Origin of the sequence: Gordonia sp. CPCC 206044 (assembly GCF_048537895.1) — a bacterium.
GTDB lineage: Bacteria > Actinomycetota > Actinomycetes > Mycobacteriales > Mycobacteriaceae > Gordonia.
This window is the reverse complement of the sequence record NZ_JBCLVL010000010.1, coordinates 1-57,671: the sequence shown is the minus strand read 5'-3', so window position 1 is coordinate 57,671 and position 57,671 is coordinate 1. Positions and strand designations below refer to the sequence as shown.

The 57,671-nt window shown below is 65.2% G+C and carries 44 protein-coding genes and 4 pseudogenes (1 of these 48 running past the window's edge); 20 read left to right on the top strand and 28 right to left on the bottom strand.

All coding sequences use genetic code 11. The features are described from left to right. The 9 genes and pseudogenes from AAFP35_RS16785 to AAFP35_RS16745 all read right to left on the bottom strand — a co-directional run. Positions 1-441: the beginning of an NADH-quinone oxidoreductase subunit G gene (locus AAFP35_RS16785; RefSeq protein ID WP_419222773.1), read on the bottom strand. Its footprint begins 1,977 nt before the window's first position; only the first 441 of its 2,418 coding nucleotides appear in the window; its start codon is at positions 439-441; its stop codon lies beyond the left edge, outside the window. Then, positions 438-2,500: pseudogene (gene nuoF, locus AAFP35_RS16780) on the bottom strand (NADH-quinone oxidoreductase subunit NuoF). Before nuoF ends, AAFP35_RS16785 begins: the two are co-directional and overlap by 4 nt. Then, positions 2,497-3,855: an NADH dehydrogenase (quinone) subunit D gene (gene nuoD, locus AAFP35_RS16775; protein ID WP_419222772.1), complete on the bottom strand. Its 1,359-nt coding sequence runs from the start codon at positions 3,853-3,855 to the stop codon at positions 2,497-2,499. The pseudogene nuoF and the gene nuoD overlap by 4 nt, the downstream one beginning before the upstream one ends. Beyond that, entirely contained in the window at positions 3,855-4,565 is a 711-nt protein-coding gene (locus AAFP35_RS16770; protein WP_419222771.1) for an NADH-quinone oxidoreductase subunit C, read from the bottom strand. The genes nuoD and AAFP35_RS16770 overlap by 1 nt, the downstream gene beginning before the upstream one ends. After that, complete coding sequence (locus AAFP35_RS16765; protein WP_419222770.1) at positions 4,562-5,116, bottom strand: NuoB/complex I 20 kDa subunit family protein; 555 nt, start codon at positions 5,114-5,116, stop codon at positions 4,562-4,564. Before AAFP35_RS16765 ends, AAFP35_RS16770 begins: the two co-directional genes overlap by 4 nt. A 69-nt stretch (positions 5,117-5,185) precedes the next feature. Continuing rightward, positions 5,186-5,392, bottom strand: a pseudogene (ndhC, locus tag AAFP35_RS16760) (NADH-quinone oxidoreductase subunit A); the annotation flags it as partial. A 150-nt stretch (positions 5,393-5,542) separates the two neighbouring features. Continuing rightward, a pseudogene (ndhC, locus tag AAFP35_RS16755) lies at positions 5,543-5,743 on the bottom strand (NADH-quinone oxidoreductase subunit A); the annotation flags it as partial. Between the two features lie 134 nt (positions 5,744-5,877). Next, on the bottom strand, positions 5,878-6,291 hold the full coding sequence (locus AAFP35_RS16750; protein WP_419222769.1) for a hypothetical protein: 414 nt from the start codon (positions 6,289-6,291) through the stop codon (positions 5,878-5,880). Between the two features lie 118 nt (positions 6,292-6,409). After that, on the bottom strand, positions 6,410-7,489 hold the full coding sequence (locus tag AAFP35_RS16745) for a D-alanine--D-alanine ligase family protein (protein ID WP_419222768.1): 1,080 nt from the start codon (positions 7,487-7,489) through the stop codon (positions 6,410-6,412). A 61-nt stretch (positions 7,490-7,550) separates the two neighbouring features. Between AAFP35_RS16745 and AAFP35_RS16740 the strand changes: the two genes are divergently transcribed. Next, positions 7,551-8,870 carry a UDP-N-acetylmuramoyl-tripeptide--D-alanyl-D-alanine ligase gene (locus AAFP35_RS16740; protein WP_419222767.1) on the top strand — a complete coding sequence of 440 codons (1,320 nt, stop codon included), beginning with the start codon at positions 7,551-7,553 and terminating at the stop codon, positions 8,868-8,870. A 42-nt stretch (positions 8,871-8,912) separates the two neighbouring features. Here the strand turns inward: AAFP35_RS16740 and AAFP35_RS16735 are convergent, their stop codons facing one another. Both AAFP35_RS16735 and AAFP35_RS16730 read right to left on the bottom strand, forming a co-directional pair. Beyond that, a complete protein-coding gene (locus AAFP35_RS16735; protein ID WP_419222766.1) occupies positions 8,913-9,689 on the bottom strand; it encodes a MerR family transcriptional regulator in 777 nt (258 codons plus the stop codon). 92 nt (positions 9,690-9,781) lie between these two features. Further along, positions 9,782-10,222, bottom strand: coding sequence for a hypothetical protein (locus AAFP35_RS16730; RefSeq protein ID WP_419222765.1), 441 nt, complete (start codon positions 10,220-10,222; stop codon positions 9,782-9,784). A gap of 54 nt (positions 10,223-10,276) precedes the next feature. On the opposite strand from AAFP35_RS16730, the gene tgt reads away from it, so the two are divergent. The 3 genes from tgt (at position 10,277) to AAFP35_RS16715 (ending at position 14,119) form a co-directional block, all read left to right on the top strand. After that, positions 10,277-11,545, top strand: a complete 1,269-nt coding sequence (gene tgt / locus AAFP35_RS16725; RefSeq protein WP_419222764.1) for a tRNA guanosine(34) transglycosylase Tgt — start codon at positions 10,277-10,279, stop codon at positions 11,543-11,545. Positions 11,546-11,738: 193 nt separating this feature from the next. Then, a complete protein-coding gene (locus AAFP35_RS16720; RefSeq protein WP_419222763.1) occupies positions 11,739-13,121 on the top strand; it encodes a hemolysin family protein in 1,383 nt (460 codons plus the stop codon). Next, the gene (locus tag AAFP35_RS16715; RefSeq protein WP_419222762.1) at positions 13,118-14,119 is read left to right on the top strand and encodes a CNNM domain-containing protein; all 1,002 of its coding nucleotides are present in this window, start codon (positions 13,118-13,120) and stop codon (positions 14,117-14,119) included. Before AAFP35_RS16720 ends, AAFP35_RS16715 begins: the two co-directional genes overlap by 4 nt. Positions 14,120-14,121: 2 nt before the next feature. Here AAFP35_RS16715 and gluQRS read toward each other — a convergent pair whose 3' ends face one another. Further along, the gene (gene gluQRS, locus AAFP35_RS16710) at positions 14,122-15,045 is read right to left on the bottom strand and encodes a tRNA glutamyl-Q(34) synthetase GluQRS (RefSeq protein WP_419222761.1); all 924 of its coding nucleotides are present in this window, start codon (positions 15,043-15,045) and stop codon (positions 14,122-14,124) included. 84 nt (positions 15,046-15,129) lie between these two features. Between gluQRS and AAFP35_RS16705 the strand changes: the two genes are divergently transcribed. Beyond that, on the top strand, positions 15,130-16,185 hold the full coding sequence (locus AAFP35_RS16705; protein WP_419222760.1) for an ATP-dependent DNA ligase: 1,056 nt from the start codon (positions 15,130-15,132) through the stop codon (positions 16,183-16,185). 1 nt (position 16,186) lies between these two features. Further along, the gene (locus AAFP35_RS16700) at positions 16,187-17,266 is read left to right on the top strand and encodes a DNA polymerase domain-containing protein (RefSeq protein WP_419222759.1); all 1,080 of its coding nucleotides are present in this window, start codon (positions 16,187-16,189) and stop codon (positions 17,264-17,266) included. A gap of 22 nt (positions 17,267-17,288) precedes the next feature. Here the strand turns inward: AAFP35_RS16700 and AAFP35_RS16695 are convergent, their stop codons facing one another. From AAFP35_RS16695 to AAFP35_RS16635, 13 genes are all read right to left on the bottom strand, one after another. After that, complete coding sequence (locus tag AAFP35_RS16695) at positions 17,289-18,245, bottom strand: calcium/sodium antiporter (protein WP_419222758.1); 957 nt, start codon at positions 18,243-18,245, stop codon at positions 17,289-17,291. Between the two features lie 30 nt (positions 18,246-18,275). Next, positions 18,276-18,920 (bottom strand): SRPBCC family protein, encoded by a 645-nt coding sequence (locus AAFP35_RS16690; RefSeq protein ID WP_419222757.1) that lies wholly within the window; start codon positions 18,918-18,920, stop codon positions 18,276-18,278. Between the two features lie 45 nt (positions 18,921-18,965). After that, positions 18,966-19,907 carry an NADP-dependent oxidoreductase gene (locus AAFP35_RS16685; protein WP_419222756.1) on the bottom strand — a complete coding sequence of 314 codons (942 nt, stop codon included), beginning with the start codon at positions 19,905-19,907 and terminating at the stop codon, positions 18,966-18,968. A 187-nt stretch (positions 19,908-20,094) separates the two neighbouring features. Further along, the gene (locus AAFP35_RS16680) at positions 20,095-21,267 is read right to left on the bottom strand and encodes an McrC family protein (protein ID WP_419222755.1); all 1,173 of its coding nucleotides are present in this window, start codon (positions 21,265-21,267) and stop codon (positions 20,095-20,097) included. After that, a complete protein-coding gene (locus AAFP35_RS16675) occupies positions 21,239-23,497 on the bottom strand; it encodes an McrB family protein (RefSeq protein WP_419222754.1) in 2,259 nt (752 codons plus the stop codon). The genes AAFP35_RS16680 and AAFP35_RS16675 overlap by 29 nt, the downstream gene beginning before the upstream one ends. A gap of 30 nt (positions 23,498-23,527) precedes the next feature. Further along, the gene (locus AAFP35_RS16670) at positions 23,528-24,586 is read right to left on the bottom strand and encodes a macro domain-containing protein (RefSeq protein WP_419222753.1); all 1,059 of its coding nucleotides are present in this window, start codon (positions 24,584-24,586) and stop codon (positions 23,528-23,530) included. Positions 24,587-24,601: 15 nt separating this feature from the next. Then, positions 24,602-25,219, bottom strand: coding sequence for a DUF4433 domain-containing protein (locus AAFP35_RS16665; protein WP_419222752.1), 618 nt, complete (start codon positions 25,217-25,219; stop codon positions 24,602-24,604). 29 nt (positions 25,220-25,248) lie between these two features. Further along, positions 25,249-26,037, bottom strand: coding sequence for a hypothetical protein (locus tag AAFP35_RS16660; RefSeq protein ID WP_419222751.1), 789 nt, complete (start codon positions 26,035-26,037; stop codon positions 25,249-25,251). Continuing rightward, on the bottom strand, positions 26,034-29,597 hold the full coding sequence (locus AAFP35_RS16655; protein ID WP_419222750.1) for an Eco57I restriction-modification methylase domain-containing protein: 3,564 nt from the start codon (positions 29,595-29,597) through the stop codon (positions 26,034-26,036). Before AAFP35_RS16655 ends, AAFP35_RS16660 begins: the two co-directional genes overlap by 4 nt. A gap of 386 nt (positions 29,598-29,983) precedes the next feature. Continuing rightward, positions 29,984-32,803: a helicase-related protein gene (locus AAFP35_RS16650; protein WP_419222749.1), complete on the bottom strand. Its 2,820-nt coding sequence runs from the start codon at positions 32,801-32,803 to the stop codon at positions 29,984-29,986. Between the two features lie 6 nt (positions 32,804-32,809). Next, a complete protein-coding gene (locus AAFP35_RS16645; protein ID WP_419222748.1) occupies positions 32,810-37,960 on the bottom strand; it encodes a DEAD/DEAH box helicase in 5,151 nt (1,716 codons plus the stop codon). Positions 37,961-38,126: 166 nt separating this feature from the next. After that, positions 38,127-39,218, bottom strand: a complete 1,092-nt coding sequence (locus AAFP35_RS16640) for an inositol-3-phosphate synthase (protein WP_419222747.1) — start codon at positions 39,216-39,218, stop codon at positions 38,127-38,129. After that, positions 39,211-39,906, bottom strand: a complete 696-nt coding sequence (locus AAFP35_RS16635; RefSeq protein WP_419222746.1) for a PadR family transcriptional regulator — start codon at positions 39,904-39,906, stop codon at positions 39,211-39,213. Before AAFP35_RS16635 ends, AAFP35_RS16640 begins: the two co-directional genes overlap by 8 nt. A 216-nt stretch (positions 39,907-40,122) precedes the next feature. On the opposite strand from AAFP35_RS16635, the gene AAFP35_RS16630 reads away from it, so the two are divergent. The 3 genes from AAFP35_RS16630 (at position 40,123) to AAFP35_RS16620 (ending at position 44,752) form a co-directional block, all read left to right on the top strand. Then, entirely contained in the window at positions 40,123-40,512 is a 390-nt protein-coding gene (locus AAFP35_RS16630) for a DUF5318 family protein (protein WP_419222745.1), read from the top strand. 185 nt (positions 40,513-40,697) lie between these two features. Further along, complete coding sequence (locus AAFP35_RS16625) at positions 40,698-43,022, top strand: transglycosylase domain-containing protein (protein WP_419222744.1); 2,325 nt, start codon at positions 40,698-40,700, stop codon at positions 43,020-43,022. Between the two features lie 59 nt (positions 43,023-43,081). Then, on the top strand, positions 43,082-44,752 hold the full coding sequence (locus tag AAFP35_RS16620; protein ID WP_419222743.1) for a glycosyltransferase family 87 protein: 1,671 nt from the start codon (positions 43,082-43,084) through the stop codon (positions 44,750-44,752). 189 nt (positions 44,753-44,941) lie between these two features. On the opposite strand, the gene AAFP35_RS16615 is transcribed toward AAFP35_RS16620, so the two are convergent. Then, positions 44,942-45,523 (bottom strand): GNAT family N-acetyltransferase, encoded by a 582-nt coding sequence (locus AAFP35_RS16615; RefSeq protein WP_419222742.1) that lies wholly within the window; start codon positions 45,521-45,523, stop codon positions 44,942-44,944. Further along, positions 45,520-47,004: a hypothetical protein gene (locus tag AAFP35_RS16610; RefSeq protein WP_419222741.1), complete on the bottom strand. Its 1,485-nt coding sequence runs from the start codon at positions 47,002-47,004 to the stop codon at positions 45,520-45,522. The genes AAFP35_RS16615 and AAFP35_RS16610 overlap by 4 nt, the downstream gene beginning before the upstream one ends. A gap of 305 nt (positions 47,005-47,309) precedes the next feature. On the opposite strand from AAFP35_RS16610, the gene rpsF reads away from it, so the two are divergent. The 5 genes from rpsF to AAFP35_RS16585 all read left to right on the top strand — a co-directional run bounded on the left by rpsF (position 47,310) and on the right by AAFP35_RS16585 (position 49,507). Further along, on the top strand, positions 47,310-47,591 hold the full coding sequence (gene rpsF, locus AAFP35_RS16605) for a 30S ribosomal protein S6 (RefSeq protein WP_419222740.1): 282 nt from the start codon (positions 47,310-47,312) through the stop codon (positions 47,589-47,591). A gap of 113 nt (positions 47,592-47,704) precedes the next feature. Next, positions 47,705-48,208, top strand: a complete 504-nt coding sequence (locus AAFP35_RS16600) for a single-stranded DNA-binding protein (protein WP_419222739.1) — start codon at positions 47,705-47,707, stop codon at positions 48,206-48,208. An 18-nt stretch (positions 48,209-48,226) separates the two neighbouring features. After that, entirely contained in the window at positions 48,227-48,484 is a 258-nt protein-coding gene (gene rpsR / locus AAFP35_RS16595) for a 30S ribosomal protein S18 (protein WP_419222738.1), read from the top strand. A gap of 16 nt (positions 48,485-48,500) precedes the next feature. Continuing rightward, positions 48,501-48,953, top strand: coding sequence for a 50S ribosomal protein L9 (gene rplI, locus AAFP35_RS16590; RefSeq protein ID WP_419222737.1), 453 nt, complete (start codon positions 48,501-48,503; stop codon positions 48,951-48,953). Between the two features lie 284 nt (positions 48,954-49,237). Then, entirely contained in the window at positions 49,238-49,507 is a 270-nt protein-coding gene (locus tag AAFP35_RS16585) for a hypothetical protein (RefSeq protein ID WP_419222736.1), read from the top strand. A 46-nt stretch (positions 49,508-49,553) separates the two neighbouring features. Here AAFP35_RS16585 and AAFP35_RS16580 read toward each other — a convergent pair whose 3' ends face one another. Beyond that, entirely contained in the window at positions 49,554-50,126 is a 573-nt protein-coding gene (locus AAFP35_RS16580; protein ID WP_419222907.1) for a hypothetical protein, read from the bottom strand. Between the two features lie 658 nt (positions 50,127-50,784). Between AAFP35_RS16580 and dnaB the strand changes: the two genes are divergently transcribed. From dnaB to AAFP35_RS16550, 6 genes and pseudogenes are all read left to right on the top strand, one after another. Further along, on the top strand, positions 50,785-53,037 hold the full coding sequence (gene dnaB, locus AAFP35_RS16575) for a replicative DNA helicase (protein ID WP_419222735.1): 2,253 nt from the start codon (positions 50,785-50,787) through the stop codon (positions 53,035-53,037). 50 nt (positions 53,038-53,087) lie between these two features. Then, positions 53,088-53,819 (top strand): ferritin-like domain-containing protein, encoded by a 732-nt coding sequence (locus tag AAFP35_RS16570; protein ID WP_419222734.1) that lies wholly within the window; start codon positions 53,088-53,090, stop codon positions 53,817-53,819. A 39-nt stretch (positions 53,820-53,858) separates the two neighbouring features. After that, positions 53,859-53,981 (top strand): annotated as a pseudogene (locus tag AAFP35_RS16565) (ParA family protein); the annotation flags it as partial. After that, positions 53,981-54,850 (top strand): ParB/RepB/Spo0J family partition protein, encoded by an 870-nt coding sequence (locus AAFP35_RS16560; protein WP_419222733.1) that lies wholly within the window; start codon positions 53,981-53,983, stop codon positions 54,848-54,850. The pseudogene AAFP35_RS16565 and the gene AAFP35_RS16560, both read left to right, overlap by 1 nt. A gap of 193 nt (positions 54,851-55,043) precedes the next feature. Then, on the top strand, positions 55,044-56,714 hold the full coding sequence (locus AAFP35_RS16555) for a hypothetical protein (protein WP_419222732.1): 1,671 nt from the start codon (positions 55,044-55,046) through the stop codon (positions 56,712-56,714). Beyond that, positions 56,714-57,493: a hypothetical protein gene (locus AAFP35_RS16550; RefSeq protein ID WP_419222731.1), complete on the top strand. Its 780-nt coding sequence runs from the start codon at positions 56,714-56,716 to the stop codon at positions 57,491-57,493. The genes AAFP35_RS16555 and AAFP35_RS16550 overlap by 1 nt, the downstream gene beginning before the upstream one ends. The last annotated feature ends 178 nt before the right edge of the window (positions 57,494-57,671 follow it).

Genomic DNA, 57,671 nt, shown 5'->3' with positions numbered 1-57,671 from the left:
GGTGAAGGTGCGCTTGTGCCCGGTGAACCTGGAGTCGCCGCGTCCCGACGACATCGCCTGGTTCTGCAGGGGGCACTCGCCACCCTTGTCGCACACGGGGCAGTCGAGCGGATGGTTGATCAGGAGCAACTCCATCACGCCACGCTGTGCCTTCTCGGCGACCTCGGAGGTGACCTGGGTGTGCACCACCATCCCGTCGGTCACCACTGTCGTACAGGAGGCCAACGGCTTGCGCTGCCCCTCGACCTCGACGAGGCACTGGCGGCACGCCCCGACCGGATCGAGCAGCGGGTGATCGCAGAACCGGGGGATCTGGGTGCCGATGAGTTCGGCGGCGCGGATCACCAGAGTGCCAGGTGGCACCGCGATTTCGGTGCCGTCTACCGTCACCGACACCAGGTCCGGCTTCTGTCCGGCGGAGGCCTCGTCGACAGCGGTCATCGTGTCCCTCCTCCTGTCGCCGCGGCGAATACCGTGGAAAGGTGTGGGTCGAACGGACATCCGCCGTCGAAGTGCGCGAGATATTCGTCCCGGAAGTGTTCGAGCGAGGAGACGATCGGACTGCCTGCGCCGTCGCCGAGGGCACAGAAGGACTTCCCGACGATGGTGTTGGTGATGTCGGTGAGGGTGTCCAGATCCTCGGGACCGCCCTCGCCTGCCTCCAGGCGCGTCAGCAGTTGCACCAGCCAGTAGGTGCCCTCCCGACACGGTGTGCACTTGCCGCACGATTCGTGGGCGTAGAACTCCGTCCAGCGCAGCACCGCCCGCACCACGCAGGTCGTCTCGTCGAAGATCTGCAAGGCCTTGGTGCCGAGCATCGACCCGGCGGCGCCGACCCCCTCGTAGTCGAGCGGGATGTCGAGGTGCTCGTCGGTCAGGATCGGGGTCGACGAACCGCCCGGTGTCCAGAACTTCAACCGGTGACCCTCCCGGATACCGCCCGCACGATCGAGCAACTCGCGCAACGTGATCCCCAGTGGCGCCTCGTATTGGCCGGGCCGGGCCACGTGACCCGACAGGGAGTACAGCGTGAAGCCGGGCGACTTCTCGGTACCCATCGAACGGAACCAGTCGACGCCGTTGCGGATGATCGACGGCACACTGGCGATCGACTCGACGTTGTTCACCACGGTGGGGCTCGCATACAGGCCGGCCACCGCGGGGAACGGCGGGCGAAGGCGCGGCTGGCCGCGGCGTCCCTCGAGAGAGTCGAGCAACGCCGTCTCCTCGCCGCAGATGTATGCGCCTGCACCGGCGTGCACCACGAGCTCGAGATCGAACCCGGAACCGAGGATGTCACGGCCGAGATAGCCTGCGGCATACGCTTCGTCGACGGCAGCCCGTAGTCGGCGCAGGACGGAGGCCACCTCGCCGCGCAGATAGATGAACGCGTGATGGGCACGGATCGCGTATGCCGCGATGATGGCGCCTTCGATCAAGGTGTGCGGTGACGCGAGGATCAGCGGCATGTCCTTGCAGGTCCCCGGCTCGGACTCATCGGCGTTGACCACCAGATAATGCGGTGGGACCGAGCCGGTCTCGGCGGACGCGTCGGGCTGGGGGATGAACGACCATTTCGTCCCGACCGGGAACCCGGCACCACCGCGGCCACGCAACCCGGACGCCTTGACGGTTTCGATGAGGCTGTCGGGTGGGGTGCCCAATGCGATGCGCAGAGCAGCATAGCCATTGTGCGACTCATGGTTTCGCAGCGTCCACGACTCGGGTTCCGACCAGTACCGGCTGAGCACAGGGATGGTGTCCGGTGCGGGAGAGTCCGCTTCCCGATCTGTCGGCGACGCGGACCCGGTGGGTTCGGTCATCGTCGGTCACCGTCCTCGGGCAGTCCTGCCAGAAGGCGGGCGGTGCGTCGGAACGAGCACACGGCCCCGGTTCCACGGGCCGGGGTCACCGGCACCCCCGCCCGGAGATCCTCGACGAGTTCCACACTGCCCTCTGCCGTCTGGTTGTCGAAGAACTCCCAGTTCACCATGACCACCGGAGCGAAGTCGCAGGCTGCGTTGCACTCGATGTGCTCGAGAGTGACCCGGCCGTCGGGGGTGGTCTCTCCCGGCTCGATACCCAGGTGGTCTTGCAGCGCCGCGAGGATCTCGTCGCCTCCCATGACGGCGCACAGCGTGTTGGTGCAGACCCCGACCAGGTACTCGCCGGTCGGGTCGCGACGGAACATCGAGTAGAAGGTGGCGACGGAGGCGACCTGCGCCTCGGTCAGATCGAGTTGCAGCGCACAGAATCTCACACCCGCGCGACTGATGTACCCGTCCTGCGACTGGACCAGGTGCAGAAGTGGCAGCAGCGCAGACCGTGCCTGCGGGTAACGAGCGACGATGCCGCGGGCGTCGGCCGTGAGTTGCGCGGCCACCTCGTCGGGATAGGTGTGCGGGCCGGCGAACCGGATCGTCGGATGCGGCTGCGGAGGCAGCACGGGGGTGCCCTCGGTCGGTGGTGCCTCGAGGTTCACGAACACCGGATCGGTCATCGGTCCACACCTCCCATGACGGGGTCGATGCTGGCGACCGCCGTGATCACGTCGGCGACCATGCCGCCCTCGCACATAGCCGCCACCGCTTGCAGATTGGTGAACGAGGGGTCGCGGAAGTGCACCCGATACGGTCGGGTGCCGCCATCGCTGACCATGTGCACACCCAACTCCCCGCGCGGGGACTCGACGGCGACGTAACACTGGCCCGCGGGCACCCGCATCCCCTCGGTCACGAGCTTGAAGTGATGGATGAGTGCCTCCATCGACGTGCCCATGATCTCGGCGATGTGTTCGGGCGAGTTGCCCAGGCCGTCCGGGCCGAGGGCGAGGTCGGCGGGCCAGGCGATCTTGCGGTCGGCCACCATCACCGGGCCCGGCCGCAACCGGTCGAGACACTGGCGCACGATCCGTACCGACTCCTTCATCTCCTTCACCCGGATCAGGTAGCGCCCGTAGGCGTCACAGGTGGTGTCGGTGATGACATCGAATTCGTAGTCCTGATACCCGCAGTACGGCTGCGACTTCCGGAGGTCATGCGGGAGGCCGGTGGCACGCAGCACCTGTCCGGTGATGCCGAGCGCCATGCATCCGGTCAGGTCGAGGTAGCCCACGCCCTGGGTGCGGGCTTTCCAGATGTAGTTCTCGTTCAGCAGGTCTTCGAGCTCGCCGAGCCGTTCGGGCAGGACGTCGAGGACCTCGGCCACCTTGTCCACGGCGTCGTCGGGCAGGTCCTGCGCCACCCCGCCGGGCCGGATGTAGGCATGATTCATGCGCAGGCCGGTGATGTACTCGAAGAGATCCAGGATGAGTTCGCGCTCCCGGAAGCCGAGGAACATCGCGGTCACCGCGCCGAGCTCCATGCCGCCGGTGGCCAGGGCGACCAGATGCGAGGTGATGCGGTTGAGTTCCATCATCATCACCCGGATCACGGTGGCGCGTTCCGGGATGTCGTCGGTGATCCCCAAGAGCTTCTCCACGCCCAGGCAGTACGCGGTCTCGTTGAAGAACGGCGAGAGATAGTCCATCCGGGTGACGAACGTGACGCCCTGAATCCAGTTGCGGTACTCCAGATTCTTCTCGATCCCGGTGTGCAGGTAGCCGATTCCGCAGCGCGCCTCGGTGACGGTCTCCCCTTCGATCTCCAGGATCAACCGCAGCACGCCGTGCGTGGAAGGATGTTGGGGGCCCATGTTGACGACGATGCGCTCGTCACCGGGCTGTGCGGCGGCACGTTCGCGGACCGCGGTGACGATCTCATCCCAGTCCTGCCCGGAGACGGTGTAGGTCTGTGTCGGGTGGACGTCGTGGCCGTCGGCGGGCGACGGCGTGCGGGAATCTCCGGTGGTGGTCATCAGCTGTAAGACCTCCGCTGGTCGGGCGGCTCGATTCGGGTTCCCTTGTACTCGACCGGAACTCCGCCGAGGGGATAGTCCTTGCGCTGCGGATGGCCCTGCCAGTCGTCGGGCATCTCGATGCGCGTGAGTGATCGATGCCCGTCGAAGACGATGCCGAAGAAGTCGAAGGTCTCCCGTTCGTGCCAGTCGTTCGTCGGGTAGATGTCGGTGAGTGTCGGGATGTGCGGATGGGTGTCCGGGACGGCGACCTCGATTCGGACCCGACGGTTGTGCGTGATCGACGCCAGGGGATAGACGGCATGGAGTTCGCGGCCATGGTCGTCGGGATAGTGAACACCGTTGACACCCAGGCACAATTCGAACCGCAGCGACTCCCGATCACGCAGCGTGATGGCGACCGCACGCAGGTGATCGGGACGGATGTGCAGGGTCATCTCGTCGCGGAAGACCACCACCTTCTCGACGGCCTCGTCGTATGACGGGGCTGGCGTGGGCAATTGCGCCAGTCCGGCGGCGAGTTCGTCGGCGACCTCGTCGAAGTAGGCGCCGTAGGGTCGGCTGGAGCTGCCGGGCAGGGTGACTGCCTGGATCAGGCCGCCGTAGCCGGAGGTGTCGCCGCTGCCATGCACACCGAACAGCCCGCGCCGGGTGCTGATGCGTTCGGCGTCGTCGGGTGCGCTCGCGGGGTCCTCCCGGTCCGGACTCATCGGAGCAGACCCTTCATCTCGATGGTCGGCTTCGCCTGCAGTGCAGCCTGTTCCGCTGCCCAGATGGCCTGTTCGCGATTCACGCCGAGTGGCATCTGCGCGATCTGTTCATGCAGTTTGAGGATGGCGTTGAGCAACATCTCCGGTCGGGGTGGGCAACCGGGCAGGTAGATGTCGACCGGTACCACGTGATCGACGCCCTGCACGATCGCGTAGTTGTTGAACATGCCGCCCGACGACGCGCAAACCCCCATGGCCAGTACCCATTTGGGTTCGACCATCTGGTCGTAGATCTGGCGCAGCACCGGGGCCATCTTCTGGCTGACACGGCCGGCGACGATCATCAGATCGGCCTGCCGCGGGGATGCGCGAAAAGCCTCCATCCCGAATCGTGCGAGATCATAGCGACCCGATGTCGTCGCCATCATCTCGATCGCACAGCAGGCGAGGCCGAAGGTGGCGGGCCACAACGATCCCTTGCGCATGAACCCGGCCAGGTCCTCGACGGTGCTCAGCAAGAATCCGCTGGGCAGTCTCTCTTCGAGTCCCATGTCGCGAACCTCCTTGCATCTAGCGGCGTCCGCGGTGCGTGCCCGGGCGGGACCGCACCGCGGACGTCGTCATTCCCAGGTGAGCCCTCCGCGTCGCCACTCGTAGGCGTAGGCCACCGACACGTTGACGATGAACAGGGCCATGGCGAGAAATCCGAACCAGCCGAGCGCGTCGAATGCGACGGCCCACGGATAGAGGAAGACGATCTCGATGTCGAAGATGATGAAGAGCATTGCGGTCAGGTAGTACTTCACCGGAATGCGCTGGACCGCTCGTTCGACGGTGCGTGGTGCGGTGACTATCCGGCCCGTTTGCTGCGTTCCCGGCGCCGTGGTGATCTGGCCCGCTCGCTGCGCTCCCGGCGCCGTGGTGATCTGGCCCGCTCGCTGGGCTCCCGGCGCCGTGAGGATTTGGCCCGCTCGCTGCGCTCCCGGCGCCGTGCCGGCGGCGGAGTCACCCACGGAGAAGGTATGCGATTCGGTCAGGGGCTCGATGCCGCATTCGTACGGTTCGAGTTTGGCGCGGTTGTACCGTTTCGGTCCGACGAGCAACGCGACACCGACCGAAAAAACCGCAAACGCCACCGCAATTGCCCCGAGGACGATGATCGGGACGTAAGCGTTCATGGCGTCGGCCTCCCCACATTCGGGCCGTATGTGAGCTGTGCCACAAGCCTACAAGCGTTTGCGCGGATGCTGCTGAGGTTTTGCCGGAGTGTCCCGAGCGTGGGCCTCGCACATCGACGCCGTGCAGGCCGGTATCAGTGACCGGAAGTGCGCAGCAGCTCGACCAGAGCGGTGGTGAGTGCGATCGGATCGATCGGCAGGGTCGCGGTCGCGTCCGCGCGTGACCAATCGGCCAACCATCGGTCGTCGGCCCGGCCGAGCAACACCAGAATCGGTGGGCAGACCGACACCTCGTCCTTCATCTGCTTGGCCAACCCCATGCCGCCGACCGGCGTGGCCTCACCGTCGAGGATCACCACATCGATCACGCCCGCATCGAGTTGCGCGAACACCATCGCGGCGGTGGCCACCTCGACGAAGGTCAGCTCGGGGAGGGACGGATCCGGACGCTGTCCGAGGGCGCCGATCACGGCAGCCCGGGTGTCCGAGTGATCCGAATAGACCAACACGCGCAACGCGGACGGCGTCTGCGGTTGCGGGTCGGTCACGCGGATGATGGTACCGGCCGTACTCCGCCGTACGTGCGCAGAATCGCCCGGCGATCCCGCCGACCGCGCGCCGATCCCCGTCGTGGGTGCGTCCGTTGGCGGCCGATCCCGCCGTCGGTCAGTGCTCGGTCGAGAACCCCACCCGCCGACGGTGGCCCGCCAATGCCAGCGTCACGAGTTCGTCGATCAGGTCGGGGTAGGACACACCCGATGCCTCCCACAGCTTCGGATACATCGATGCGGGCGTGAATCCGGGAATCGTGTTGACCTCGTTGAGCAGCCAACCGCGGCCGCCCTCCTCGTAGAAGAAGTCGACACGTGCCATTCCTGCGCACCGGAGCGCGACGAAGGTCTTCGCCGCTAGTTCGCGGACCTCGCGGACGACGTCGTCGGGAAGCTCGGCCGGGATCACCAACGTGGCCGCGCCGGTGATGTATTTGTCTTCGTAGTCGTAGAACTCGCTGCCGGGCAGGATCTCACCGGGCACCGAGGTCTCCGGGGCCGCGTTACCCAACACGGCGACCTCGACCTCGCGGGCGGTCACCGCCTCCTCGATCACCACCACGTCGTCGTAGCGCAGCGCGACGTCGATCGCCTTGTCCAACTCGGAGACGTCGTGTGCCTTGGAGATGCCCACCGACGAACCCAGGTTGGCCGGTTTCACGAACACCGGCAGCCCCAACTCGTCCGCCGCACGGGCGACGATCGTGTTGGGATCGTCGACGCCGTCACGGAACTCGATCCACCGGCACTGGGGGATTCCGGCTCGCTCGGCGACGTTCTTGGCCATCGCCTTGTCCATGCACAGCGCCGACGACAACACCCCGGCACCCACGTAGGGCAGCTTGAAGAGTTCGAGCATCCCCTGGATCGTGCCGTCCTCACCGTGCGGACCGTGCAGCAGCGGCAGCACCACCGTCACCGTGTTCGCATCGGCCTCGCCGCGCAGCGCCACCAAGGGTTCGACGACCGTTCCGGCCGGCTCCAGCTTGTCCGGGAGTTCGCTGCCCTCGGCGATCGCGGCGATGGCCTTGTCGTTGCGCAGCCACGTGCCGTCCTTGGCGATGCCGATCGGGACCAGGTCGTACTTGGCACGGTCGGCGGCCGCGAGGACGTGGGCGGCGGTGACGCACGAGACGTCGTGTTCGGCGGACACCCCACCGAAGAGGACGACCAGACGCAACAGGGGTGAAGCCATGGATGCCACGATACGGCCACCGTTCCCGACCCACCCGCCTCGGTGCTTGTAGCGTTGCGGTGTGCAATTCACCGCAACCGAGGTGGCCCAGGCCGTGAACGGGGCTCTGATCGGCGACGACGTGACGATCGACGGAGTCGGCATCGACTCCCGGATCGTGTCGCCCGGCCAGCTGTTCGTGCCGATCGTCGCCGAGCGCGACGGCCACGAGTTCGTGACCGCAGCGGCCACCGCCGGTGCGTCCGCGTATCTGACATCGCAGGGCACACAACCCGGTGTCACCTTGCCCGCGATCACGGTGACCGACACTGCCGCGGCGCTCGCCGACCTCGGTGGCATCGCCCGCGATCGCCTTCCGGACCGGATCGTCGGGGTCACGGGATCGGTCGGCAAGACGTCGACCAAGGATCTGCTGGCGGGCGCCCTCGCGACGACCTTTCGGACCGCGGCGAGCGAGAAATCCTTCAACAACGAACTCGGTCTGCCGATGACGTTGGCCAACGCGACACCCGACACCGAGGCCGTCGTGGTCGAGATGGGTGCCCGCGGAATCGGTCACATCGACCTGCTCTGCGAGATCGCCCGACCGACCGTCGGCATCGTGACCCGCGTGGAGGGCGTGCATCTCGAATTGTTCGGCAGCATCGAATCGGTCGCCCGCGCGAAGGGTGAGCTGGTGGAATCGCTGCCGGTCGACGGACTCGCCGTGCTGAACGCCGACGACGAGCGTGTCGCCGCGATGGCCGATCGCACGGACGCCGCGGTCGTGACCTTCGGACTGACGGCGACGGCCGACGTGTACGCCACCGACGTGGTGCTCGACGACCAGCTACGTGCGTCATTTCGCCTGCACACACCCTGGGGTGAGACCGACGTCCGGCTCGGCGCCCGCGGCGAACACCAGGTTCCGAACGCACTCGCGGCCGCGGCGGTCGCCGGGTGGCTCGGTGTGCCGATCGACACGATCCCGAGCGGACTGCTCGGCGCCGAGTTGAGCGGACTGCGGATGGAGCTGGTCACCACCTCGGCGGGCGTGACGATCCTCAACGACGCCTACAACGCCAATCCGACGTCGATGGCCGCGGCGCTGCAGTCGCTCGCGGCGCTCGATGCGCAACGCCGATTCGCCGTGCTGGGCACGATGGCCGAGCTCGGCGACGATTCCGCCCCGCAGCACGCCGCGATCGCCGAGCGGGCCCGTGCGCTCGGTATCGACGTGATCGCGGTCGACGAACCCGACTACGGGCCGAGCGTCCGCCACGTTGTCGGCATCGACGATGCCGTCGCCGCGTTGGGCGACCTCACCGAGGCGGACGCCGTCCTGGTCAAGGGCAGCCGCGTCGCCGCACTGGAACGGGTCGCGGCGGTCCTGCAGGACTGACCGGGACGTCGCCGCCCCTGACATCATCGACGCCCGACGTCGTCAGTCCTGGTGAGAGTCGGCGTTCGCGACGATGACGTCGTGAACGTATGTGGCCAGGCCCGGCGCGATCCCGTCGTAATGGGCGGTGAACCGGGGGTCGGACACGTACATCTGCGCGAGGCACCGATGCATGTCGTGATCGCAGTCGTAGAACCGTTGGATGGACGCGCGGTGCTCTTCGGCGAGGTCGTCGGCCTCGGGTGAACCTGCCGTCACGCCGGCGCGCATGGCGTCTGCGAATCGGCCTTCGAGTGCGTCGGTCTCCGCCTTCACCGCCACCCAGTCGTTCTTGTCGAACCGGGCGGTCCGGTCGCCGCTCTGCCGCCACGCGTCGGTGTCGCCCCACCGGCGCTGGGCCTCGGCGGCGTACTCCTCACCCGGCCAGTCACGACCGAAGATCTCGGCCTGTTCCTCGGCGGTGAGCGCGATGCCCTTCTTCTTCGCGTTCATCATGTCCTCCACAGCGGCGACCATCCGGTGCAAACGAGCGATTCGCTCCGACAGCAGGTCGTGCTGGTCGCGCAGATGCGTCAGGGCATCGGCGTGCGGATCATCGAGCAGGGTCGCGATCTGCTCGAGAGGAAAGCCCAACTCCCGATACGTCAGCACCTGATGGAGCCGTTCGACATCGGCGTCGCTGTAGATGCGGTAGCCCGCCAAGGTGCGCCCCGACGGCACGACCAACCCGATGCGGTCGTAGTGGTGCAGCGTGCGGACGCTCACCCCGACCATGCGGGCGACGTCACCGACGGTGGCTGCGTGCTCTCCTTCGTTCACACCGACCACCGTCGTGCCTGACGCCGCGTCAGGGTCAAGCCGTCGTGGGGCAGGCCCCTCGTGGTGCACATCGCGCTGCGCCGGCCGTCGGTTCAGGGAGCCAGCCCGAACTCCTGGTCGCCCTTGCTGCACGAGGCCAGGATGCCGGGTGTCTGCGAGGGCCCGCACTCCCATCCGGCCACGGTCTGCGGGGCGCCGGTGGAGATCTTCGGGCTGTACTCGCTGGCGATCTGTTCGGCGGTGTCACAGTTCAGATCGCCGTCGAGGATGACGATTTGCAGCGAACCGTCGGGGCCCTTGGCGCGGCCGCATTGCGTGTGGGCGGCGTGCTCGTCGGCGACCGACGTGGTGGGGCTGACCGGTTTCGGCCCGCCGACCACCGAGGCGCTGGGGTTCTCCGACACGGTGGTCGCCGAGGTCTGCGTCGCCGCCGACGATGACGTGGTCTCTTGTTCGCCACCGCAGGCGGCGAGTGCGACGCCGAGGAACCCGACGACGACGGCGAGCAGGATTCGATGGAGGCTGCGCGGCATGTGATCACCGTACCGGGTTTGGGGTCGGGCCCCGCCACCTGCGAAGATGCATCGGTGAGTTCCAGCAGCACCCCTCTGACCCCGGACCACTCCTTCAGTGTCGGCACCACACTTCCCGGCACCGCGGGTCGCACCGGCGTCATCGACACCCCGCACGGCCGCATCCACACCCCTGCCTTCGTGCCGGTGGGTACCAAAGCGACCGTCAAGACGGTGCTGCCGGAGTCGGTTGCCGCGCTGGGTGCGCAGTCGGTACTCGCCAACGCCTATCACCTCTATCTGCAGCCCGGCCCGGAGATCATCGACGAGGCAGGCGGTCTCGGCGCGTTCATGAACTGGTCCGGCCCCACCTACACCGACAGCGGCGGTTTCCAGGTGATGTCGTTGGGCGCCGGGTTCAAGAAGGTCATCTCGATGGACGTCACCGGCGAACAGGACGACGACATCACCGCCAACGGGCGGGAGCGGTTGTCCGCGGTCGACGACGACGGGGTGACCTTCAAATCGCATCTCGACGGGTCAGCTCACCGGTTCACCCCGGAGGTGTCGATGCAGATCCAGCATCAGCTCGGTGCCGACATCATCTTCGCGTTCGACGAACTCACCACCTTGATGAACACCCGTACCTACCAGGAGAATTCGCTCGAACGCACCCGACTGTGGGCGATCCGCTGTCTGGCCGAACACAATCGGCTCTCCCGGGAGCGTGCGCATCGCCCGCAGCAATCCCTATGGGGTGTCATCCAGGGAGCCCAATACGAGGATCTGCGGCGCAAGGCCGCGCGTGATCTGGTCGCCTTGAGTGACAAAGATCAGGCAGAGGGCGGAAAGGGCTTCGGCGGCTACGGGATCGGTGGTGCCCTCACGAAAGACGATCTGGGCACGATCGTCGGTTGGGTCAATCAGGAACTCCCCGAGAACACGGCCAAGCATCTGCTGGGGATCAGCGAGCCGGACGACATCTTCACCGCGATCGAGAACGGCGCCGACACCTTCGACTGCGTGTCGCCGACGCGCGTCGCCCGCAACGGTGCGATCTATTCGCTCGACGGTCGCTACAACATCACGAATGCCCGCTACCGCAGGGATTTCCGGTCGCTCGACCCCGAGATCGACAACTACACTTCGCAATACAGCCGGGCCTACTTGCATCACCTGTTCAAGGCGAAGGAGGGCCTGGCCGCCACCCTGGCCACGCTGCACAACGTGTCGTTCATCGTCACCCTCGTCGACCGTGCGCGACAGGCGATCGAGGACGGCAATTACATCGAGTACCGCGACGAGTTCCTCGGCCGCTACTACGCGGGACGCGCCGCCGACTGAGCCGCCCGGGCGGAACCTGGTCGGTCGTCCGGTTTGCGTGAATCGCAGGAAATCGGCATGGTGGATAGGGTCCCCTGACTTCCGACACGAGAGAGCCCATGCGACGCGCCAAGCGCCGAAAACGCCGACGATCTGTTCGACCCTGTTCCAGCATTCCTGACGACCACCCCGGAGGGGCCACTGCGAGGTCGTCGTGCTGACCCTCCTCGGTATCGCCGTCGGCCTTCTGGTCGTACTCCTCATCACCGCCCTGACCGGCTATTTCGTGGCGCAAGAGTTCGCCTACATGGCCGTGGACCGGTCGCGGCTCAAGGCCCGCGCCGAGAGCGGGGACGCCGCCGCGGCGCGGGCGCTGACGGTGACGCGCCGCACGTCGTTCATGCTCTCGGGCGCGCAACTCGGTATCACCATCACCGGACTCCTCGTCGGTTACGTCGCCGAGCCGCTCATCGGCAGTGGCGTCGGTGATCTCCTCGGCGACGTCGGGATTCCGGTCGCACTGGGCGTGGCGATCGGCACCGTGATCGCCATCGGCTTCTCCACGATCATCCAGATGGTGCTCGGCGAGCTCGTGCCCAAGAACCTCGCCATCGCGCGTCCCGAACCCGTCGCCCGATGGCTGGCACGCTCCACCACGATGTACCTCGCAGCATTCGGCTGGCTGATCACCCTGTTCGACAAGGCGTCGAATCTGTTGCTCAAGGCGTTGCGCATCGAGCCCGTCCACGACGTCGAGCACTCGGCGACGCCCCGCGACCTCGAACACATCGTCGCCGAGTCCCGGGACGCGGGCGAACTGCCCGCCGAATTGTCGGTGCTGCTCGACCGCGTGCTGGATTTCCCCACGCGCACAGCCGATCACGCGATGATCCCGCGTACCCGGGTGGACACCGTCGATGCCGATGAGTCGGCGTCGTCGGTGCTGGCGACCATGAGCACCGGACACACTCGCTACCCGGTCGTCGACGACACGGCCGAGGTCGTCGGGGTCATCCACCTGCACGACGTGCTGGAGTGGTCGGTCGGCGCCGATCCATCGGCGAGTGCCGGGTCCCTGGCCCGGCCGTCGGTGATCGTGCCCGGTTCGTTGCCGCTGCCGGAGGCGCTCGCACACATGACCGATGCCGACGACGAGATGGCCATCGTCATCGACGAATACGGCGGATTCGGCGGCGTGATCACGGTCGAGGACATCGCCGAGGAACTGGTCGGGGAGATCGACGACGAGCACGATCCCGATGCGCCGTCGCCGGTCGAACAAACCTCCGACGGCTGGCGCATCCGCGGCGACGTGCACCTCGACGAGGTGTCGCGGGCCGTGGGCCACGACCTGCCCGAAGGGGATCACGAGACCATCGCGGGCCTGGTCATCACCGAATTCGGCGGACTGCCACAGGTCGGCGACACGGTGACGGTGCGATTGCCCGACGCCGCGGGACAGGACTCAGACGAGCCGACCTCGGCGACCATCCGCGTCCTCGACGTCGACAAACACGTTCCGTCGTCGGTGCTGTTGAGTATCACCGCAGCGCCGGTCGACGACATCCCCGGCGACACGGGGGAGGACCGACGATGAGCAATCCGTGGATCGTTGCCGCGGCGACCGTCGCACTGATCGCCGCGAGCGCCTTCTTCGTCGCGGTCGAGTTCGCGTTGATCGCGGCGCGTAGGCACCGACTCGAAGACGCAGCGGCGTCCAGCCGCTCGGCGCGTGCGGCGCTGCGCAGTGCCTCGGAGTTGTCGGTGCTGTTGGCCGGCTCGCAGCTGGGCATCACCGTGTGCACGTTGGCGCTCGGTGCGATCACCAAACCTGCCGTGCACCACTGGCTGACGCCTGCCTTCTCGGATTGGGGTGCGCCGCTGTGGCTGGCCGACGTCGCGGGATTCGTGCTCGCGCTGGTGATCGTGACGTTCCTGCACCTGGTGGTGGGCGAGATGGCTCCCAAGTCGTGGGCCATCGCGCACCCGGAGCGGTCGGCGACCATGCTGGCGATCCCCATGCGTGGGTTCATGTGGGTGACCCGTCCGGTCATCGTCCGACTGAACCGGTTGGCGAACTGGTGTCTGCGTCGTGTCGGTGTCGAACCCGTGGATCAGGTTGGTGCTGGGCAGGATTCAGAGGCGCTCCGACACCTGGTGGAGCACTCGGCATCGGTGGGTGCGCTCGACGAGCGCTATCACTCCCAGTTGTCGAGAGCGCTGGAACTGCAATCGCTGACCGTGGGTGACGTCGTCGGTGGGCAGACGGTCGCCGACGTCGGTCCGCACGCGTCGCCCGGTGCGATCAGAGACGCTTCACGACAGACCGGTCACCGGCGTCTCCTGGTGCGCGACAACGGAACCATCCTCGGAGTGGTGCACGTCCGGGACAGTCTCGCGTCCGCCGACGACGCGACCGCCGCAGACCTGATGCGCCCGGTTCTGGAATTGTCCGCGACGGTCCCGGTCTACGAGGCCCTCGCGACGATACGCGCCACCCGCCAGCACGTCGCGACGGTGGTCGACGGTGGGCGGGTCGTCGGGCTGCTCACCCTGCACGATGTGCTCGATCGTCTCCTTGCGACGGCTGCCTGACCTCACGTCCATTCCGTGGCCGTGAGAATCCAGGGGTCCCTCGGGAGTTCGGACGGGTCGAATCTCGCCGCGATCGTCGAAACATCCACGGACTCTTCGGGTTCGCCGAGATGCAGAGACGCAGCCAGGTGAGCGAGTACCCGCTCGGGGGTGACCCCGCGTGCGGCGAGGTCGGCCAGCGTCACCGCGCCGTCACGTTTGCTCAGCCGGATGTGCTCGGGGTTGAGCACCATCGGCACGTGGACGTAGGTCGGTGGCCGATGGCCCAGCAGCGTGGCGAGGTAGGCCTGCCGTGGCGACGACGAGAGCAGATCGTCGCCACGTACCACCTGGTCGATGCCCTGCGCTGCGTCGTCGACCACGACCGCCAGGTTGTACGCGGGCGTACCGTCGTTGCGTTCGATCACGAAATCGTCCACCAGGCCCGTATAACTCCCGTGCAGCTCGTCGACGACGGTGAAGTCGGTGACGTCGGCGCGGATCCGGGTGGCAGGTGATCGGCCGGCCGCGCGGCGTTCGGCGCGCTGGGCGTCGGTGAGGTCACGACAGGTCCCCGGATAGGCGCCCTGCGGGGCGTGCGGCGCCGACGGCGCCTCGAGGATCTCGCGTCGAGTGCAGAAACACTCGAACGTGCGGCCGTCGCCACGCAATGCGTCGATGATCGACCGATAGGTGTCGAGGCGGTCGGACTGGTAGACGACCGGCGGATCCCATTCGAGCCCGAGGGCGGTCAGATCCGCGAGTTGCCCCTGATCGGCGCCGACGGCGGTGCGGTCGAGATCTTCCATCCGAATGAGGAAGCGTCGGCCGGTGCTGCGAGCGAACAGCCAGGCGAGCAGGGCGGTGCGCAGGTTGCCGACGTGCAGCTCTCCCGAGGGCGACGGCGCGAACCGTCCCGCCGATGGTGTCGGATCTGCGGTGCTCATCGCCGATCACCCTACCGTCGTCGCCGATGTGGCCTGCTCGCGAAGTCGACCGACGCGACGCCGCCACTGCGTACCATGAACGGCGTGGACCTCCCGGTAATGCCACCGATCGCGCCGATGCTCGCCAAGGCGGTGACCGCCGTGCCCGCCCAGCCCGACGGTGACCCGGTGTGGTCGTATGAACCGAAATGGGATGGCTTTCGGGCGTTGATCTTTCGTGATGGCGACGATGTGGCGATAGGCTCGCGCGGCGGCAAGGACCTGGCCCGCTACTTTCCGGAACTCGTTGCGGCTGCGAAGGACGAACTGCCCGAGAAGGCGGTGGTCGACGGCGAGATCGGGGTCCCGGCGCTGATCGGCGACACCCATCGCCTCGACTGGGACTCTCTGGCGCAGCGCATCCACCCGGCCAAGTCCCGGATCGCGATGCTCGCCGAGAAGACCCCCGCGATCTTCATCGGGTTCGACGCATTGGCGCTCGGTTCGGCCAGCGTGCTCGCCGAACCCTTTCCGGTGCGGCGAGAAGCGTTGCTGCGAGCGATCGATCCGGCAGGTGGCGCAGATCGGCGGTTGCGGATCAGCCGGGTGACCGCCGATGCGGCCACCGCCACCGACTGGTTCACCGCGTTCGAGGGGGCCGGTCTCGACGGTGTGGTCGCCAAACGCCTCGACGGCGCCTACGTCGAGGGCAAACGAGAGATGGTCAAGGTCAAGCACAAGCGCACCGCCGACTGTGTGGTGATCGGCTACCGCGTGCACAAGAGCGGCACCGGCCTGGGATCGATGTTGCTCGGGTTGTACGGCGAGAGCGGACTACACATGGTCGGCGGTGCGGGCGCCTTCTCCGATGCCAAACGAATCGAGCTGCAGGAGATGTTCGAGCCGATGCGGCTCGATCCGGACAAGCCCGCGTCCGGCGAGCCGACGCGATGGCGATCGGAGAAGTCCGGTGAGTGGATTCCGATTCGGCCCGAGCTGGTTGCGGAGGTCGCCTACGACCAGATGGAGAACCACCGATTCCGCCACACGGTGAAGTTCCTGCGCTGGCGTCCAGATCGCGAACCGGAGAGCTGTGGGTACAGCCAACTCGAGGTGCCCCTGACCTACGACCTGCACGACGTGCTGGAAGGGGAGTCCTGACATGGCATCTCGATCCCCGGCCGAGGAACTCGACGTCGACGGTGTCGCCGTGCGACTGAGCAACCCGGACAAGATCTACTTTCCGCAGCTCGGTGAAAACGGCGGCCGCAAACGGGATCTCGTCGGCTACTACCGGACGATGGCACTCGATGTCGACGGACGCGAGGGGCCGATCATGACCGCGCTACGTGATCGGCCGACATTTCTCCAGCGGTTCCCGGATGGTGTCGAGGGCGAGGAGATCTATCAGAAGCACATCGCGAAGAAGCGCCCCGAGCACGTCGAATCGACCCGAATCGTCTTCCCGTCTGGCCGCACGGGCGACGCTCTGCGCCCGACGATCCCGGCCGACATCGTGTGGGGTGCCAACCTGGGCACGGTGACCTTTCACAGCTGGCCGACCGTGACCCCGGACAACGACCACCCGGATCAGTTGCGTATCGATCTCGATCCGCAGCCGGGAACCGATTTCGACGATGTCCGCCGGGTTGCCCTCGACGTTCTCGCCCCGCTGCTCGATGAGCTGGGCTATCGGGGATTTCCCAAGACCTCCGGCGGTCGGGGAGTGCATGTCTACGTGCCGGTCGAGCCGCAGTGGGACTTCATCGCCGGCCGGCGCTGTGTGATCGCCCTGGCACGGGAGATGGAGCGTCGGGCTCCGGACTCGGTGACCACCTCGTGGTGGAAAGAGGAACGCGGAGAGCGGATCTTCATCGACTTCAATCAGAACGCCAGGGACCGCACGATGGCGTCTCCGTATTCGGCCCGCCGCAGCGCCACGGCACGGGTGTCGACACCGGTCACCTGGGCCGAACTCGCCGACGTGGACCCGGATGACTGCACGATCGCGACCGTCCCGGATCTCGTTGCGCGCCGCGGTGATCCGATGGCCGACATCGCCGAACACCGCCGCGGTCTCGAGCCGCTGTTGGAGATGGTGCAGCGCGACGATGCAAATGGCTTGGGCGACATGCCCTATCCACCGAGCTATCCGAAGATGCCGGGAGAGCCGCCCCGGGTGCAACCGAGCAAGAAGGTCGCAGCCCACTGGGATGCAGAGGGTGACCGCGTGGAGGACTGATCTGCGCGTCGCGTCGGTCGGATCACGTCCGGAAGACCAGCAGGAGAACCAGATACGCGATGTAGGCGAGGACGAAGGCGATCCCCTCGGCACGTGTGATCCGCCTGCCGGTCACGAACACCGGGATGCACAGCAGCGCCACACCGGCCATGAGTGGCAGGTCGATGCGGATCAGTTCGTCGGTGACCTCGATCGGATGGACGAGCGAGGTGGCGCCGAGGATGAACGCGATGTTGTAGACGCTCGACCCGATGAGATTGCCGATGGCGAGATCACGTTCGCCGCGGATCGTCGAGACCACCGTCGTCACGAGTTCCGGTGCAGAGGTCCCGATCGCGACGATCGTCAGGCCGATGACCGCTTCGCTCACGCCGAGGTCGCTTGCCACCTCGACCGCCCCGTTGACCAGCCAATCGGCGCCGACCACCACGATCGCCAGGCCTGCGATCAGCTGTACGACATGCCACCACGGCACGCCACCCGCCGGTGCGCGGATCTCGACGGTGCCGTCGTCGAGGGGCTGTCGCCTGTTGGCGACCAGGTCCACCCGGATGACAGCGGCCGTATAGGCGATGGCGATCAGCAACAACAGGGCACCGTCGAGACGTGACAGCGTGCCGTTGGCCGCCAGCGCCCACAGCAGCAGCGCGCTGACGATCATGATCGGCAGATCGATCCGTACCGTCCGCCGCCGCAGCGCCAATGGTGCCATCGCCGCCGACAACCCCAGGATCAGAAGCAGATTCACGATGTTGGTGCCCGCGATGTTGCCGACGGCCAGGGGGCCCGCGTCATTGATCGCGGCGTCGATGCCCACCGCCAACTCCGGCAGGCTGGTGCCGATCGACACGACGGTGAGTCCGACGAGCAGCGGCGACACCCCGAGTCGTGTGGCGATCGCGGAGCCACCCCGTACCAACCACTCGGCACCGAGGACGAGGGCGGCCAGACCCGCGACGACGAGCACGTAGTCGGTCATGCGCCTGACTCTAAACCGGGAGCAGCCCGTTCAGCTCGACGAGACGGCCTCGGCTTCGGCGAGTCGCTCGGCACGAGCTCTGATCCCCACAAGCATCTTGCGTTCCATGAGCAACGAGCCCGGCTCCATCGGGACCATGCCGATCTTGTCGATCAAGCGCGGCAGGCGGAACCGATTGCGGCTGATCAATCGTGTTGTCTTGCCGTCGTCGCGGATCGTGAACGCCCAGACCCAGTTCCCGTCGGCGGAGCGGACGGCGAAGGCATGATCGGGATCTGCGATCGCGACGACCATCTCGTTCGGTCCGAGTGCGATGCGATCCCCGATCGCAGGGTGCGTGAACTCGTCGAGAATGGTGTCCGCGCTGTGCATGTCCAGCCCGAGGAGGTTCTCCAACCAGTCATAGGTGTATGCGCCGCCGCGGGGATAGGGACCCATCTGGGCCAGCCATGGATACACGTGGCGTGGCCGTGCACCGATCGTGATGGCACGGGTTGAGACGCCATCGGGATGCGGCAGCAACTCGTCGCCGGGCAGCGACGCTTCGGCTTCCTGCTCGGTGGCACCCCAGTTCAGGATCCGCTTGCGCAGAAACCGTCGATAGCCCATCCACGTGATGCTCACGGCCGCGGCGGTCGCTACGGCTGCGACTCCGGATGCCGTCGCTGTGGACATGAATTCATTGTGCGCGTCCAGGGCCCGACCGTCGTGAGTCGAAGGTCATCGGTCAGGCAGCAACGCGACCTTTCCGCCGGGATGACCGCCACTGACCAGCTCCAGAGCCTCCTTGGCGGCGGCGAGCGGAAAGGTCCGTGCCATGGGGACGAGGAGGTCGCCCATCGCCGCGAGACGGACGAGATTCGAGCGGACCGCATCACGGAACTCGAGGCTTTCCGGGAGATTGCCGCCGAGCGCGATGAACCCGTCGTCGGCAGCGCGTGGCGATGCGATGGTGACGATACGTGAGCGGTCGGCGACCAACTCGAGTGACACGTCGACCGCCTCGTCGGTGCCCACCGCGTCCAGCGCCGCGTCGACACCCCGAACCGCCGCGGCCCGGACACGGTCGATCAGACCCGGACCGTAGGCGACCGGAAGACCGCCGAAGTCACGCACGCGCTCGAAACTGGACGGGCTCGCCGTCCCGATGACCGTGATGCCGCGCAGGCGGGCGAGCTGCAGGAGCGCAACCCCGACCGCTCCCGAAGCGCCGTGCAGCAACACCGTTTCGTCGCGGTCGGCATGCACCGCGCGCAGCATGTCGGCCGCCGTGCAACCCGCCAACAGGAGATTCGACGCCTGCGGCCAGTCGAGTGCATCCGGTTTGGCGAACACCTTCTCCGCAGGCACGGTCACGGCCGATGCGTAACCGCCCTGCACCCGGAATGCCAACACCGCGTCACCGACGGCTCCACCCCCGGACGCGATCTCGGTGTCGGGACCGAGATCGAGCATCTCGCCTGCCACCTCGTATCCGATCGGCAGCGGAAGCCGGTCCGGGTCGGTGGCACGCTGCGCGTGTTTGAGGTCGGCCGGGTTCACCCCTGCGGCCCGGACACGAATGGAGACCTCACCGGGGCCGGGCGCGCGCAGGTCGTCGTCGATGAGCTCGAAATCGTCGAGACCACCGAAACCGGTCGCCACCCAGCGTTGGATCTGCATGGTTTCAGGTTACTGTCGTGCGACCCCGACGGCTCATACGAAATCGTCCCCGTGACGGTCGTCCGAGATGCTAGCGTGCCGATCGTCCGCGACACACTGGTGATCCGTGCCCGAAATCCGCAGACGCGAAGGGGGACGCAAACAACACATTAACAATGCCATCGGGGTCGCCGATGGCGAAGCCGACTCATAACTCGCCAATCGCGGCGGCGATATCGTGGATCCGTGTGAGCAGGACCGACGGCTCCTCACTCAGATCCACGGCGTGGCAGTGAATGGTCACACCCGATCCACGAACGACATGCGTCCGCTCAGGTTCATTGCCTTTGGCATAGATGAGGTGTCCGCGGGGCAGTTCGAGTGCTGTGCAGTACGCCAGCATCTGGTACAAGTCGGCATCGGGGAACCCGTCAGGACGCTCTGCCTTGTATTTGGCATCGATGACCGCACGCACCTGCCGTCCGGCGCCAAACCAGACCAGGTCGGGCCGCATCGCGACCCGATCGGCCTCATCGAGGTGGAGGCGATGCTGTGTGGCAAAGTGCCCGCTCAGTGCTTCGGAGAGAGCCGTGCAGACAAAATCCTCGAAGACTCGCCACATGTCGAACATGAATCCGGTGACCACGAGATCGCCGGACCGCTGCTCGAAGGACTGCGCGGAGAGAACGATCTCCGCCAGGTGAAGTGCGTCGTGATAGCGCGTGTTGAGTCGGGTGGCGTGCCATGCGGGCAGCGAACCGCGGGCCGGCCCCGACACCTCGGCCATTGCCAAATGCATGCGCTGCAGTCGCTGACGTGCAGATGTCGAGATGCCGGGAACCGCGAGCATCCGCAGGGTCGCTGCGAGGAGTAGCTGGTTTTCTGTGATGTCGCTTGTGAAGTCGTCATATTCCACGGCGAGAGGGATCGGGAGCCCGAATCGACGAGTCACCTGCTCGCCGACGAGCATCCGGCCACGCACCACCGGAAGTGTGTCGGCGACGGTCCGGTAGCCCTGCAACAATCCTTGCTCAGTAGCACGGGAGGCGAGCCGTGAGAACGCCTCTGCGAGTGCTGGGAGCAAGTCGTCGGCCTTCGTGAGGTGAACGCGATCATCGCCCCACAGGTCACGGTGCACGCTGTAGCCGAGTAAGAATATGAGCCGATTGAGGTCGGTGATCTTGGGCCGCACGACGACCTCCAGCTCGCCGACCGACACGGCGCCGATCTTCCTGCCGGCAGAGACTTCGTACCAGTGCGTCTCCAGGGTCGGGACCACCTCGACGATGTTCAGGTTTCGCAGTGCCTCGTACTCGGCGATCGTGAGGCGGGTAAGCTCAGGCCCCGCTCCTTCAGTCAGCGTCAGTGTCGGGCGTGTCATCGTCTTGCTCGATGTCGGGCACGGTCGACTGCTTGGTCTGCACACGTCTCCTGACGGCGGCCAGTCCGTAGCGGGAGCGGACATCAATGGTGCGGTCACCATAGTGGAACTCTTCAAGAAGCGGGAGAATGGCTGTGCGCCAGACACGTTCGAGGCCACCACGTGCATACACGGCGTCTCGCATCAGGTACGACGGCCCGATCTTGAAGTCCTCGTCATCGATCAGAAAGTTGAGTTCGTCGAGCAGATCGGCTACCTCGGCGGGTCGATCGGTGGAACGGAGCCAGCTGCGAAGGATTTCGTTTGTCGGGGATTCGGACGGATGCAGGGGCAAGAACGCGAAGCGACGGCGCATCGCGGCATCGACGAGGGCGATGGACCGATCCGCGGTATTCATCGTGCCAAGCAGAACAACGTTGCGCGGCAACATGAATGCGGCTGACGAGTCGGTGCCGTACAGAAGCCTGATGCTCTCGTTACGGTATTCGAGCAGGAAGTACAGTTCCCCGAAGATCTTGGCCAGGTTCCCGCGGTTGATCTCGTCGATGATCAGCACGTAGGTCGCGTGCGGGTTGTCGACGGCACGGCCCACGAGGGTGCGCAAGGGCCCGGGGCGTAGCTCGAAGCCGACCTGACCGTTGGACTGCTGTGCCGGCCGGTAGCCCTCGAAGAAGTCCTCATAGGAATAGGTGGGATGGAACTGTACGATCTCGACGTTCGAGTCACCGGCGAGATATCGGGCAAGTTCCTTGGCGAGATACGTCTTGCCGGTGCCGGGAGGACCGTAGAAGATGAGCTGCGGCCGATCTCGTAAGAGATCGACACACTCCTGCAGCCACTCCTGCGGCACATGTAACCGTTCGGCCAGATTCGCATCGGCATCGGGAATGTTCAGGCCCTCGGCCGGCGTCACACTCGGAGTGTGGCCCATCAGTTCCCGGATCGTGTCGATCTGCCCGGTCATGTCGACGACGTCGCTCTGCAGGTTCAGCCGGGAGATGATCGCCGACGGAAGGTCTTCGGTCGGTATCGCCCGTGTCTCCCATTTGACGGGCCGACGAAGATTCGAACGGCCATCGCTGCTCTTGGTGTACTCGGCATCACCGGTGACCGTTCCGAAGTACACATCCCCCTTGCTGACGGTGACGATGAGATCGCCGGGGTGCATGCGAGCAAGGAAGGCATAGAACTCATCGGATTTGACCTGGGTGACCGTGTACCCGGACGCACGATAGTCCTGTTCGACGAACTTCTGCAGTTCGTCGCTGGTCACGTCCTGATCGACAGGCCGTAGAAATTTCGCGGCCAGTGAGACCGTGCCCTTTGTCCGCCAGATCGGCACCATGTCGACGCCTGCGACGTTGGACCCGTAGACACGCCAGGCATGCTGCACCTGATCGGTGGGCGCAGGTGCGTCATCAGTGGCGGATCTCCATCCGTCCCAAGGCGGTTGGTAATAGTCGACCGGTCCGCCTTGCTCGGCCATGATCGCCTCGTTGATGTCGTGCAGATCGGCATCGACGTCATCTGGCTCGCGGCCCAGGTATTCGGGGGCAAAGGCATCGCGGATGGCGGCCCGATCGGCGGCGGACACGATCGGCAGAAAGAACCGAGGGAAGGCCAGATAAAGCAAGGCTTGACGCTGTGCCGGTTCGGCCGGTCCTGGTGACGCCCGCACCGCGTCTCGGAAGGACAAGGGATCGTTGAGGGCGGTGGTGCGGTCTTGGGAGGCGAGAGTGTGGAAGTAGCGCGCGAACTCGATCAGGAACGCGATCTGTGCCCAACGCCGATTCATGAACGCTCGGCCACCGCGGAAGATGCGTCCGTCGAGCGCTTCGGCGACATCACCTGGTAGAGCGACGGGTGGCGAGCACCAGCCCAAGATGCGTTCGATGTGGCCGACCTTGGTACTGCCGAGGTAGTCGTAGAGCGGCAGGATGTTGAGGGTGAATACCTCCGCGAACAATTGGATCGCGTCGGACGACGCGTCGCCGAGTTGCTGTTCGAGCTTGACGAAGAAGTCCCCAGAACCTGTGTCGGGACGATCAATGAATTTTTCTTTGAGCTCGTCGAGATTGGCTGCGGACCAGATGGCGTCGCCGGGGGAGAACAGCGAGTCTCCGCCTGCGACTCCAGCCTCGATCAGGCGCCGGCCGACCTGTTCGACCGCGTGAGCGCCGGGCCGGTTCATCGAGAGATATTCGGGTGTCTCTTCAATGGAATCGGGCACGGTGCTCCTTCTGTCGTCGACGACGCCGGGTCACTGGCAGGCGAATAGAGCGGAGTCGTGGTGATGAATGGCGGTCCACGCAGTGCGGATGTGGTCGTCGGTGAACATGCGGCGCTTACGCGGGCTCCATTCGTGAACCAGGGATACGGTGCGCTGCCAGTCCTCCGCCGCGGCAGCATCCGACGCCATCACCCAGTGAACAGACGCGAGCAGCTCCATCCCATACATCGATTCGAAGCCGTCGATCAGGTCGAGCACTTGCTCGACACGCGCTGTGGTGGCCGGCTCGCGTTCCAAGACAGCGGTGGCCTCCACAACGGCGTCGGGTATTGCACGGATCGGTTCGGCATCAAGCACTCTTGCCGAGCCGTCCCCATACCCGACGAGGAAGTGCTTCTCCACTCGATCCAAAACTTGGCGAAGATTGCCTGCATAGGGGCCATACAGATGCTTCACGTAGTTGAGTCGTAGGGGCTCTCCGAGTGTTTGCAAGAAGTACATGAGCTTCTGGACTTCGATAGGCGTCGCGCCGAGTGCAACACCGGTGTACCGGTCGATGAGGCTCACGAGCGCGGCACGTCCAACAGTCATCGTCGGTCTCGGTGTCGCATTCACGATCTGGTCTGCGCGGGGTGCTGCGGCCGGAGCGTACACGCGAGCGTCGACCTCAGGAACGGCCTGGAAGGCGTCCCTGATCAGGGGTTCAACCTCAGACCAGTCGAGTCCGCCGTTACCGCAACCGAGTGGAGGGACGGCGATCGACGCGATGTGGTGTTCACGGATGACGTTGATCAAGTCGTCGAGACCTGACCGAATGTCAGCCAGCTGTGAAGGATTGCGCCAGTGGGCCTTGGTCGGAAAGTTGATGATGAAGCGCGGGCCACCCAGCGCGCCGGTTTCCCACACGTGCATATGGCCGAGTTGGACCTCGCCCGCTTTACAGGCCTTTGCGTACGCGGTGAACATCTCCGGGTAGGCGCGACGGAACTGCAGTGCGATGCCCTTGCCCATCACGCCTACGGTGTTGACCGTGTTGACCAGGGCATCGACGCCTGCATGCAGCAGATCGCCGGAAGCATTGGTCAGCATCACGGACTCCATAGGTCAAAAATAGGCGTTGGGTACGACAGTCACAGGTGGATGAGGCTTCTCCATCCTATCGAGGATCTGCAGGACCTGGTGTTCTCTCCTCGTGTCGTACACGGCGATGCCGGTGAATGCTTCCCAGGGCACATGCCGGTGGACGAGGCATTCGGCCATCCGGCGTTCTACGCGATCCGGGTCGTCAGGGGTGCCCGCCCAGTATCTGGCGGCAATGACGTCCCAGTCGACGAGGCTGTCGAGATCATCGATGTCGTCGGAGAAAGCGGTCACCGCCAGCACCGCGTTGCGGTCGGAGAAGACCAGCCTCAGCCCTTGATCGTTCAGCACCTCGATTGACGTCATCAGATAGATCAGATCGTGGCTGTCGCCGGTGAACGACGGAACGTTGCCGCGATTAATTGAGAAAAGCATCGGGCTACGCGAGCGGAAGTAGAACGGAACGTAGTCAGCGACTACGCCACCGGGACCGGCATCGACCGTCCGCCGTGAGCGGCGCTCCTTGATTCGCGGTTCGCCGGCCTCGTGCGTCAAGTATCCGGTCGACCGTGCCACGGTATCCGCGACCAGACCGTGCTCGACGATCGCCGGCAAGTGCTCGATATGCGTGAAGTGGCACACCGCAGTCGGTCTCGGGCGAGGCACTGCGGTCAGCAGCTTGCCATCCGGTCAAAAGCTTCGAGGATCAATCGTTTGGTGCGGTACTCGCCGAAGTCGGCCTCGTCCTTGCGTTTGACGATCGGGAAGGTGTCCATGATGTAGTCGACGTCGTCTCGTTCGATGCCGTACAGATGGAAGAAGGCAGCGTCGAGTTCGGCGCGGATAGTGATCCGTCGACTCAGATCCCATTCGTAGGGTGCATCGGCACATCCGCATTCGGCCGCCCACGTAGCCAGCTTCTCATCGGTTGCTGACAGTCGAACACACTGTGCCACAACCCATGCGAACGTACCACCTATACCGAGGTCAAGATCTTCAGCAGCTTGCCTCGTTACGGTAGGCAATTGCTCAAACGTGCCCTGTGGTACCGACGGCTGTGTCAGAAATTGACGAAGAGTGTAGTCGAAGCAAAACGAATTATATTGCGCACAAAGGAAAGCCAACGACTCGGCTGACGGCCCGGCGGACAGGATCCATCCGTACGAGGATGCACCCCACGGTAGCACTGCGGCGATGCACGTCCGCTCATCGGTGTTCCGAGCAACTCTTCGGAATCCGAGCATCGCCGACTGCGTTCCCCAGGATCTGCGTTCGTGGCGCTGTTCTGTGAGGCCGGGGCTGATCCAGTAGCGAGGCAGAACGACGGCAGAACTGCTGTGGTTGTGGTTCGGTGCAATGTCGGTGTCGCCGATCCCCACGAAGGATGCAGACCGGTGGTCGTAGATGTTGCCCATTTTGCCTTCGTACAGGGGCAGGACGGTATCGAGTTCTGTGGTCATGTGGCGACCTCCTGCTGGTTTGAGTCAACCCCGGTGGGGGACTGGTAAGGCCGACCGGTCGCTTCTGCTTCGGTCATGGCGTCATAGATCTCGAGGATGAGGCGCTTGGTGCGGTACTCGCCGAACTCGGCCTCGTCCTTGCGTTTGACGATCGGGAAGGTGTTCATGATGTAGTCGACGTCGTATCGTTCGATGCCGTACAGATGGAAGCACGCGGCATCGAGCTCTGCGCGGAGAGCTCGTCGGTGATCGTCGCGCCCCGCGGTGCCAGCCTGCAGCCTGAGACTGGCGGAAGTAATCGACGTCGATAGGCGTGTTGATTCAGTGACCTGGTTTGGAGCAGGCGCCGGTAGTTGCTTCAGGTAGAAGTACGTCATGGATGTGCCTCCGACCTTCTGGCGCGCTATGTAGTCGAAGGCGAAGGATGACCAAAGCCCTGCAAGCTTATCGGTGTGAGGTGTGAATGCAAGCGGTAGTTTGTGATTCACTGCGGTCCTTGGGAAAGCGGAAGCAATCATCGTCCGTTCGTCGGTACTACGACAGATGTCGCGCCACCCGAGTAGGGAGTCGTCGTCCCAACGTCCCTTGAGTCGTTCGTCGACAAGTTTCTCGGCCACCCAATACCGCGGCATGACGACGAACGTTGAGTCGGCCTTCTCCTCTGCCGTGACGAGGCGCGTGGTGCCGTCGGGTTCGTAAGTGGCCCAGCGGTAATCAAAGTGATGGATCATCTTGGCCTCGTAGAGGGGGAGCATCCGCTCTCGCCGTGAGTTCGGGGGGGGGGGGGGGGGCTGCTTCTCGAAGACATTGCCGTTGAGCACCCAGCCGTCGGCTTCGAGTTGCTCACGGGTGTGGAACAGATGCGAGTCGTTCGACATGTCGAACATCCGCATGAAGCTGATGCCCCAGGGATTCCCGTTGACCGGGTCGTTCTCGTTGATCAGAACAGGCACGCGCTTGTAGATGCCCAGGGTGATCTCGGCGTCGCGACGAGACCGGAAGATCGGGCAGGTGCCCGTGTTCGGGTTGAGTAGCTTGATCTCCTCTGGCGACAGCGAATAGACCGTTCCGGGGCGTTGCAGATCCGTGGTGTTATCAATTCGGAAAGCGAACACTCCCTCCGGCTCGCGATATGTCCGTCCGGCGAGCGTCAGAAGGCAGAAGGGGTTGCGGTCGTCAGTCCCGGGAAACACTCTCCTGATCTCGCGGAAGCTGTACAGACTCGCGATCGCTGCGGATGTGACCAGATCCTTGAAGAAATATTGCGTGGTCGCATCGGTGGCGATCCCGGTCGGCAGGATCACGCCGAGCCGGCCGTTGCCGGCGAGCAGGTTTCGATCGGTCTCCGCGAACACCGCATAGGTGTTGATGTCGCCACGACCGGTCAACGGGTACCGCTCAGAATTCCGAAGCAGATGGGAGATTCCCTCAGAACGGCGCTTTTCGGCACTGAACGCCCGATACAGGCCCGGATTGTTCTCGGCCAGGCGGGCGATCAGCCGTTTGCGGGCCGCAGCATTCGGGGCTGTAGCGATCTCGGGATCGCGGGCTGCGAAGAACTCCTGCTCCTGCAGTTTCACCCGTTCCCACGGCGGATTGCCCAGCACCGCGGAGAAACCGCCCGCCCAACCGGTCGCATCGTTCACCGTGTCACCGGTTTCGGCGACGGTCGGGAAGATCTGTGGGAACTCCAGATGCCAATGGAAGAACCGGTATTCGGACGAGAGTCGCTGCACCTCTGCCGCCTGGTCGGCGTCGAGCTCTCCGGTTCCTTCCTGTAGCGCGGTGATGGTGGCATACGTGATCGGCTTGGGCGCATCGGGTTTCAGCGGCCAGACGAATGCCGCGCACCAGGCGTCAGCGATCAAGCGCAGTCGACGGTAGTCGTCGGAATCAGTGAATGCCCTCAGCCGCTGCCGCTGGGCGTGCACGTCAGCAAGTGACAACGGCTGACGGCCGATGATGTCCCGCATCTTTTCCGCGAGACCGGCATTGGCGATGCTCTCTCCGAGTTCGAACAAGCTGCCCTGGTTCTTCCGTTCGGCCTTGTTCGCCCGTGTGGTCTCGGTGGCGATCTGGGCGACGTCGCCCTCGATCGGTTTGAAGGCGGCATCCGGCAAGCCGTCGTCCAGCAGCTTCGGGGTGGTGCCGATCAGCGCGTTGCCCACCTTGATCTGCGCGTCCAGATACGTCAGCGGACGGCCTGGTTCCAGCGCCTCCATCCACAGCGACACCTTGGCCAGCTCTGCGGCCAGGGGGTTCACGTCGACGCCGTAGATGCAGTTCGCCACCACCTCACGCATCGCAGCACGGACCTGCGTCGGCGCCGGCTCAGGGTCACCGGTCTGGATGGCCGCGACGCGCTTGGCGATCCGGCGCGCGGCGCCGACCAGGAAATGGCCGCTGCCACAAGCGGGGTCGCAGACCGTCACCGAGAGCAGCGCTTGAACCTGCCCGTCTGCGGTGGTGGAGGATTTGACGGCGTCGTCGAGTACCGGATCAAGCGCGGTGTCGAGCAGCGACTCGACCAGTGAACTCGGGGTGTAGTAGGAGCCGGTGTCCTTGCGCTGATTTCCGCCCGCGATGTCGAGGGTGTACAGCTTGGTCGCCGGATCCCACTGCGGCACGAACTCCAGCAGCGCCTCGTAGATGCTGCCGAGTTCTTCGGCGCCCAGATTGCGATAGTCCACCACGCGCATGACACCGGACTTGGGTTCGCGCACCAATGACAGAGAGCGGACCGCACTCAGCAGAGCCTCATTCGACAACTCGTGATCGACGAGAAAGTCCAGCTCGCCGGCCTCGAAGAGTCCGCCGATCCCCGGTAACGCCAGGTCCGGCAGGCCTTCCTCACTGCCGAGTCCTCGCCACACGAGGGTCAGCGCCTTCCAGCGGTCGCCGTAGCGGCCGCCGCGCCGTCTGCGTGCCGTGGCGCGAAGTCGGCTGGTGGAGAAGAAGTCTCGATACCGCTGCCGTGACGTCGGCCGCGCATCGGGGTCGAGCAGGGCATCACGGTCTTCGGCCACAAATGTGAACAGCAGCCGATACACCACCCGCAGCAGGGCGTGGTTCAGGTCGTCGAGGCTGATCCGTTGAGCCGTCACATCGTCGCGAAGCTCGGCATTGGCCGGATGGCCCAGGAATCCCGCGCCGAGGGTGCGAAGCGCATCCACCACACCGTCGCGCAGCAGATTCAGTGCGCGGGAACCAGATTCGACAGATTCGGTTCGCCATCGTTCCAGCCGGCAGGACGCGGGCCCGACATCCGAGTCCCGGATCTCCAGCCGGGATTCGTGGCAGAGCGTGTAGAGCAGCAGGAAGTCCGAGAAGAGGTCGCCGTCGAAGATGGTCTCGAGGTCGAATTCGATGTACGCGGCGCCGACCAGGGAGGTGGAGTCCCGAAGCAGCCGCAGCACTTGGCCGTTCGACAAGATTGCCCACAGATGATCGTCGCTGTGGTTGAGCAGCTCTTGGACCATCGACTGCGGAGACGAGCCGGCGGCGCCCGCAAGCCCTCTCGTCCGTGAATCCAGCGAGGTGCCCCATCCGAGCAGATGCATCGGTACCGCACCCCACTCGTGTGAGACCGGGAAGCTTCGGTCGCCGACCGCGATCCCTCCCTTGCCGGTCGTCGGCACCTGGCCGAAGTCGAGTTGCTTGAGCAGGATCAACAGGAAGCGTTCCCGGGTGAGGCCGGTGGTCGAGGCGTTCTCGGGCAGCTGCGCCAGCGCGTCACGATAACCGGTCCACACACCGCGCAAGTAGGCCCACACCCGGTTGGCGGCGGCGCTGACCGTCTCACCGGCGGCAAGATGATAGTCCTTGGGCTGCAGAGTGTTTCCGGAGGGCGCCAGTCCACTGGCGAGCTGCGAGGGAAGATCGGCAGGTAGTAGACCACCCTGGATTCGCACTCCGAGAAAGGTGTCGCCGATCGGCTGACGTGTGGTCACAGTGCATCCTCCGCAAGCGATGGGACGAAGACGAAGACGCCGAGAACGTCGGCACCTTCTTCGGGTGTCACCTTGAGGCCTCGAACCATCTCAGATGACGCCTGGCGCACTCGGCGGTGTGCGGCCAACAACTGCTCTGCCATCTCCACACCGCGAGAATCGAAATGGCCGCGGACGTCGCCGAGACCGGCGAGCGCACGCGAGATGAACTTCTCTGCTTGCTGTGCGGGGATGTTGCCGCTCGGCGTCGCGGAGAGCAGGGCTGCGGCGCGGTCGTCGTCGAGCCAGCGCGCTTGATCGGGTGCGCCCTCGAATGCCAGAGTGGCGACATCTTCGGCGATCAGTTCGCGGGTACCCGACCGGGACGGAAGTCGGAGGTGGAAACGATAGCGCGCAACCAGAAGTGTTGTCCTGGTGGGCACCGCGCCGGTCCGCACCACAGCGCAACGACGCGCCGGGCGCTTTGCCGGATCCATCTCGGAGTCGAGAGCCGACTCCAGCACATACGAGGCGATGGCCTCGACGGTCGCGTCGGTACGGGTGAGTACCGACTGGCCCCGGCGAACCGGCAGATCATTCGCGAAGAGCAACGGGTCGGTGCGATCGGATGGAAGTGCATCCCGAAGTTCGAGCGGCAACGGGAACAAGGTGGCGGTGAAACCGTTCTCGGCCGGGCTGATCGTCGAATTCAATGCGCGCAGAGTGTGGTCCACACAGTCACGCACCTGCTTGGGCGTACCTAGTGCGCGGCGCGCAGCCGAGACTTCCGCAGAGACCTCTTCCGGCTTGATGGCGTGCTGGGCGTACTTCGTCTGCGCGAGACGCTCGCGCTCGGCAGTGGACTCCCATTCTTGGTACAGCGACTCTTGTCTCTGCTGGACGCCGAGATCAAGAGAGAGCTGCTCTGCGTCGTGGCCGCGCAGCAGCAGGCCTTCCATGAGAGCCTCGACCACTGCGGAGTTGTTGTCGGGCACTGGGACCGACACGCCGGTCGCCTTGCGGATGGCCTCGTGTTTGCGGAGGAGGACCTCGAGCACGATGCCGTCGATCTGATTGTCGCGACCGTACAGCGTGACGGCGCGCACCTGGCCGGCCTGTTGGCCGAAGCGGTCGACCCGGCCTTCGCGCTGCTCGTGACGTGTCGGGTTCCAGGCCAGGTCGTAATGCACGACGGCCTGGAAACTCTCCTGCAGGTTCACGCCTTCGGACAGGCAGTCGGTGGCGACGAGGACGTGGCGTCCCTCCGCAGCCGTCAGATCATCGATCCGGGCGATACGTTCGGCCGGCGGGAGCGCGCCCGTCACCGCGCGGACAGTGACATTCTTGCCGAGCGTGCGATCGAGGCGTTCGGCGACGTACTCGGCGGTATCGATGAACCGGCAGAACACAATCGGATCGCAGCCCTCGGCCAGAAGTGACTTCACCTCCTTGGTCAGCGCGGTGACCTTCGCATCGGCCGTGCCTTCGAGTTTCACCGCGGTGGCGAGGAAGCCGCGCAGTTTTCGTGCGGTGGCATCGGGTTGCAGATCGCCGGTGTCGGCGCCGGGTGTGGTGTCGGCGGCTTCGATTGACTCGTCGTCGGCCTGGTCAAGGACAACCGCCCGGCCGATGGCATCGGCTTCGTGGGGAGAGTCCGCGGCGGCCGACGCCGCGCGGGTGCGCAGTGTCTGCGCGGCGGCGCGAGGCGACGATGCCAATGCGCGGAGCAAGGCCAACGCCGACCACCAGTTGACGCGCTTGGTCAGTTCACCGCTGTCGGTGCGCACCGTTTCGCGGGCGTAGTCGAGCACCTTGTCGAAGAGGGCTCGATATTCGGGAGAGAGCGTGTACGAGATCTCTTTGGTCAGGCGATCTTTCGGAAACGGCGTGTCCTCGTCGAGATAGCGCCGGATGTCACCGCGACGCCGCTGCACGAAGTGTTTGGCGAGCAGCTCTCGACCCTTGGCCTGTTCGAGATCGACGGTCTCGAGTACCGGATCGAGCAATCCGAGCAGATTCCGGAACGCTTCTTCTTTTCCTGAATGAGGGGTAGCGCTGGCGAAGACCATGTGGCGTGATGCGTCCGCGGAGAGATCACGGATCAGTTCATACCGCTGGGTGCGTCCGGTTGTGTTCTGGCCGGCGGCTGCGACGCATGTATGGACCTCGTCGACGATCACCAGATCCGGGCAGGTGCGCAGGAACTCGTGCCTGCGGCGGGCGTTCTTGATGAAATCGGTGGACACCACGGTGATCGGATACCGTTCGAAGATAGATTCGGCACCGACACGACCGCGCTCCAGGCGGCGCACCGTCGACGGGAGCACCAATTCGGCCTCCAGACCGAACTTCTCGCGGAGCTCGGACTGCCACTGCTCGGCAAGAGCCGGGCTGCACAGCACCGCGAGTCCCCGCGCGTCGCCGACGGCGAGTAATTCGGCGGCGATCAGGCCGGCCTCCACGGTCTTGCCGATGCCCACATCGTCGGCGATCAGAAGACGTACGGTCTCCTGGCGTAACGCCATCATCAACGGCACCAGCTGATAGGCACGCGGTTGCACCGCGATCGAGGCCAGTGAGCGGAAAGGCCCTGCGGTGGAACGAAAACCGATCCGCAGCGCATCGGTGAGCAGCTGAGCGCTGAAATGATCGCCCAGGTCGTTCAGTTCCGGAGGTGGAAAGGTGGCCGGTGTGACCCCTTCGCTCAACAGCACTCCGGCGATGTCGTCGTCGAGGCCGCCGATCGGTCGCAACACCAGAAAATCGGGGGTGCTCTCGGGGAGAACCACCCATTCCCGGCCACGCGCGGTCACCAGATTGCCAGGGGCGAAAGCCATCGTCGTCTACTTCCTTCCGGTGCCGAACGCATAGGTGTGCGCGCGAAGCATCGCGAGCCAGTCGTCGCCATCTTTCAACCGAAGGGTGGCCCAGCCGCGATCCATCAGTTCGTCCTCGGCGGCGTCATCGCGGCCCGGGAGAGGTTCGTCACCGTCCGGATCGACGAAAACCGCTGTGATCGTGTCATTTCCACGGAAAACGAAGTCCACCGATGCGCTGCCTACGATCTCGTGAACCCCGTCCGGCAATGCAAAGTCGTGCTCGGCGATCAGGTCGATCAGCGCGCGTTCAAGGTCGCTGCGGCATTGCCGCCGCAGGTCCTCGATGTCGTTGGGGCTGCTGGTCTTGGTGGCCGCCTGGGGAGCAGTGTGGGCACGGGTCAATTCGAGCAACAGCTCTCGGATCGCGTGCCGGTCGATGCGTTGGTGATCCGACTGGTTCCCGTAGGCGAGCAGGCATTCGTAACAGCCTTTCTCGCAGCGTGGGCTGCCGGGGCGATCCTGACTCCGGTCGGTTCCGTCAGGCGCGAAGTGCGCGATGTCGAGTGCACGGCGGGCGACTCGCGCAATCGCATCCGACTCGCCATGTAGACGGCGCAGCACCCCGGCGCCGCCTTCAGCGGACTCGGTGAACAGCATCCGGGCGCGGTCCGCGTGGTCGGGCAAGGCTTCACTGGACAGCTCGGAGTCCTCGAGCTGGAACTCCGCCTCGATTCCGCGTTCGAGGGCGTATCGCAGCGTCGTGGCGATCGCGTCATCGACTGGGCTGATGAGTCTCAGCACCGCGATGTTGCGTGTGTCGTCGACGAAGGGAATCACCTTCTGCTTGGCCACCGTGTCGGCTGCGTCCTGGAGGTCACCCTCGTCGGGAGTCGCATCCACAGCGTCCTTCTCGCTCAGCCAGTTACCCTGGACAGTATCGAGCCAGTAGCCGAGGTCGTTGGGATTCTTTCGGCGGCGCCGTCCCAGATTGGTGACGCGGACGATGGCGGTGTCGCCATACGTGAGCTCTGCCAACGACTTTCCGTCGAATTCGATGCGCGCGTCGAGCCGTCCGGAGCGTGGGCCGTGCTGGCTGAACCGGTAAGAGGTCTCCAGTTCGAAGCCGGCTCGACGCCGCTCTTCCTCATCCGATGAGATCCGTTCTCGGCGGCGAGTGAAGACCGTCTGCATCCGCATCAGGTTGTTGCGGGGACTGGCCAGCGTTGCCGAGCAGTTCTCGCAGACATCGAGACCCGCCTGACGGGTGTGATGGTAGCCGCACTCGTCGCATCGCCGAGCGTCTTGCAGGTCGACTGTTCCGATCCCGCCGGACGCCATCGGAACCTGTACGCGAGTGACTTCGTAGCGGGCGCCTTCGTGATAGATCAGGGCGCCGGGGCCGAATTCGCCGATCGCCAGGAATCGAGGGCGTTGCAGATAGTCGCCTCCGTCCAGGCCCGCAGCCGAACTGCGGATACCGGGAATGTAGGCGGCGAGTGGCAGCCGGGGGAAGCTGTAGCCGGGCAGGAAGCCTTCCGACGCGAAATAGCGGTAGCTGTAGAAATCCGCGTGACCCCTGTCGGAGTCCTCATTTCGCAACAACCGCAACTGGTTCTCCGCCTGATGCCGTCGCGATTCCGCGGCCTTACGGGCCTTGGCCGAAGCCGAAGTGTCCAGAATAATGCGGTTCTGCTCCTGTTGATCGGCCAGCGCCGCTTGGTACAACTCCCGCCAGCGATCGCAGGCGGCGTCGAATCTTTCTGGAGCAGAGGCGATCACAGAGGCAACCCATTGTTCGTTCCACCAGGCCGTGGTCTGCAACTCATCGCGCAACGGTGCGATGACGACTTCGGCCCGGGCGGTGGCACGCGCGATCGCATCGGGATCGGTGAGTTGCTCGGCCAGGCCGGTGACCAGTGGCATTCCGGGTACGTCCACGTTCATCAACATCGGCAGACGCGAATGCAGATCGGCTCCCGTCTCGACAAGCCACAGCGCGTGCAGGTGAGACGCCAGCAATGATTCGTTGGTGAGGTCCAGGCGTGGCGCGGCGACCGATCCCGCGACCATGTCACGGGAGCGCCGGAAATAGTATTGGTCGTGCGCGTTGCCGGTGGCGCAGTACGTCACCACCAGCGCCGGCTGGCCGGATCGACCGGCACGACCTGAGCGCTGCGCATAGTTCGCGGGAGTGGGTGGCACGTTGCGTAGGCCCACCGCATTGAGGCTGGCGATGTCCACGCCGAGCTCCATCGTAGGTGAGCAGAACAGCAGTGGCAGAGTACCTTTCCTGAAATCTTCCTCGCGGTCAGAGCGGTCCGCACTGGACACCTGCGCCGTGTGTTCGCGTGCGAACTGGTCGACCAGGGTTCCGGCCCGGTCACGGTAGAGATCCTGGAAGAAAGGATTGACCCGGAGCCCTTGTTCGGCGTCAGCGGTCCGGCGCAGGGGATCGGGTGCTCCGGTCTCCCCGTTACCCTTCCGCCAGATGACGGCCGATGCTTTCAGCCGATAGTAGGGTTCCGCCTCTCCGGGAAGGCGGATGGTGGTCAGCAGGCCGGCTCGTTGCAGAGTCCGGAGGATGTCTTCGATGACCTGTTGCGTATCGGCGACGTCGAGCGGCTGCCCGTCGCGGTTGCGGAGGCTGCTCCGATCCTTGAGATAGCGACCGAGCGAGGAACGGCCCGTCATGCGCGCTTCCGCGCGCGGACGTCCAGGTGCTCCGGTACGTGTGGTCACGCTCGCCACAATCGGCGACGAGTCTCGGCGCGTCACGGACCAGAGGCCGGTCAGATGCTGTTCGGACTGACGGCGGAGGCGGTCGAAGCCGTCCTCGGAGAGACACTCCACATCGACTGCGAGGTCGCGGCGGAACTCATCGAGCACGATGCGGCACAGTTCTTCTCGATACCCGGCCACGGCGTCTTGAAGGGCGACGTGTGAACTGCTCCAGAGTTCGGCGTCGGCAGCGATCTCGGGGAGAGAGTCATAGGCGATCTGGAGCAGACCTGTCTGCTCCAGATTGGGCATCGTCACCCGCCATCCGCGTTGCAGATCGGCGTACAGTCGGAACTCGATGAATTCCTTGAAGGCGCGTTCCGCCGAGGCGCGTGCGCCGTACTTCGCCTCAGGATTGGCGGCGAATGCCTCGAATGGCAGTCCCAACGCCGCCACCACATGCTGCGCGACATCGTCGTGGCGCAATTCGCTTTGTTCCAAGGCCCGGTACAGCGCGCCACGTAACTGGGTCACTTGGATGAAGTCGTTGAAGTGGCCCGCTTGCAGGCTCGCGTCCTGGCGATTGTCGACGAACGTCAGCAGTTTCCGAGCGTCGGAGGGCAGCTCTTCGGGCGGGAGTTGTTTGAGCGAGCGGACGATCGACGAGCTGACGACCGACACCGCTGAACTGCGGCCTTCGGCATCCAGGGTGGCGAGCTTCGCAAAGTCGCTACCACGCGCCTGCTCGTAGGACACCTTGCAGCGCAAGCAGAACCGGAACGGTGACGGCACATAGGTTGCGTGCAGCTCGCCTGGTGCCTCGACTCCGTCCGAACCGATGCGGATGTTGCGTGGCTGGTGCCTGCGGAGTCGTTCGACAATCTGGCCGTCAACGACCCACGAGTCGGGGAAACGGCCGTCGGTGAGGGGGTCGATCGGCCACGGTTGCTCGGTCGAGATGTAGAGATAGCCGCTGGCGTCGTCGCCACCGCTGGCGTCACGGTCACGACGCGGAACGTAGCGAATGGTGCCGTGGTCGTCGATTCGGGCAACGACGAGATATTCCTGGCCGCATTCCCGGCAGAAGGCGAGGGGAATGAGGATCTTGGCTGGGCTGCCGGGCACCGCAACCTGGTAACTGGAGGTGACGTGCCGATCTTCCTCTGGCTCGATCGAGACGTAGATGGTGTCACCCTTGGCGAGGAACTGGTGCAGGCGGAACGCGAAGAGCGGTCGATTGGTTTCGGGATGCCGTGCGGCTGATCCGGCGAGAAGGGTTGCGCGGATGGCCTCTTCGCATACGTAGACGGCGCAGCCGGTGAGAGCTCGCAGTCGCGCAGCGGCGTCGCGAACTTGTGTGGGCTGCTGGCGGATGATCCGTCCGGTCTCTGCCTCCATGGCCAATCCGAAGGTCGACTCGATCCATGTGGCAAGTGGTGAGACGGCGAGCTGGTGATAATCGCCAGAGGCTCCACCCGACCGAACTTCGGAGGTGAGGCCGGCTGTGTCGGTAGGGTCTCCCGACGTCGCGCGATCCAGGGTTTCACCGATGACTCGATCGGGCGTGACCTCGGCGCCGAAGATTTGCGTCGCCACGCCGGCAACAACGGCGCGCTGCTCGGCTGCTGTACCGGCACTTGCCATCGTCGCTGAGGTGCCTACGCACTGGAGGTCCGCCGATTGGCAGGCATCACGGACCCGGCGCACCAGCATCGCCACATCGGCGCCTTGCCGTCCGCGGTAGGTGTGGAGTTCGTCGAGTACGAGGAACTGCAGGCCCTGTGCGGCTCGGACCAGACGTTTCCGCTCTTCGGGGCGGGTCAGCACGAGGTCGAGCATGACGTAGTTCGTCAGCAGGATGTCCGGTGGGTTGCGCAGGATTCGGCTGCGCTCATCGTCGCGCTCCTGTCCGGTGTACCGCGCGAAGGTGACAGGTTCGGCTCCCTCTGGATAACCGTGCCGTAGGAACTTCTCCAGCTCGCCCACCTGGCTGTTGGCCAACGCGTTCATCGGGTAGACGATGATCGCTTTCACCCCGCTTGCACGGTCAGCCATTCGCAGAATCCGATCGACGATCGGGATGATGTATGCGAGGGACTTGCCTGAGCCGGTACCGGTGGTGAGCACATACGACTTACCGGATTGAGCCACCTGGACGGCTTCGCGTTGATGTTGATGCAGCGTGATGGTTCGGTCTCCGGTGTCGTCGGGACCGGCCTTCGGGCGGAAGATCCGATCACATTCCGGGTGTAGGAAGCCGTCACCCGTGAGCTTGGTGACGGTCCCTCCGGAGGCGAAGAGAGGATTGAGCGACAGCCACGGTTCGGGAGACTGATCCCCGCGCTGCACCTGTTCCTTGACATGCTGCCGGAGGCGGGGTTCGCGGACGTCGACGGAGGCGGTCGTGAACTGGGTGTAGTCGTCCACCATCCGCCCGTGCACGCTGAAGACGTCCATGCTCCCCTTCCGGTCGGTGGAGCGTATTCACACAATGCCCCGATGTTTCAGATCACAATATCTAGGGATTACGACATATCGACTCCGACATGGCATCGACACAAAAGCGGTCCTGCCCGATGAGTCGGGCAGGACCGCTTTTCGATATGGCGAGTGGCCGAACGGCTTAGGCGTCGATGATGAACGCCTCCAGCTGCTCACGCGCGACGTCGTCGGCGAGCTGCTCCGGCGGGCTCTTCATCAGGTAGGCCGATGCCGGGAGGATCGGGCCGCCGAGGCCGCGGTCCTTGGCGATCTTCGCCGCACGCACGGCGTCGATGATGATGCCTGCCGAGTTGGGGGAGTCCCACACCTCGAGCTTGTACTCCAGGTTGAGCGGCACGTCGCCGAAGGCGCGGCCTTCGAGGCGGACGTAGGCCCACTTGCGGTCGTCGAGCCACTCGACGTGGTCCGACGGGCCGATGTGCACGTTCTTGTCGGAGATCTTGTTGGCCAGCTGGCCCTTCAGGTTCGAGGTCACGGCCTGGGTCTTCGAGACCTTCTTGGACTCCAGACGCTCACGCTCGAGCATGTTCTTGAAGTCCATGTTGCCGCCGACGTTGAGCTGATAGGTGCGGTCGAGGGCGACACCGCGGTCCTCGAACAGCTTCGCCATCACACGGTGGGTGATGGTGGCGCCGACCTGGCTCTTGATGTCGTCACCGACGATGGGCACGCCGGCGTCGGCGAACTTCTTGGCCCACTCCGGGTCGGACGCGATGAACACCGGCAGGGCGTTGACGAACGCGACATTCGCGTCGATCGCGCACTGTGCGTAGAACTTGTCGGCCTGGTCCGAGCCCACCGGCAGGTAGGAGACGAGGACGTCGGCCTGCGAGTCCTTGAGGATCTGCACCACGTCGACACCGTCGCCGTCGGCCTCGGTGATGGTCTCGCGGTAGTACTTGCCGAGACCGTCGAGGGTGTGACCGCGCTGCACCGTGACACCGGTCGGCGGCACGTCGGCGATCTTGATGGTGTTGTTCTCGCTGGCGCCGATCGCGTCGGACAGGTCGAAGCCGACCTTCTTGGCGTCGACGTCGAATGCGGCGACGAACTCGACGTCGCGCACGTGGTACTGGCCGAACTTCACATGCATCAGGCCGGGCACCGTCGAGTTCTCGTCGGCGTCCTTGTAGTACTGCACGCCCTGGACCAAGGATGAGGCGCAGTTTCCTACGCCCACAATGGCCACGCGCACCTTGTTTGGCTCACCCATGGTCGGGTTCTCCTTCTACTCGGGGCATCGCAGAGGATTTCTGCGCCACCGGGGTTCTCTCTTGTTCGGTTTCTTCTTGCACGTCACGGCTCTGCTCTGAGCCCGCAACACGGAAGTCTCGATCGGCGGTGTCCGTCATCGGATCCCGATCGGTCTCGTCGGCGTCGGCATCGGATGCCTCGGCCGCGATCAGCTCGTTGAGCCAGCGCACCTCGCGCTCGCTCGATTCGAGGCTGAGCATGTGCAGCTGCTTGGTGTAGCGGTCGACGGCCCGGTTGGACCGGCCGACGATCTCCCGCAGTCCCTCGCGGCGCTCTTCCACCTGACGGCGACGTCCCTCGAGGATTCGCATCCGCGCCACAGCCGGCGTGCGGCTGAAGAACGCGAGGTGAACGCCGAATCCGTCGTCGGTGTAGTTCTGCGGTCCGGTGTCGGCGACGAGTTCGGCGAACCGTTCGCGGCCGGCATCGGTGAGCTGATAGACGCGGCGTCCACGGCGCACCTTCACCGACGTCGGCGCGGATGCCTCGTCGATCAGGCCGTCTGCCTGCATCCGGCGCAACGTCGGATACAGCGAACCGTAGGAGAAGGCGCGAAACGCGCCGAGCAGTCCGGTCAGACGTTTCCGGAGCTCGTAGCCGTGCATCGGCGCTTCGAGGAGCAATCCGAGAATCGCGAGCTCCAGCATGGTGACTCACTCCTCTCCGATCGATGCGTGTGTCGGCGACACAATTCGAGGGATCGTCGGGCACACTGTCGGACCGACACCTCGCGCTGATGTGATTCTCAATGTATCGCAGCGATATAACTCGCGTCTACAGCGGGTGGCAGGTGCCGCGACACGTACCGAACGGGATGACTGTCACACCGACAGCCGTCGGATCGACCACGTACGCTTGAATCCGTGCAACGCCAGATCGTCGACTACGCCCTGCAGAGGAGGTCGCGGCTGTCCGATGTCCACTCCGGACGGACTGCCGTGGCCGATGTCTGTGACGCGAGTCCGTATCTGCTGCGTGCCGCCAAGTTCCACGGACGGCCATCCGCGACGTTGTGCCCGATCTGCCGAAAAGAGCAGGTCACGCTGGTGTCGTGGGTGTTCGGAACCAAACTCGGTCAGGTCTCGGGCTCGGCCCGTACCAACGACGAGATCGCGCGACTGGCGGCCACCGCGGAGGAGTTCTCCGTGCATGTGGTCGAGGTGTGCCGGACGTGCAGTTGGAACCATCTCGTCCAGTCGTACGTTGCGGGTTTGCCGCCGCGTTCCACGCGTACGCGGCGGGTGGCGAAGTAACTGCGGGTGTGGGGGCGCCCGAGATCGGCGACGGCCGCCTCTGGCGGACCGCGCTTCGGCCCTGAAAGATATGGACTTTGCCCGGGTACACCTGTGTGCGCCACAGTGGTGGGCAGGCTCGAATGACGGAGATGGACTGTGAGTAGTGCTGAACTGGACGGTCGTGAGGATCGGGAGGTGAGACGATGAGCGCCCCGCGTGGTACGTCGTCTACCGGTGGTGGGAGCGGACGGCGTCCGTCCCGTCCCCAGTCCGATCAGTCGACCCGTCAGCGCCACAAGTGGGTGGCCTGGGGTCTCGGCATCGTCGGTGGCATCGTTCCCGTCGTCGCCCTCATCGGCATCCTCGCCTTCATGCTCACCTATCTCGGCGCCTCTGTCCCGGCGCCCGGTGACATCAAGCAGAACCAGGTCGCCACGATCATGGCGTCCAACGGCAAGGTGATGGCGCGTGTGGTACCGCCGGAGGGTAACCGCTCCGACGTCAAGATCTCCGACATCCCCAAGTCCGTGCAGGACGCGGTCATCGCCGCGGAGGACCGCGAGTTCAAGAGCAACTCCGGCTTCTCGATCCGCGGCCTGTCTCGTGCCGCGATCGGCCAGGTGACCGGTAACGGCGGACAGGCCGGCGGTGGTTCCACCATCACCCAGCAGTACGTGAAGAACGCCCTCGTCGGCGACGAGCACAGCTACGAGCGGAAGTTCAAGGAACTCGCACTCGCGACCAAGATGTCCAACGAATGGTCCAAGGACGACATCATGGCCGCCTACTTGAACACGATCTACTTCGGGCGCGGTGCCTACGGCGTGTCCGCGGCGGCGCAGGCGTATTTCCGCAAGGACATCACCAAGATCACCACGGCCGAGGCCGCAGTGCTGGCGGCGGCCATCCGGTCTCCCTCGTATTACGACCCCGAGGTCAATCCCGAAGCGGCCGAGGCCCGATGGAACTATGTGCTCGACGGCATGGTCGCCACCAACGCGTTGAAGCCGAGTGAGCGCGCCGCCATGAAGTACCCGAAGGTGCCCAACGCGCGGGCTCAGACCGACGACACCCCGGGTGCGAACGGTCTCATCAAGCGTCAGGTGCTCTCTGAACTCGGCGAACTGGGCATCTCCGAGCAGCAGGTGCGCACCGAGGGCCTCAAGATCACCACGACGATCGATCCGCAGGTGCAACGATCGGTTGTGGCGGCCGCCAACGACACACTCGACGGTGAGCCGAAGAAGATCCGTGACGCGGTCGTGTCGGTCGATCCCCGCACCGGCGGCATCAAGGGCTACTTCGGTGGCAACGACGCCAACGGCTGGGATTACGCACAGGCCGGTCTGCAGACCGGCTCGTCGTTCAAGGTGTTCGCTCTCGTCGCCGCGCTCGAACAGGATATCCCGCTGTCCAAGGTCTACAGCTCGGCACCGTATGACGCGCCCGGCGGTCTCACCGTCGAGAACTCCGACGGCGAGAGCTGCGGTTCCTGCAACCTCGCGACCGCGATGAAGATGTCGCTCAACACCGTGTACTACCGACTGATGATGGATCTGGACGGCCAGGCCAAGGCGGTCGCCGACGCCGCGCACCGGGCCGGTGTCGCGAAGAGCTTCGGCGACATCACCCAGACTCTGCAAGGCAAAGACGGTGGCGTCGAGGGTGGCGTCGTCCTCGGCCAGTACCCGTCGCGGGTGCTCGACATGGCGTCGGCATACGCCACGCTGGCCGCATCAGGCGTCCACCGCGAGCCGTACTTCGTGCAGAAGGTCGAGACCTCGACGGGTGAGGTGTTGTTCGAGAAGCAGGCCAACAAGGGGGAGCGTGTCTTCCCCGCGAAGGTCGCCGACAACGTGACGTCGGCTCTCGAGCCGATCGCGTCCTACTCCAATGGGCACGCGCTGTCGGATTCGTCCCTCGGGTCCCGTCCGTCGGCGTCCAAGACCGGTACCGCCCAGCTCGGTGAGACCGGCCAGAACAAGGACGCCTGGATGGTCGGCTACACGCCGCAGCTGTCCACGGCGGTCTGGGTGGGTACCGACGAAGGCACCGCCCTCACCAATTACAGCGGTTCGTCGGTCTACGGAAGTGGGCTTCCCTCCGATGTCTGGCAGGCGGCGATGAACGGTGCGCTCGAGGGCAAGCCGATCATGCAGTTCCCGGAGCCGGATTCGGTCGGCGGTCAGGCCGGTGTTCCCTACGAGGCGCCCGCCACCACCTACAACAACTCGCCGGACACCGATTCGCGCCGCTATCAGGACCAGGGTCCCTCGCGGCGACTGCCCGGGGACAGCGGTGACGGCAACATCACCCTCGCGCCGGGCGTGACCATCCCGTTGCCCGGCAATGCATCACCGGGAGGTGGCAACTCGGGCAACGGTGATTCCGGCGGCGGCAATGGCAACGGCAACGGTGGGGGCGCCGGCGGTGGCGGCGACACCGGGGGAGGAGACACCGGCGGCGGCGGCGACACCGGTCAGGGTGACGGCGACTACGGCTACACCCCGGAGCCACCGATCGGCTGACGCGGAGGATCGTGGCGAACGAGAGCTCGGACAACACAGATTGGGTGCGGGGTTCCACGATGTCCACCAACAGGTCCGCCGACACCGAGACCTGGGAAGCCCCCGAGACGTTCGCCGACGATCCGCGCGTCGACACCGAACGCGTCGCGCCAAGCCGTACCGATCCGATCGTCGAGGCCGCATCCGACGTCGTCGGCGGTCCGGTCGGTCGCCACGCGGTGATCGGGCGTAGCCGCTACTGGACACCGTTGCGCGTCGTCTTCGCGCTTGCGCTGTGCACGTTGGCCCTCGGCTGGTTCGGCAAGGCAGGCTGCCTGCAACAGGCTCCCGCCGACGCGAACTCCACCGGCTCCTCGATGCGTCTGGACTGGGACGATCAGCGCCAGTACACCAATCTGTGCTACTCGGACGTGATCGGGCTCTTCGGGGCGGAGAAGCTCGACCAGGGTGAGTTCCCCTACTCCACCTACTGGTACGAAGAAGGGCCCGACGGTCAGCAGGGCAAGCGGTACATGGAGTACCCGGTCCTCACCGGCCTGTACATGTACGGCGCTGCGTGGGTGGCCCGGGCATGGGAGTCCGCTCACGAAAAATGGGGTGTCCCAGGCGCACTCGCGGTGGTGCTGTTCTTCGATCTGGTCGCCCTGGGTCTTGCGCTGTTCTGGTTGGTGACGATCTGGGCGACGGCGCTCACCGCCCGCACACGGATCTGGGCGACCTGGATGGCGGCGTTGTCGCCGTTGGTGATCGTGCACATCTTCACGAACTTCGATGCGATCGCGATGGCCATGGTGGCGTTGGCGATCCTGTCCTGGTCGCGCCGAAAACCCTGGCTCGCCGGTGTTTTCATCGGACTCGGAACGGCCGCCAAGCTCTATCCGGTCCTGCTGCTGGTGGTGTTGCTCGTGCTGTGCCTGCGTGCGGGCAAGGTGCGTGAGTTCGTGCAGGCCGCCGCTTGCGCGCTCGGGGTGTGGGTCGCGGTCAACCTGCCGATCCTGATCATGTATCCGCGCGGATGGTGGGAGTTCTTCCGGTACAACGCCGATCGCGCCGCCGAATCCGACAGCCTTTACCGCGTCATCAGTGATGCCGCCGGATTCCGCTGGGATCCCGGGGCGCTCAACGCTCTGTCACTCGCGCTACTCGTCCTCGTCGCGGTCGGTGTCGGGGCGGTGGCACTCACGGCGCCACAGCGGCCACGCGTGGCGCAACTGGCGTTTCTCATGGTGGCCGGGTTCCTGCTGGTGAACAAGGTATGGAGTCCGCAGTACTCGCTGTGGCTGGTTCCGCTCGCGGTCTTGGCCATTCCGCACACGCGATTGTTGTTCGCGTGGATGGTGATCGACGCGCTGGTGTGGATTCCGCGGATGTCGCTCTATCTCGATCCGGAAAGACGATGGCTGCCCGACCAGTGGTTCACCGCGATCATCGTGGTACGCGCCCTGATGGTCATCGCGTTGTGCGTGGTGGTGCTCTGGCAGATCTGGAATCCCGCCGACGACCTCATCCGGCGTGGGTCGCGCGCTCGGGGAGACGTGTTCCTCGACGACCCGGCCGGCGGCGTTCTCGACGGCGCACCCGACCGTCTTGCCTATCCCGCCGGTCGCCGCACCTCCCGCCCCCTCGCGACAGCAACCGCTTTCACGCCGACAGCAACCGCTTTCACGCCGACAGCAACCACATCCGCGCCGACAGCAACCGCATCCAACCCGCGTCCACCGCTGGAGTAGCCACCTCTCGAGTAGCCCACCGCGCGTCGCACCGACGGCCTCCACGTGCGCTCGGAGTCGACGCCGGGGAGAGGCGTGGAGTGATCGATGTCCGCGGCCGCGTCGGCGTCGACGACGCGCGCGATGCGGGCGAGGTCGCCGAGTTGGTCAGGCCGCGTCGACGATCGAGACGCGCGCCCCGACGATGCGCTACGGGCTGTTCGAGATCCGCTCCGACAGAAGTTCTTTCGCCGCAGGCCAGTCATCGTCGGTCATCGCGTACAGCGCGGTGGTGCGCCAGCCGCCCCGATGCCGCCGATGCTTGTGCAGCAATCCCTCGAAACTCGCCCCCAGCTTGGCGATCGCGGCCCGTGACCGCGCATTCTGCTCATGGGTGTGCCACACCAGGCGCACTGCTTCGCACTCCTCGAACGCATGTCGCATCAGCAGGAACTTCGCCGTCGGGTTGACGATCGTGCCCTGGGCGGACTCCGTATAGAACGTGTAACCGATTGCGGTGCTGAGATTCTCGGGATCGATCTCGTAGTAACTGGTGGACCCGACGAGCCGGCCGTCGTCGACGACGGCGAAGGCGACGCGGCTCGACGGGTCGGCGAGAGCTGTCTCGATCCACGCACGACTCGACCGCACGTCGGTCGGTACCCCAGATGTCCAGCGGAATCGTTCGGGATCGCCGACGACCCGGGCCAGCGCGTCGGCGTCGTCGGGAGTGAAGGGCCGCAACGTGATCCGACCGTGAGTGAGCGGTCCGGTACCCAGCCACGCGCTCACGACAGGACGGGAACCGGGTCGGGTTCGGCGGTCCGTGGTCGACGGCCGAAGGACGCCAACGGTTCTCGCAGTGGAGCGCGCACGAACGCGACGATCAGGTACGCGAGTAGGACGGCGTGCACCCACACCCCGACGTTGACCCCGGTGATGACCCACCACTTCATCGGAGAGCCCGATGTGTAGATGCCGAACAGCCGGAAGATCGTGGTGTCCAGGATGAAGTCGGCGATCAGGTAGGCGGCGATCACCGGCCACCGGATCTTGAGCAGCACGAAGAACGGCAGGATCCACAGCGTGTACTGCGGCGAGTGCACCTTGTGGAAGAGCATGAATCCCGCCAACATCGATGCGGCCACGCCGATCCACGGGTAGATGCCGTCACGCTGGTAGACGCGCCATCCCAGATACACGGCGACCGCGAAGGCGGCGACGATCAGGATCGGTGACAGCAGACCCACCAGCGAGTTGTAGGTGTCGTTCTGTCCGCCGGTGAGATGTCGCAGACCCCAGTACCAGATGGAATTGGTGTCCACATCGGACTTGCGTTTGCCCTGGAACGACAGCGCGGCCTTCCACCCCTCGAAACCGAGCACCATGAACGGCAGCTGGACGGCGATCACGGTCAGCGTGGCGGCCGCCGCCACCCAGATCGCACCCACCCAGTCGAGCGGTCCGCGACCGTCCGTCCGGTCGGATCGTCCGGCGGAGCGGACCAGGTCGCCGAGGGAGCCCTGGCCGTCGGCGCCGCGGGTGAGCACATAGACGGCGAGGGGGAGCACGAAGAATCCGGGGTAGAGCTTCAGGCAGAATCCGATGGCCAGCAGGATGGCCGCCAGGATCGCGGCGGTCCGCAGCCGCAGACGTGGCTCACCGGTTCGCGGACTGGTGGTGGCGCCCCACGCCATCACGGCGACCGCACCGACGGTGGTCGCGACGACCGGCAGCTCCCAGTTGTGGAACGCGTAGAGCACCAGCGGCGGGGTGGCAGCCCACCACAGCACATGCCACCGGGTCATCAACGCCAGCATCACCGTGATCGCCAAGCCGAACGGAACCAGCAACCACACCGAATGTCGGAAGAATTCGGTGTCGGTGTGCGCGCCGATCGCGCCGAGCCACATGAACATGCCCGAGAGGACCGGGTATTCGACGACGCCGCCGAACAATTGGCCGTCGGGCGTGATGCCACCGTGGATGTACGGGAAGACATGGTTGTTGATGTCTCGTCCGACCCACAGGTACATGAGATCCGAGTAGCAGGGGATCACGGCGTTCGGGTCGCCCACCGGCCAGTGTTTGCTGCGGCCGTCCGGGAAGAACGGTGGCCCGCCGCACGCGACCTTCGCCTGATACGACCAGAGCATCGTCAGACACGTGGTGAGCATGGAGACCAGCACGATCAGCGCCGTTGAGCCACGCCCGGTGAGGACAGCGGTGAGGCGCGATGCCCTCGACGGTTGCGCGGGGAGGGCGTCGGACATGGCCTACAGACTAGGTGGTCGCGCGTCGGACTCCCGAATCGAAGTCCGGATCGACGTCTGCCGAACGCGGTTCCGATCCGACCACACGCCGCCCGGGATGGACTCGGTGGCCGACGAGTCGTGCCGTCAACTCCGGCCGCATCCTCGCCCCGGGCAGCGACGACAAGCGCCCGACGAGCCGTCGGATACGCCGATTTCGCTGGTCAGGGATTCGTCGTGTATCTTGGACGGGTTGCCGACGCAGGCGACCCTCCTGCCACGGACAGTCCGTGGCCGACCTAGCCCATAGGAGGTGATGTGGTCTTATGCGTCACTACGAATTGATGGTCATCCTCGATCCGAATCTGGACGAGCGCACCGTCGCCCCCTCACTGGATACTTTCCTCAACGTTGTTCGCAACGATGGCGGCAAGGTGGACGGTGTCGACATCTGGGGCAAGCGCCGCCTCGCTTACGAGATCGCCAAGCACAATGAGGGCATCTATGCCGTCATCGATCTCGATGCCGAGCCCAAGACGGTCTCTGAGCTGGATCGCCAGCTCAAGCTGAACGAGTCCGTGCTGCGCACCAAGGTCCTGCGGAAGTAATCCACAGGATTCCTCGATCGACATCGATCACGTCGGTACCGGGCCATAGGGTTGACCCAGAGTCCCGGTGCACGTCGATCAGCGAGTGCCCAACCACGACCTAGGGGAGACACATGGCGAACGACACGGTCATCACCGTCATCGGCAACCTGACCGCTGACCCGGAACTCCGGTTCACACCGTCGGGAGCCGCGGTGGCCAACTTCACGGTGGCCTCCACGCCGCGCACCTTCGATCGTCAGACCAACGAGTGGAAGGACGGCGAAGCGCTGTTCCTCCGCTGCAACATCTGGCGCGATGCGGCCGAGAACGTGACCGAGAGCCTGACCAAGGGAACCCGGGTCGTCGTGCAGGGACGCCTCAAGCAGCGGTCTTTCGAGACCCGCGAGGGCGAGAAGCGCACTGTGGTGGAACTCGAGGTCGATGAGATCGGCCCCTCGCTGCGATACGCAACCGCCAAGGTCAACAAGGCCTCGCGTGGCGGTGGCGGTGGATTCTCCGGCGGCGGCGGCAGCCGCAGCGGCGGCGGATCCAACCAGCAGGTCGCCGACGATCCGTGGGGTAGCGCCCCTGCGAGCGGGTCGTTCGGTGGGGCCGACGACGAACCACCTTTCTGACAACACACTGGAGTACCAATGGCAAAAACAAAAAGCACGCGGAAGCCGCGCGTCGAGAAGGTCACCAAGACCAAGGCGTGCAGCTTCTGCAAAGACAAGAAGGCCGTCATCGACTACAAGGACACCGCGCTGCTGCGTCGTTTCCTGTCGGACCGCGGCAAGATCCGTTCGCGTCGGGTCACCGGCAACTGCGTCCAGCACCAGCGCGACGTCGCTGTGGCCGTGAAGAACTCGCGTGAGGTGGCCCTGCTGCCCTTCACCTCGACCGGTCGCTGAGCGGAAGGGAGCTGACATGAAACTCATCCTCACCGCTGCCGTGGAGAACCTCGGCGAAGCAGGCGACACCGTAGAGGTCAAGGACGGTTACGGCCGTAACTACCTGCTGCCCCGCGGTCTGGCCATCAAGGCCACCCGCGGCGCGCAGAAGCAGGTCGAGGACATCCGTCGCGTCCAGGCCGCTCGCGAGGTTCGTGGCGTCGAGCACGCCAACGAGCTCAAGCAGGCCCTGGAAGCACTGTCCGACATCTCGCTCGGGGTCAAGACACACGACTCGGGCAAGCTGTTCGGCTCGGTCACCGCGGCTGACGTCGCCGGCGCCATCAAGTCGGCAGGCGGACCCGCCGTCGACAAGCGCTCGGTCGAGCTGCCCAAGGGACACATCAAGGCCACCGGCAACTACCCGGTCGTCGTGAAGTTGCACCCGGAGGTGCAGGCCACGGTCGAACTGGCCGTCGTCGCCGGCTGATACAGCCCACTCGGTCACAGGGGCCGGGCGATCCTCGTGATCGCCCGGCCCCTGTCGCTGTTCGTGGGGCCGACGAGTAGTGGTCGTGGCGCATTCGGGCGTCGATCGCCCAGAAGTGGAGTAGTCCGCTACGCATCCCGATCCGCCCCCGCGCTCGTACGGTCGAAGTAACGAGTTCGACGGCACACCGATGTACAGGTAAGGAATCGCCGACAGCGAGACGTCGGCCGCCGACCGAACTCGCCGAACCGAACGACGTACGCCCACCAGAGGAGGAGGCCGATATGTCCGCCGCCACCATCATGCTGGTCACCGTCGTCGCGGGGGTGAGCCTCGGAGGCTTGTTCACACTGTCGCGTGAGCATCGGCCGGGTGGCCTCGGACTCCGTCCTTCTCGACGTGATCACCAGCGACGGCCCAGTGTCACACCGGTCGCCGTTCGCAGCGCCGACGACGTGCGGCCGGCCACCCCATCGGACGTGTTGCCCGCTTCGTCTGCGCCCACGCGACCGTGGATCGTCGATTTCGCCGCCCAGATGAAATCGATCGGCTGACGCCTGATCGATCGGCGAACGCCCGATTAGGACAGCGCCTCGGCACTCACTTCGGAGCAGATGGCTGCGCCGGAAGCTGATTCCAATACTGCAGTCGGGCAGGAAGATACCGAGGTGACGGATTCGGACTGTGTGCGGTGTCGCCGCTCGGGAAGAAGAACTTGTGCCACGCGGGCGTGAGGATCATTGCGCGCGCCCCGGTCCGGCAGGCGACGACATCCGGCCGAGGTGCGGTGCACGTGACACCGGCGACCGTGACGCGCTGACCGACCGGCAAGGTAGGGGCACGGAATCCCGATGGCGCGGCGAACCGGTAGTTCGACCAGTCCGGTACCCACCACGGGCCCTGCTGGTTCCCGGAGATGGCGGCACCGCGCGCGGTCGGAGGTGCCGTCGCCGGACGGCCCTGGCAGCCGACATAGCGATAACCGGGGCCGATCCGGCACAACCATCGGCCGGCGCGCAGGAAGGCCCCACCGTTGTCGCTGTACGCGAGGGCGCGGAACTGTGTGGGATTCGCCGGTTGGTAGCGGCTGAGGTCGAACTCGGCAGGCAATCCAGGGCCGGCGGCCGGCGCCGCCTCCGCGATGACCGCGGGACCCGCCAGCAGGCCGAGCATGGTGGCCGCCGTGACGAAGGCCTGCCGACCCCAGCGAGCATCGCGGCGCGACCGTCGGATCGATGAGAACCTCCCCACGGCGATCATTGGATCACAGCGTCCCGACGGCGAGGTCGGAAACCGGGAAGAAAACCCCGAACCCGTGTCCCGTAGCAGGGTGCCGTCTGCGCGACCCGGGCGAAGTCGTCACGTGTTACCCGCGTCACACTGTTTGTTTACCGAGTTGTTGATCCCACATCGCGGATCGTTGACCTGCAACACGCCGAAAGCCCTGTCACGCGTGACACGCCGAAGGAATTTCTTCGTCTTCCTGTGGAAAATGATTTACCCTCTGACCTGCGCAAAGTTAATTGCTCACAGAACAATTCCCCACTTTCTGCACAGACCCTGCACAATCCTCCCGACGGCGTCCACAGTCGGTCCACAGTTTGCTGACAGGTTTGTCCACATGTCGGTTTGAACGGTGTGCGCGGCTCCGCCTAGTGTGCTCCGACAGTGCTTCTTTGAGATACCGAAGGTGCTCGGCGGCGTTCTGTCGGTGCATATCGCTATCAAGGAATCACGACAGACGTCGACGGCGGGGAAGTCGCCGACGCCACAGAGAGTCGGACCCACTCGAGGTGAGAGTGGTGCAAGTACTGCGAGAGGTTTGACACGCGTGGCAGTTGTCGATGACCGCGGGCATGAGCCGGGGCACCTGGAATCGGTGCCCGGTCGTGCCGGACGGGGACGGACCGACGACGGCGTGCCGACCGAGGATTTCGGTCGGCAGCCGCCGCAGGACATGGCCGCCGAGCAGTCGGTGCTCGGTGGCATGTTGCTGTCGAAGGACGCGATCGCCGACGTGGTCGAGAAACTTCGGTCCGGCGATTTCTACCGTCCCGCGCATCAGGCCGTCTACGAAGCGGTCCTGGAGCTCTACGGCAAGGGCGAGCCCGCGGATGCGGTGACGGTCGCGGCCGAACTGGAGCGAGCCGGTGAACTCCGGCGCGTCGGCGGTGCGCCCTATCTGCACACCCTGATCTCCACGGTGCCCACGGCGGCCAACGCCGGCTACTACGCGGAGATCGTGGCCGAGAAGGCGATCCTGCGTCGCCTCGTGGAGGCCGGGACCCGCATCGTGCAGTTCGGGTATGCAGGCGCAGACGGCCAGGATGTGGCCGAGGTCGTCGACCGGGCGCAGGCCGAGGTGTACGAGGTCACCGAACGTCGTACCGCCGAGGATTACGTGCCGCTCGAGGAGCTGCTCCAGCCCACGATGGACGAGATCGACTCGATCGCGTCGCGTGGCGGGATCTCTCTCGGAGTGCCCACCGGATTCGCCGACCTCGACAAGATCACCAACGGTCTGCATCCGGGCCAGATGATCATCGTGGCCGCCCGGCCGGGTGTGGGCAAGGCGTTGGCACTGGACACCCCGCTGCCCACCCCGTCCGGGTGGACGACGATGGGTACCGTCGCCGTCGGCGACCTGCTGCTCGATGCGCAGGGCACGCCAACTCGGGTGGTCGCCGCCACCGACGTGATGACCGAACGTCCTTGCTACGAAGTCGAATTCAACGACGGTACGGTCCTCGTCGCCGACGGCGAGCACCAGTGGGTCGCCGACATCGACGGCAAGCGTCAGACCGTCACCACCGAGGTGATGCGCGCGCACATCGGATGCGCGGTGGTGCGCAACACCCGGCCCTTGGACCTGCCGCGCAAGCGGTTCGCCTACGGCCCGTACACGGTCGCGGCGCTGGCCGGGATGGCGTTCGACGATCCCGAGATCGGTATGCGTATCGATGCCGAGGGGCCCGTCGATGTCATGACCTTGATGGCAGACCTGGGCGGACGTATCCCGCTCGAATATCTTCGGGGGTCGATCGCGCAGCGTCGAGCATTGCTCGCGGGGTTGCTCGACGCGCGTGCCACGGTTGACGACGACGGCTGGATCACTGTGCCCGCGGCGACGCGACACATGACCGCCGTCGTCGCCGACCTGGTGGCCGGCCTCGGTTACAACTACAAGCGTTCGGCCACCGGGTGGCTGCGCGTGGACGCCGACGACGACGTGTTCACCGTGCATCACAAAGCCATCCGGCACAAGGAACTTCGCCGTCGCGCGGGTGTGCGTCGCCTGGTCGACGTGCGTCCCGTCGACACCGTGCCGGTGCGCTGCGTGCAGGTCGACAACGACGAGCAGATGTACCTCGCCGGCGAGGCGATGGTGCCCACGCACAACTCGACGCTCGCCATGGACTTCCTGCGGTCGTGCTCGATCGGTCACCAGTTGACCAGCGCGATGTTCTCGCTGGAGATGAGCAAGACTGAGATCGTGATGCGTCTGCTGTCGGCGGAGGCAAAGGTCAAGCTCGGCGACATGCGTGGTGGCACCATGACCGACGACGACTGGACCCGGCTGGCCCGACGTATGGGTGAGATCTCCGAGGCGCCGATCTACATCGACGACTCGCCCAACCTCACCATGATGGAGATCCGCGCCAAGGCCCGACGGCTCAAACAACGCAACGATCTGAAACTCGTTGTGGTGGACTACATGCAGCTGATGACTTCGGGCAAGAAGGTCGAGTCCCGACAGCAGGAGGTCTCCGAGTTCTCCCGACAGCTGAAGCTGCTGGCCAAGGAACTCGAGGTTCCGGTGGTCGCGATCAGCCAGCTGAACCGTGGTCCCGAGCAGCGCACCGACAAGAAGCCCCAGGTGTCGGATCTCCGCGAGTCGGGATCGCTCGAGCAGGACGCCGACATGGTCATCTTGCTGCACCGCCCAGACGCTTTCGAGCGTGACGACCCACGCGCCGGTGAAGCCGACATCATCCTCGGCAAGCACCGCAACGGGCCTACCGCGACGATCACCGTTGCGCACCAACTGCATCTGTCGAAGTTCGTGGACATGGCGCGCGGATAGTCGGCGCCTGTTATCTGCCTTCGACCGTGATCGCGTGACTGTGAGTTCGAATGACTGAATCCGGCAGCTGGTCGACCGAGTTCGTCGACAGAGCCGCACGACGTGCGCAGACTCCGGACCCGCACTGGTCCGGAGGGAGCCGACTCGATCCGGCTGTGGTGCGGAGCGTACAGAAGTTCCAGGTGGGAGAGAGCGGTGACGGAATCCATCTGATCGCCAACGCCGCTGCCGCGGACGACCGCGATTACGAGGCGGCGGTGCGGCTCTTCGTCGCCGAGGAGCAGAATCACGCGCGCATGCTGGAGTTGCTGCTGCGGGCGGCCGGAGCCCCGACGAAACGATGGCATTGGTCCGACAGTGTCTTCGTACGGGTGCGGCGGCTGATGGGTCTTCGGCTCGAGCTGATGGTGTTGACGATCGCGGAAGTCGTTGCGCTGCGCTATTATCGCGCGCTTGCCGAGGGCGGGCAGGATCCGCTGCTCGCCGACGTGGCAGAACGGATTCTCGATGATGAGCGCCATCACGTGCCGTTCCAATGCCGTCGTCTGCGTGTCGGTTTCGAGAGGACCGCCGCGCCGTGGCGCGTCGTGATCAAGCACCTGTGGCGGGCGACCGCGGCGACCGTGATCGCGGTGGTCGCCGTCGATCACGGTCAGGCGTTGCGTGTGTGCGGGGTGTCGCGACGCAGGTTCGTCAGGGAGACCATCCAGATTTTCGTCGATACATCGGCAACGGTGTTCGCACCGGCGTCGGTCAGCCCGGGAGATCCGAAGACGCGCTGATGTCGTGCGCGAAGGCCGAAGCCACTGACCTCGGAGTGACTTCACACCCGCGCCGCCGCAGACGGGAAAGTCGTGACCGAGTACCCCACGAATCGTGTGGCACTGCAAGCTCGTGAAGATTTCCAGAGGCTCTGCCTCGAACTGAACGCGGGAGCCAAGTGATGGCACGCAAGAACGGTGGGCGAGTAGACCTCAGCTCACTGGCCGGCTCTGTCGGTGAGCATTCCAGCGTGGACCCGACCGCTGGTATTGATGGGATCTACCGCGCGAACGTACGGATCGCCGAACTAGCCCCGAACCCGCGCAACCCCCGAGCATCCCTCGGAGACCTCGAAGACCTGGCCAGCATCCGCGAGCGCCAGCTGCAGCCGACGACAACGATCTCGCGCACCGCATGGCTGCGGCTGTACCCCGATGACGCAGACGCCATTGGAGATGCGCTCTACGTCGTCGTCAATGGATGTCGGCGCCTCGCTGCCGCCGAGAAGTACGGACGCGAGTCACTGGACATGGTGATCCGCGACGGTCTCGCCTCCGACAAAGCGACTCTGCTGTGGGCGTCGATCGCCGAGAACCTGGAACGGCAAGACTTCGATGTCATCGAGGAAGCACGCGCGGTCGAGGCGATGGTCGCAGAACTCGGCAACGCCCGCGCTGCCGCCCAGCGACTGAACAAGACTGACGGCTGGGTCTCCCAACGCCGCGCGCTTCTGCACCTGGACCCACAGCTGCAAGAGAAGCTGCGCAACGGCGAGTTGGCGGTCCGGCACGCTCGTTCACTGGCCAAAGTTCCCCGCGAAGAACAAGTCGCCGCATGGCAAGCCGCGAACGAGAAACAGGGGAGCGAGGCGGATTCAGCGGAGTCGAAAAAGTCCCGCTCTGAACGCGAGCCAGTCAACGCGTCCGTCGCGGTAGTACGTGCGCTCCGACGCTACAAGGCCGAGCCGGGCAGTGTGGCAACAGCGATCCGCGAGATCTGGAGCCCGGATGACATCGACAACCTCATCGGTCAACTTCGCAACGGCGAGTGACCGTGCGGGAGGGTGGCGGTTTTTACCGCGGTAAAAACCGCCACCCTCCCCGGGGGCGCCCCATGACGAGCGGGTTCGTCACAGTGACGGAATGACCTGCGGGCGTGAACCCCAGGCACGTCGCCACGATTGCGTATGAACACGAAAGGGGAGTCCAATGACACCCACACGGGCTGCCGCTGACGATCACGCCATGATCGTCACCTCGGCAAAGGTGTTGTCCCCCTCGGGATTTGTGTTGGTGGATAAGCCTGTCGATTCGGTCGACAAGTTGTTGAAGGTATTGGAGTGGCGTCAGCGGCAGCGTCCGCTGACGCCAGCGGGCCTGCCGGCGCAGGTATGGGTGCTAGATGCCGCGTGTGTGGCGCTGGGGTGGGGGCCTGATGACATCGATCCGGGTGACGAAGCCGACTACAGCGACGAGGAACTGAGACAGGGGAGGATGCGCACAGATCTCATCGCCCGTCTCGACGACGCCACTCGCACCCTGCTCACTCCTCACCTCGCACCCGATGGACGTGATGGATGGCATCTATATCAGCCGGGCACAGAGATCGGCCACCGGCTGCATCTGTCACATACTGTGGGGCGCCGCAAGTTCATGGTCGACGTGATCCTGGAACCCTGGGCCATGGAGACCCGCCGCAGTGGCCACGACCGGCTGGGCATTCTCGGTTCGGAGAGCGACGGCACACTGATCGACTTCGACGACGAGATGGACACCGCCCGCGAGATGGCCCGCCGCCTGTCCTGGCACGTCGAGCACCTGGGCGTGCTCCCCGGGATCACCTCGGCACGTACCGGTGCCGTAATACTTGACCAGATCTTCCGGGACCGCCGTAAGACGGGCAAAGGCGTCGTCATCGATACCCCGGTGGCAGTTCCCGCCCTCGACGGGGCCGATCACGAGGACCTCGAGCCATTTCTCACATGGGTGCGGGAGTGGATTGAGACCGAGGAGATCGAGAACGCCGACGAACTGATCACGATCGATCAACGCGCGTCATATCTGGCCAGCGCCGGAATGATCGACCTCGGCTACGGCGACGTCGTCCATCATGCCGGCGACAACGCAGACCAGTTAGCCCACACCAGCAACAAACTGCCCTTCGGGGTGTGGCAGGTGACCTTGCCCGCCGCCGACACTCTCACCCTGCCGACACGGCTACCGTTGCCACATCCGCACATGCGTCCCGACCGGCCCGTAACCCTGTGGGTCACGACCGAGACGATCAATAGCTTGTGCGCGCCGATCGCCGACGGGGGAGCAGGCCTCGACTTGGCCGACCTCGCGATCGCGGAAGCATGGACCACCACCGATCAAGGCGTAGTCCTCAAGCGGTGGAAAGAGATCCTGACTACCGCCCGCAAAGCGGCCGCCGAGACTGCCGATCCGATCCTCAAAGCCCTGGTCTCTGACATCTACAAGGGCTATCTGGGTCGCATTGCCGGCGACAAGAACTGGGATAGCCATATGCGCCATCACTATCAGCCGATCTGGGCGGCCGCCATCAAGTCTCACGCGCGACACCGCTCCCGTGTGAAGGCGATGAAGATCGCCGCCGAGCACGATCTATGGCCGATCATGGGCCTCACCGACGCCTGGACCTACCTCGTCCCAGCCGGGATCAATCTGTCTGACGACTCGCCGAATCTGGGCAAATTCGTGGTCGAGAAACGTCGCAGCATCACCGCTGACGACCACCAGGTGATGTTGGATCTACTCTCAGCTGCCAGCCCCGGGGAGGTCCGCCGCGCAGTCAACAACGCCTACACCACAGCAGGACTGGCCGCTGACGGCGACGACGAGTCCAGCGACCCGCAGGACGCCGCGAGCGATGTTTCGGAGGAGGTGGCTGGCTGATGGCGCAATTCCGGGCACGCCGCCACACTCGCCGGGACGAGCCGGTCGCGACCACCAGCGTCGCGACCGGAACTCGGCAGGTGTCGGTAGCCTCAGGTACCGCTCGTGACCTCGCCCGGTCCGACACCGGGCTGGTAGGGGAACAGACCTCTCGAAACCATCTCGCCACCGTTGGTTACCAGGGGGTGCGCAAAGCCGCCGCCGACGCCGGCCGCACCCCGCCCTCGCCACGGACCTTCCGGCGCTGGAAACAGCACAACCGCATCCCCGATGACCGGGTCGCCGATCTGGTGGCCCGCCGCGCCGAGATCACCCGCCTCGGGGGCGTCGATGGCGCCGCCGCCCAACTCGGCCGCTCACCGAGCGCGGTCTATGACTGGCAAGCCGGTCGCACCAAAAGCCTGCGCCGCGACGCTCAAGGGCGCCTCGTCGACGCCCAGGCGGCACAGCGGTTGCGCGACAGCGGAATCGACACCACCCAGATGCGGCCGATCATCACGTTCACCGCCGATGTGCATGCCCGCACCGACGGCGGCAACTACGACTACCGCATGTCCAAGACGTTTGAGTTCGGCGGGTCCCAGGGCCTCGACCACACTCCGATGGACCCCGATCAGCGACGCGCTCTCGGTGACGCGTTGGCCCGCAACGATCACGCCCGCGCGACCGCCATCCTCGAAGAACACGCCTCAGTCAACTTCGCTGCCTTTGACGCCTTCGACGACGCCACCGGATTCCACTTCGACGCCATCACTGACTTCCACATCCACTGGGAGTAGCGGCCACTTGGCGCTGAACATGGCCCAATCTTGCTGTGCTGGTAGAGACAGCCCAAGTTCAGGGTGACACTGCGCTTAGAAGGGCCAGCCAAACTAATCGTCGCTGGTCCGCGGGTGGGGTTCACCCCGTTTGGTGGACATCGGTTAAGCGGCCTGGTTGACCGTTTGGTGAATCATG

Bases quoted from the DNA above. Each gene is read 5' to 3' on its own strand.
- AAFP35_RS16765 (WP_419222770.1), bottom strand. From the start codon at position 5,116: ATGGGACTCGAAGAGAGACTGCCCAGCGGATTCTTGCTGAGCACCGTC.
- AAFP35_RS16640 (WP_419222747.1), bottom strand. From the start codon at position 39,218: ATGGGTGAGCCAAACAAGGTGCGCGTGGCCATTGTGGGCGTAGGAAAC.
- AAFP35_RS16620 (WP_419222743.1), top strand. From the start codon at position 43,082: ATGTCCACCAACAGGTCCGCCGACACCGAGACCTGGGAAGCCCCCGAG.
- AAFP35_RS16635 (WP_419222746.1), bottom strand. From the start codon at position 39,906: ATGCTGGAGCTCGCGATTCTCGGATTGCTCCTCGAAGCGCCGATGCAC.
- AAFP35_RS16745 (WP_419222768.1), bottom strand. From the start codon at position 7,489: ATGGCTTCACCCCTGTTGCGTCTGGTCGTCCTCTTCGGTGGGGTGTCC.
- AAFP35_RS16560 (WP_419222733.1), top strand. From the start codon at position 53,981: ATGGCACGCAAGAACGGTGGGCGAGTAGACCTCAGCTCACTGGCCGGC.
- AAFP35_RS16555 (WP_419222732.1), top strand. From the start codon at position 55,044: ATGATCGTCACCTCGGCAAAGGTGTTGTCCCCCTCGGGATTTGTGTTG.
- AAFP35_RS16645 (WP_419222748.1), bottom strand. From the start codon at position 37,960: ATGGACGTCTTCAGCGTGCACGGGCGGATGGTGGACGACTACACCCAG.
- AAFP35_RS16660 (WP_419222751.1), bottom strand. From the start codon at position 26,037: ATGACCACAGAACTCGATACCGTCCTGCCCCTGTACGAAGGCAAAATG.
- rpsF (WP_419222740.1), top strand. From the start codon at position 47,310: ATGCGTCACTACGAATTGATGGTCATCCTCGATCCGAATCTGGACGAG.
- nuoD (WP_419222772.1), bottom strand. From the start codon at position 3,855: ATGACCACCACCGGAGATTCCCGCACGCCGTCGCCCGCCGACGGCCAC.
- AAFP35_RS16770 (WP_419222771.1), bottom strand. From the start codon at position 4,565: ATGAGTCCGGACCGGGAGGACCCCGCGAGCGCACCCGACGACGCCGAA.
- rpsR (WP_419222738.1), top strand. From the start codon at position 48,227: ATGGCAAAAACAAAAAGCACGCGGAAGCCGCGCGTCGAGAAGGTCACC.
- AAFP35_RS16670 (WP_419222753.1), bottom strand. From the start codon at position 24,586: ATGCTGACCAATGCTTCCGGCGATCTGCTGCATGCAGGCGTCGATGCC.
- AAFP35_RS16580 (WP_419222907.1), bottom strand. From the start codon at position 50,126: ATGCTCGGCCTGCTGGCGGGTCCCGCGGTCATCGCGGAGGCGGCGCCG.
- AAFP35_RS16550 (WP_419222731.1), top strand. From the start codon at position 56,714: ATGGCGCAATTCCGGGCACGCCGCCACACTCGCCGGGACGAGCCGGTC.
- AAFP35_RS16625 (WP_419222744.1), top strand. From the start codon at position 40,698: ATGAGCGCCCCGCGTGGTACGTCGTCTACCGGTGGTGGGAGCGGACGG.
- AAFP35_RS16715 (WP_419222762.1), top strand. From the start codon at position 13,118: ATGAGCAATCCGTGGATCGTTGCCGCGGCGACCGTCGCACTGATCGCC.
- AAFP35_RS16600 (WP_419222739.1), top strand. From the start codon at position 47,705: ATGGCGAACGACACGGTCATCACCGTCATCGGCAACCTGACCGCTGAC.
- rplI (WP_419222737.1), top strand. From the start codon at position 48,501: ATGAAACTCATCCTCACCGCTGCCGTGGAGAACCTCGGCGAAGCAGGC.
- AAFP35_RS16730 (WP_419222765.1), bottom strand. From the start codon at position 10,222: ATGCCGCGCAGCCTCCATCGAATCCTGCTCGCCGTCGTCGTCGGGTTC.
- AAFP35_RS16650 (WP_419222749.1), bottom strand. From the start codon at position 32,803: ATGGCTTTCGCCCCTGGCAATCTGGTGACCGCGCGTGGCCGGGAATGG.
- AAFP35_RS16610 (WP_419222741.1), bottom strand. From the start codon at position 47,004: ATGTCCGACGCCCTCCCCGCGCAACCGTCGAGGGCATCGCGCCTCACC.
- AAFP35_RS16690 (WP_419222757.1), bottom strand. From the start codon at position 18,920: ATGTCCACAGCGACGGCATCCGGAGTCGCAGCCGTAGCGACCGCCGCG.
- AAFP35_RS16655 (WP_419222750.1), bottom strand. From the start codon at position 29,597: ATGCATCTGCTCGGATGGGGCACCTCGCTGGATTCACGGACGAGAGGG.
- AAFP35_RS16680 (WP_419222755.1), bottom strand. From the start codon at position 21,267: ATGACACGCCCGACACTGACGCTGACTGAAGGAGCGGGGCCTGAGCTT.
- AAFP35_RS16685 (WP_419222756.1), bottom strand. From the start codon at position 19,907: ATGCAGATCCAACGCTGGGTGGCGACCGGTTTCGGTGGTCTCGACGAT.
- gluQRS (WP_419222761.1), bottom strand. From the start codon at position 15,045: ATGAGCACCGCAGATCCGACACCATCGGCGGGACGGTTCGCGCCGTCG.
- AAFP35_RS16585 (WP_419222736.1), top strand. From the start codon at position 49,238: ATGTCCGCCGCCACCATCATGCTGGTCACCGTCGTCGCGGGGGTGAGC.
- AAFP35_RS16700 (WP_419222759.1), top strand. From the start codon at position 16,187: ATGGCATCTCGATCCCCGGCCGAGGAACTCGACGTCGACGGTGTCGCC.
- AAFP35_RS16570 (WP_419222734.1), top strand. From the start codon at position 53,088: ATGACTGAATCCGGCAGCTGGTCGACCGAGTTCGTCGACAGAGCCGCA.
- AAFP35_RS16695 (WP_419222758.1), bottom strand. From the start codon at position 18,245: ATGACCGACTACGTGCTCGTCGTCGCGGGTCTGGCCGCCCTCGTCCTC.